At 72.0% G+C, this 56143-nt stretch carries 53 protein-coding genes (1 of these 53 cut by a window edge); 26 read left to right on the forward strand and 27 right to left on the reverse strand.

The window, feature by feature from the left end:
* The 3 genes from IH09_RS22455 to IH09_RS22465 form a co-directional block, all read left to right on the forward strand.
* The coding region (locus IH09_RS22455) for an acyl-CoA dehydrogenase family protein (RefSeq protein ID WP_052859239.1) at window positions 1-1019 on the forward strand (1019 nt) is incomplete at its 5' end.
* Window positions 1016-2086, forward strand: a complete 1071-nt coding sequence (locus IH09_RS22460; protein ID WP_052859240.1) for a Zn-dependent alcohol dehydrogenase — start codon at window positions 1016-1018, stop codon at window positions 2084-2086. The genes IH09_RS22455 and IH09_RS22460, both read left to right, overlap by 4 nt.
* Before the next feature lie 100 nt (window positions 2087-2186).
* Window positions 2187-3542, forward strand: coding sequence for an MFS transporter (locus IH09_RS22465; RefSeq protein WP_110952511.1), 1356 nt, complete (start codon window positions 2187-2189; stop codon window positions 3540-3542).
* A gap of 154 nt (window positions 3543-3696) precedes the next feature.
* Here the strand turns inward: IH09_RS22465 and IH09_RS22470 are convergent, their stop codons facing one another.
* Window positions 3697-4104: a hypothetical protein gene (locus IH09_RS22470; RefSeq protein WP_052859241.1), complete on the reverse strand. Its 408-nt coding sequence runs from the start codon at window positions 4102-4104 to the stop codon at window positions 3697-3699.
* A gap of 542 nt (window positions 4105-4646) precedes the next feature.
* Between IH09_RS22470 and IH09_RS22475 the strand changes: the two genes are divergently transcribed.
* From IH09_RS22475 to IH09_RS22485, 3 genes are read left to right on the forward strand one after another with little or no spacing between them, the layout of a single operon-like run.
* Complete coding sequence (locus IH09_RS22475) at window positions 4647-4907, forward strand: hypothetical protein (protein WP_052859242.1); 261 nt, start codon at window positions 4647-4649, stop codon at window positions 4905-4907.
* Window positions 4879-5406 (forward strand): DUF6879 family protein, encoded by a 528-nt coding sequence (locus IH09_RS22480; protein WP_052859243.1) that lies wholly within the window; start codon window positions 4879-4881, stop codon window positions 5404-5406. The genes IH09_RS22475 and IH09_RS22480 overlap by 29 nt, the downstream gene beginning before the upstream one ends.
* A 25-nt stretch (window positions 5407-5431) precedes the next feature.
* Window positions 5432-6286, forward strand: coding sequence for a helix-turn-helix domain-containing protein (locus IH09_RS22485; protein ID WP_052859248.1), 855 nt, complete (start codon window positions 5432-5434; stop codon window positions 6284-6286).
* 64 nt (window positions 6287-6350) lie between these two features.
* Here the strand turns inward: IH09_RS22485 and IH09_RS22490 are convergent, their stop codons facing one another.
* Both IH09_RS22490 and IH09_RS22495 read right to left on the reverse strand, forming a co-directional pair.
* A complete protein-coding gene (locus tag IH09_RS22490; RefSeq protein WP_052859250.1) occupies window positions 6351-6560 on the reverse strand; it encodes a DUF397 domain-containing protein in 210 nt (69 codons plus the stop codon).
* A 29-nt stretch (window positions 6561-6589) separates the two neighbouring features.
* On the reverse strand, window positions 6590-7444 hold the full coding sequence (locus tag IH09_RS22495; RefSeq protein ID WP_052859252.1) for a helix-turn-helix domain-containing protein: 855 nt from the start codon (window positions 7442-7444) through the stop codon (window positions 6590-6592).
* A 256-nt stretch (window positions 7445-7700) separates the two neighbouring features.
* On the opposite strand from IH09_RS22495, the gene IH09_RS22500 reads away from it, so the two are divergent.
* Window positions 7701-8111, forward strand: a complete 411-nt coding sequence (locus IH09_RS22500; RefSeq protein ID WP_052859316.1) for an ATP-binding protein — start codon at window positions 7701-7703, stop codon at window positions 8109-8111.
* Between the two features lie 427 nt (window positions 8112-8538).
* Window positions 8539-8913, forward strand: a complete 375-nt coding sequence (locus IH09_RS22510; RefSeq protein ID WP_318279518.1) for a hypothetical protein — start codon at window positions 8539-8541, stop codon at window positions 8911-8913.
* Between the two features lie 244 nt (window positions 8914-9157).
* On the opposite strand, the gene IH09_RS22515 is transcribed toward IH09_RS22510, so the two are convergent.
* Window positions 9158-10585, reverse strand: coding sequence for an alpha/beta hydrolase (locus tag IH09_RS22515; protein ID WP_404827275.1), 1428 nt, complete (start codon window positions 10583-10585; stop codon window positions 9158-9160).
* Between the two features lie 294 nt (window positions 10586-10879).
* Window positions 10880-11167 (reverse strand): DUF4190 domain-containing protein, encoded by a 288-nt coding sequence (locus IH09_RS22520; protein WP_205379298.1) that lies wholly within the window; start codon window positions 11165-11167, stop codon window positions 10880-10882.
* Window positions 11168-11536: 369 nt separating this feature from the next.
* Here IH09_RS22520 and IH09_RS22525 point away from each other — a divergent pair, with 369 nt between their 5' ends.
* Complete coding sequence (locus tag IH09_RS22525) at window positions 11537-12832, forward strand: sensor histidine kinase (protein ID WP_052859262.1); 1296 nt, start codon at window positions 11537-11539, stop codon at window positions 12830-12832.
* A 56-nt stretch (window positions 12833-12888) separates the two neighbouring features.
* Entirely contained in the window at window positions 12889-13629 is a 741-nt protein-coding gene (locus IH09_RS22530) for a response regulator transcription factor (RefSeq protein WP_240150536.1), read from the forward strand.
* A 162-nt stretch (window positions 13630-13791) separates the two neighbouring features.
* Here the strand turns inward: IH09_RS22530 and IH09_RS22535 are convergent, their stop codons facing one another.
* From IH09_RS22535 to IH09_RS22545, 3 genes are all read right to left on the reverse strand, one after another.
* Window positions 13792-14424, reverse strand: a complete 633-nt coding sequence (locus IH09_RS22535; RefSeq protein WP_240150537.1) for a flavin reductase family protein — start codon at window positions 14422-14424, stop codon at window positions 13792-13794.
* A gap of 95 nt (window positions 14425-14519) precedes the next feature.
* Complete coding sequence (locus IH09_RS22540; protein ID WP_110952513.1) at window positions 14520-15467, reverse strand: enoyl-CoA hydratase/isomerase family protein; 948 nt, start codon at window positions 15465-15467, stop codon at window positions 14520-14522.
* Window positions 15468-15687: 220 nt separating this feature from the next.
* A complete protein-coding gene (locus IH09_RS22545) occupies window positions 15688-17946 on the reverse strand; it encodes an acetate--CoA ligase family protein (RefSeq protein WP_052859266.1) in 2259 nt (752 codons plus the stop codon).
* 335 nt (window positions 17947-18281) lie between these two features.
* Here IH09_RS22545 and IH09_RS22550 point away from each other — a divergent pair, with 335 nt between their 5' ends.
* The 3 genes from IH09_RS22550 to IH09_RS22560 all read left to right on the forward strand — a co-directional run bounded on the left by IH09_RS22550 (window position 18282) and on the right by IH09_RS22560 (window position 19940).
* A complete protein-coding gene (locus tag IH09_RS22550; RefSeq protein ID WP_052859267.1) occupies window positions 18282-18734 on the forward strand; it encodes a DoxX family membrane protein in 453 nt (150 codons plus the stop codon).
* Window positions 18698-19297: a Zn-ribbon domain-containing OB-fold protein gene (locus IH09_RS22555; protein WP_240150538.1), complete on the forward strand. Its 600-nt coding sequence runs from the start codon at window positions 18698-18700 to the stop codon at window positions 19295-19297. Before IH09_RS22550 ends, IH09_RS22555 begins: the two co-directional genes overlap by 37 nt.
* Window positions 19298-19451: 154 nt before the next feature.
* Window positions 19452-19940 (forward strand): GNAT family N-acetyltransferase, encoded by a 489-nt coding sequence (locus IH09_RS22560; protein ID WP_052859268.1) that lies wholly within the window; start codon window positions 19452-19454, stop codon window positions 19938-19940.
* Window positions 19941-20168: 228 nt separating this feature from the next.
* On the opposite strand, the gene IH09_RS22565 is transcribed toward IH09_RS22560, so the two are convergent.
* Entirely contained in the window at window positions 20169-20918 is a 750-nt protein-coding gene (locus IH09_RS22565; RefSeq protein ID WP_094791318.1) for a pyridoxine/pyridoxamine 5'-phosphate oxidase, read from the reverse strand.
* A 402-nt stretch (window positions 20919-21320) separates the two neighbouring features.
* On the opposite strand from IH09_RS22565, the gene IH09_RS22570 reads away from it, so the two are divergent.
* Window positions 21321-22469, forward strand: coding sequence for a macrolide family glycosyltransferase (locus IH09_RS22570; protein ID WP_052859320.1), 1149 nt, complete (start codon window positions 21321-21323; stop codon window positions 22467-22469).
* A 50-nt stretch (window positions 22470-22519) separates the two neighbouring features.
* Here the strand turns inward: IH09_RS22570 and IH09_RS22575 are convergent, their stop codons facing one another.
* Window positions 22520-23728, reverse strand: a complete 1209-nt coding sequence (locus tag IH09_RS22575; RefSeq protein ID WP_110952514.1) for a thiolase C-terminal domain-containing protein — start codon at window positions 23726-23728, stop codon at window positions 22520-22522.
* A 261-nt stretch (window positions 23729-23989) separates the two neighbouring features.
* Here IH09_RS22575 and IH09_RS22580 point away from each other — a divergent pair, with 261 nt between their 5' ends.
* Together IH09_RS22580 and IH09_RS22585 are read left to right on the forward strand one after the other, a co-directional pair.
* The gene (locus IH09_RS22580) at window positions 23990-25294 is read left to right on the forward strand and encodes an acyl-CoA dehydrogenase family protein (RefSeq protein ID WP_052859270.1); all 1305 of its coding nucleotides are present in this window, start codon (window positions 23990-23992) and stop codon (window positions 25292-25294) included.
* Between the two features lie 26 nt (window positions 25295-25320).
* Window positions 25321-25773: a nitroreductase family deazaflavin-dependent oxidoreductase gene (locus IH09_RS22585; RefSeq protein WP_052859271.1), complete on the forward strand. Its 453-nt coding sequence runs from the start codon at window positions 25321-25323 to the stop codon at window positions 25771-25773.
* Between the two features lie 428 nt (window positions 25774-26201).
* Here the strand turns inward: IH09_RS22585 and IH09_RS22590 are convergent, their stop codons facing one another.
* Entirely contained in the window at window positions 26202-26849 is a 648-nt protein-coding gene (locus tag IH09_RS22590) for a TetR family transcriptional regulator (protein WP_052859272.1), read from the reverse strand.
* 378 nt (window positions 26850-27227) lie between these two features.
* Here IH09_RS22590 and IH09_RS22595 point away from each other — a divergent pair, with 378 nt between their 5' ends.
* A complete protein-coding gene (locus tag IH09_RS22595) occupies window positions 27228-27992 on the forward strand; it encodes a VOC family protein (protein WP_052859273.1) in 765 nt (254 codons plus the stop codon).
* A 397-nt stretch (window positions 27993-28389) separates the two neighbouring features.
* Complete coding sequence (locus IH09_RS22600) at window positions 28390-31005, forward strand: serine/threonine-protein kinase (RefSeq protein ID WP_052859274.1); 2616 nt, start codon at window positions 28390-28392, stop codon at window positions 31003-31005.
* A gap of 65 nt (window positions 31006-31070) precedes the next feature.
* Here the strand turns inward: IH09_RS22600 and IH09_RS22605 are convergent, their stop codons facing one another.
* From IH09_RS22605 to IH09_RS22620, 4 genes are all read right to left on the reverse strand, one after another.
* Window positions 31071-31928: a hypothetical protein gene (locus IH09_RS22605; protein ID WP_318279519.1), complete on the reverse strand. Its 858-nt coding sequence runs from the start codon at window positions 31926-31928 to the stop codon at window positions 31071-31073.
* 210 nt (window positions 31929-32138) lie between these two features.
* Window positions 32139-32921, reverse strand: coding sequence for an enoyl-CoA hydratase/isomerase family protein (locus IH09_RS22610; protein WP_052859276.1), 783 nt, complete (start codon window positions 32919-32921; stop codon window positions 32139-32141).
* Window positions 32918-33427: a Zn-ribbon domain-containing OB-fold protein gene (locus tag IH09_RS22615; protein WP_318279520.1), complete on the reverse strand. Its 510-nt coding sequence runs from the start codon at window positions 33425-33427 to the stop codon at window positions 32918-32920. The genes IH09_RS22610 and IH09_RS22615 overlap by 4 nt, the downstream gene beginning before the upstream one ends.
* A gap of 207 nt (window positions 33428-33634) precedes the next feature.
* Window positions 33635-34786, reverse strand: a complete 1152-nt coding sequence (locus IH09_RS22620; protein ID WP_052859277.1) for a lipid-transfer protein — start codon at window positions 34784-34786, stop codon at window positions 33635-33637.
* Window positions 34787-34877: 91 nt separating this feature from the next.
* On the opposite strand from IH09_RS22620, the gene IH09_RS22625 reads away from it, so the two are divergent.
* Window positions 34878-36515 carry a FadD3 family acyl-CoA ligase gene (locus IH09_RS22625; RefSeq protein ID WP_052859278.1) on the forward strand — a complete coding sequence of 546 codons (1638 nt, stop codon included), beginning with the start codon at window positions 34878-34880 and terminating at the stop codon, window positions 36513-36515.
* A 67-nt stretch (window positions 36516-36582) separates the two neighbouring features.
* Here the strand turns inward: IH09_RS22625 and IH09_RS22630 are convergent, their stop codons facing one another.
* Window positions 36583-37011: a hypothetical protein gene (locus tag IH09_RS22630; RefSeq protein ID WP_052859279.1), complete on the reverse strand. Its 429-nt coding sequence runs from the start codon at window positions 37009-37011 to the stop codon at window positions 36583-36585.
* Between the two features lie 547 nt (window positions 37012-37558).
* Between IH09_RS22630 and IH09_RS22640 the strand changes: the two genes are divergently transcribed.
* Window positions 37559-37843 carry a GntR family transcriptional regulator gene (locus IH09_RS22640; RefSeq protein WP_052859281.1) on the forward strand — a complete coding sequence of 95 codons (285 nt, stop codon included), beginning with the start codon at window positions 37559-37561 and terminating at the stop codon, window positions 37841-37843.
* A 217-nt stretch (window positions 37844-38060) separates the two neighbouring features.
* Here IH09_RS22640 and IH09_RS22645 read toward each other — a convergent pair whose 3' ends face one another.
* The 5 genes from IH09_RS22645 to IH09_RS22660 all read right to left on the reverse strand — a co-directional run bounded on the left by IH09_RS22645 (window position 38061) and on the right by IH09_RS22660 (window position 41604).
* The gene (locus IH09_RS22645) at window positions 38061-38576 is read right to left on the reverse strand and encodes a GNAT family N-acetyltransferase (protein WP_205379299.1); all 516 of its coding nucleotides are present in this window, start codon (window positions 38574-38576) and stop codon (window positions 38061-38063) included.
* 34 nt (window positions 38577-38610) lie between these two features.
* Window positions 38611-40065: an asparagine synthetase B family protein gene (locus tag IH09_RS22650; RefSeq protein ID WP_242640894.1), complete on the reverse strand. Its 1455-nt coding sequence runs from the start codon at window positions 40063-40065 to the stop codon at window positions 38611-38613.
* 181 nt (window positions 40066-40246) lie between these two features.
* Window positions 40247-40408, reverse strand: coding sequence for a hypothetical protein (locus IH09_RS39240; protein WP_165484800.1), 162 nt, complete (start codon window positions 40406-40408; stop codon window positions 40247-40249).
* A 279-nt stretch (window positions 40409-40687) separates the two neighbouring features.
* Window positions 40688-41353: a DUF7848 domain-containing protein gene (locus tag IH09_RS40095; protein WP_240150539.1), complete on the reverse strand. Its 666-nt coding sequence runs from the start codon at window positions 41351-41353 to the stop codon at window positions 40688-40690.
* Complete coding sequence (locus tag IH09_RS22660; RefSeq protein WP_052859284.1) at window positions 41350-41604, reverse strand: hypothetical protein; 255 nt, start codon at window positions 41602-41604, stop codon at window positions 41350-41352. Before IH09_RS22660 ends, IH09_RS40095 begins: the two co-directional genes overlap by 4 nt.
* Before the next feature lie 139 nt (window positions 41605-41743).
* Between IH09_RS22660 and IH09_RS22665 the strand changes: the two genes are divergently transcribed.
* A complete protein-coding gene (locus IH09_RS22665; protein ID WP_052859285.1) occupies window positions 41744-42574 on the forward strand; it encodes a Scr1 family TA system antitoxin-like transcriptional regulator in 831 nt (276 codons plus the stop codon).
* Window positions 42571-42783 carry a DUF397 domain-containing protein gene (locus tag IH09_RS22670; protein WP_052859286.1) on the forward strand — a complete coding sequence of 71 codons (213 nt, stop codon included), beginning with the start codon at window positions 42571-42573 and terminating at the stop codon, window positions 42781-42783. Before IH09_RS22665 ends, IH09_RS22670 begins: the two co-directional genes overlap by 4 nt.
* A gap of 170 nt (window positions 42784-42953) precedes the next feature.
* Here IH09_RS22670 and IH09_RS22675 read toward each other — a convergent pair whose 3' ends face one another.
* From IH09_RS22675 to IH09_RS22690, 4 genes are all read right to left on the reverse strand, one after another.
* Window positions 42954-43547, reverse strand: a complete 594-nt coding sequence (locus IH09_RS22675) for a TIGR03086 family metal-binding protein (RefSeq protein WP_052859287.1) — start codon at window positions 43545-43547, stop codon at window positions 42954-42956.
* A gap of 206 nt (window positions 43548-43753) precedes the next feature.
* Window positions 43754-45370 (reverse strand): AMP-binding protein, encoded by a 1617-nt coding sequence (locus IH09_RS22680; protein ID WP_052859288.1) that lies wholly within the window; start codon window positions 45368-45370, stop codon window positions 43754-43756.
* A 296-nt stretch (window positions 45371-45666) separates the two neighbouring features.
* Entirely contained in the window at window positions 45667-45879 is a 213-nt protein-coding gene (locus IH09_RS22685) for a hypothetical protein (RefSeq protein ID WP_052859289.1), read from the reverse strand.
* A gap of 212 nt (window positions 45880-46091) precedes the next feature.
* Window positions 46092-49028 carry an AfsR/SARP family transcriptional regulator gene (locus IH09_RS22690; RefSeq protein WP_052859290.1) on the reverse strand — a complete coding sequence of 979 codons (2937 nt, stop codon included), beginning with the start codon at window positions 49026-49028 and terminating at the stop codon, window positions 46092-46094.
* A gap of 301 nt (window positions 49029-49329) precedes the next feature.
* Here IH09_RS22690 and IH09_RS22695 point away from each other — a divergent pair, with 301 nt between their 5' ends.
* Entirely contained in the window at window positions 49330-50562 is a 1233-nt protein-coding gene (locus tag IH09_RS22695; RefSeq protein WP_052859291.1) for an amidohydrolase family protein, read from the forward strand.
* Window positions 50563-50716: 154 nt separating this feature from the next.
* Window positions 50717-51145 (forward strand): alternative ribosome rescue aminoacyl-tRNA hydrolase ArfB, encoded by a 429-nt coding sequence (gene arfB, locus IH09_RS22700; RefSeq protein ID WP_052859292.1) that lies wholly within the window; start codon window positions 50717-50719, stop codon window positions 51143-51145.
* Between the two features lie 110 nt (window positions 51146-51255).
* On the opposite strand, the gene IH09_RS22705 is transcribed toward arfB, so the two are convergent.
* Window positions 51256-51861, reverse strand: coding sequence for a flavin reductase family protein (locus tag IH09_RS22705; protein WP_110952515.1), 606 nt, complete (start codon window positions 51859-51861; stop codon window positions 51256-51258).
* A 300-nt stretch (window positions 51862-52161) separates the two neighbouring features.
* On the opposite strand from IH09_RS22705, the gene cdgB reads away from it, so the two are divergent.
* Window positions 52162-53838, forward strand: coding sequence for a diguanylate cyclase CdgB (cdgB, locus tag IH09_RS22710; protein WP_052859293.1), 1677 nt, complete (start codon window positions 52162-52164; stop codon window positions 53836-53838).
* A gap of 332 nt (window positions 53839-54170) precedes the next feature.
* The gene (locus tag IH09_RS22715; protein ID WP_052859294.1) at window positions 54171-55148 is read left to right on the forward strand and encodes a carbohydrate-binding protein; all 978 of its coding nucleotides are present in this window, start codon (window positions 54171-54173) and stop codon (window positions 55146-55148) included.
* A gap of 72 nt (window positions 55149-55220) precedes the next feature.
* On the opposite strand, the gene IH09_RS22720 is transcribed toward IH09_RS22715, so the two are convergent.
* A protein-coding gene (locus IH09_RS22720; protein WP_052859295.1) for a 1-phosphofructokinase family hexose kinase crosses the window boundary here: on the reverse strand, window positions 55221-56143 show its 3' portion. The gene runs 7 nt beyond the window's last position; 923 of the gene's 930 nt are visible here — the last part of the coding sequence; its start codon lies off the right edge, out of view — the gene reads right to left on this strand; the stop codon is at window positions 55221-55223.

Below are 56143 nucleotides of genomic sequence, written 5' to 3' on the forward strand. Positions count from 1 at the left end.
GGTGGGTCGGGCTGGGGTGGGGGGAGGCGTACGGGAACCGGTTGGCGACCTTGACGCAGCAGGTGGTGTGGGCCGAGGAGTACGCGCGGGCCAGGGCTCCGGGGCGGGTGGGGCACATCGGGGAGAATCTGCTGGCGCCGACGTTGATCGCCTACGGGGACGAGGCGCAGAAGCGGCGGTTCCTGCCGGCCGTCGCGCGCGGTGAAGAGCTGTGGTGCCAGGGCTACAGCGAGCCGGAGGCGGGGTCGGATCTGGCCGGGCTGCGGACGGTCGCGGTGCGCGACGGCGCGGACTACCGGGTCAGCGGGCAGAAGATCTGGACCTCGCTGGCGGTGGAGGCCGACTGGTGCTTCGTGCTGGCGCGGACGGATCGGGGCGCGCGGCGGCACCGGGGGCTGTCGTTCCTGCTGGTGGCGATGGACCAGCCGGGGCGGATCGAGGTGCGGCCGATCCGGCAGCTGTCGGGGACGGCGGAGTTCAACGAGGTGTTCTTCGACGGAGCGGTGGCGCGGGCCGGGCACCTGGTCGGCGGGGAGGGAGCCGGCTGGCGGGTGGCGATGGGGCTGCTGGCCCAGGAACGCGGGGTGTCCACCCTCGTCCAGCAGATCGGGTTCGCGGCGGAGCTGGGCGAGGTGGTCGAGACGGCGGTGCGGGGCGGGGCGGTGCGTGATCCGGTACTGCGCGAGCAACTCGTACGGCAGTGGGCCGAGTTGAAGGTCATGCGGTGGAACGCGCTGCGGACCCTGGGCGCGGCCGGCGACGCGGGCGCGCCGAGCGTGGCGAAGCTGCTGTGGGGCGGCTGGCATCAGCGTCTCGGGGAGCTGGCGATGCGGGTGCGCGGGGCCGCGGCCGCGGTGGGGCCCGCCGACTGGAGCGCGCGGGCGCCGTACGAACTGGACGCGTGGCAGCGGCTGTTCCTGTTCACCCGGGCCGACACCATCTACGGCGGCTCGGACGAGATCCAGCGCAACATCATCGCCGAGCGGGTGCTCGGCCTCCCCCGACAGGAGCGGTCATGAGAGGCGTCATATTCGACGGCGAACAGCCCCGGGTCGTGGACGACCTGGAGGTACGGGATCCGGGCCCCGGGGAGGTGCTGGTCGCGATCCGGGCGGCCGGGCTGTGCCACAGCGATCTGTCGGTGATCGACGGGACCATTCCGTTCCCGGTGCCGGTGGTGCTGGGGCACGAGGGGGCGGGGGTGGTCGAGGCCGTCGGGGCGGGTGTCGGGCATGTGGCGCCCGGGGACCATGTGGCGCTGTCCACCCTGGCCAGCTGCGGGGCGTGCGCGGAGTGCGACCGGGGACGGCCGACGATGTGCCGGAAGGCGATCGGGATGCCGGGCAAGCCGTTCCGGCGGGGGGCGACGGAGCTGTTCCAGTTTGCGTCGAACTCGGCGTTCGCGGAGCGTACGGTCGTCAAGGCGGTGCAGGCGGTGAAGATCGCCGAGGACATTCCGCCGGCCTCGGCCGCACTGATCGGGTGCGGGGTGCTGACCGGTGTCGGGGCGGTGCTCAACCGGGCGAAGGTGGCGCACGGGGACTCGGTCGTGGTGATCGGGGCCGGCGGGATCGGGCTCAATGTCCTTCAGGGGGCGCGGATCGCGGGGGCCTCGGTGATCGTCGCGGTGGACGCCAACCCCGCGAAGGAGGCGGTGGCGCGGCGGTTCGGGGCGACGCACTTCGTCGACGCGTCGGCGGTGCCGGACACCGTCAAGGCCGTCAAGGAGATCCTGCCGACCGGCGCCGACCACGCCTTCGAATGCGTGGGCAGCACCCGGCTGATCCGGCAGGCGGTCGAGCTGCTGGACCGGCACGGCCAGGCGGTGCTGCTGGGCGTGCCGCCGGCCACCGCGGAGGCATCGTTCCTGGTGTCGTCGATGTATCTGGACAAGTCGATCCTGGGCTGCCGTTACGGATCCTCCCGGCCGCAGCGGGACATCGCGCTGTACGCCCGGCTGTACCGCGAGGGGCGGCTGCTCCTGGACGAGCTGGTGACCGAGACCTATCCGGTGGAGGACTTCGCGAAGGCGGCGGAGGACGCGCGGCAGGGGCGGGTGGCGCGGGGCGTGCTGACGTTCACGTAGCGGCGGGGGCGCCCGCCGGCCCGATCCGCTGGCCCGATCCGTGCGAAGCCTGACCTTCCGGCCACTCGTTCCGGCCGGTGCGTCGGCCGAAGCTGCTCTGGTGACACAGACACCTGAACTGCCCACAGCGGAGCCGACGGCCGGGACGGAGGCCGGCGCGGCGACCGGGGCGACCAGTGCGTGCGCCGTCCCCGCCCCGCGTCGGCGGCGCCCGCACCGGGCATGGTCGGTGGCCGCCGTCACCTTCCTCACCCTCATCGGCGCGGCCGGTTTCGCCTCGCTGCCGGGTCTGTTCATCGACCCGCTGCACGGTGAATTCCGCTGGTCGCGGGGGACCATCGGCTTCGCGGTGTCGGTGAACCTCGCGCTGTACGGGCTGACGGCGCCGTTCGCCGCGGCCCTGATGGACCGCTTCGGCATCCGGCGGGTGGTCGCCGCCGCGCTGACCGTGATCGCGGTCGGCTCCGGGCTGACCGTCTTCATGACCAGCAGCTGGCAACTCGTCCTGTACTGGGGCGTGCTGGTCGGGCTGGGCAGCGGTTCGATGGCGCTGGCGTTCGCGGCGACGGTCACCGGCCGCTGGTTCACCGAGCGGCGCGGGCTGGTCACCGGCATCCTCACCGCGGCCGGCGCCTCCGGCCAGCTCGTCTTCCTCCCGCTGCTGTCCTGGATCGTCGCCGGGCACGGCTGGCGCCCCGCCGCGGTGACGGTCACGCTCGCCGCACTGGCCGTCGTCCCCCTGGTGTGGCTGCTGCTGCGGGACCACCCGGCGGACGTGGGCGTCGCGCCGTACGGGGCAACGGAGTTCGTCCCCAAGCCGCCGCCGCAGCGGGGCGCGGCCCGGCGAGCCCTGCGGGCGCTGGTCTCGGCGGCCCGTACGGGTCCGTTCTGGCTGCTGGCCGGTACCTTCGCGATCTGCGGCGCCACGACGAACGGCCTGGTCAAGACCCATTTCGTCCCCGCGGCCCACGACCATGGCATGCCGATGACGGCGGCCGCCTCGCTGCTCGCGGTGATCGGTGTCTTCGACATCGTCGGGACGATCGCCTCGGGCTGGTTCACCGACCGCTTCGACACCCGCCGGCTGCTCGCCGTCTACTACGGCCTGCGCGGTCTGTCGCTGATGTTCCTGCCGCTGCTGCTCGCGGACTCCGTCCACCCGCCGATGGTCTTCTTCATCGTCTTCTACGGGCTGGACTGGGTCGCGACCGTACCGCCGACCATCGCCCTGTGCCGTGCGTACTACGGCGAGGACAGCGCGATCGTCTTCGGCTGGGTCCTCGCCGCCCATCAGGTGGGCGCCGCCGTCATCGCCTTCCTGGGCGGCCTCGCCCGGGACGCCTTCGGCACCTACGACCCCGTCTGGTACGCCTCCGGCGCCCTCTGCGCACTCGCGGCCCTGATGGCTCTGGTCATCCGGGGGCGGGAGGGGGTGGCGGGGGCGGGCGTGGCATGAGGGGCGGCGTCCTGGCCAGCACCCTTGTCGCCCTTCCTGTGCGGTGCGGCGCGGGGTGCGCTCGGTAGGTATGGAGCGGTGGGTGCGACCCGGTGCGGATCCGGTGTGTACGGGCCGGTACGGATACGGCTCCGGTGTGTACGACCCGGTGTGGCTACCGCAGCGGGCACGCGTAATCGGGACGCGCGTGGTGCGGGCTACAGGCGATGAGGCTGAGCGAGAGGAAGCGGCCACCGGTCACCCACCACCCGCCGACCCGGTCCGCACCGGCGGACAGGGCCCGTACGGTCTCCTCGGGTGCCGGGACCGGCGCGTACGAACCGGCGAAGAGGCCGGCGTGGAGCGCGATCTGTCCGGCGTACCAGTCGGCTGCCTCCGTCGGCTCGTGGAACGTCGCCTCGATCCGCGAGGCCGGCTTCAGCAGCCAGTCCGCGCACTCCAGCGGCATCACCTGGGCGGAGCGGAACTCCGGGTGGGCCGGGCGCCGATGAGCGTCGCCCGGCCGCACGAGGATGTCGCCGTGGCCGAGCCAGAGGTAGGCGTGGTGATGGGGCCTTGCCATCGTTCTCCCTGCCGGGAAGGGGCGGCCCCGGCCACCGAGGCATTGGGGCCGCCCGGTTCATGGACTGGAACTGCCGCTACGAGAACTGCTGGCGGCCGCAACCATCGCCGTCACCGCAGCCTCCGTTGGGGCTGCCGCCCTCGTCGTTGTCCTCGTCGCCGCCGTACTTGACCGGGTCGAGGCGGTATCGCATGGTGCTCTCCTCGGTGCCGAAGGGCGCACGGACTGTCCGCGCGCCGTCGTGCACTTGCGAAGGCCCCCTTGTGGGCCCGCCCGCTCCGGCCGAGTCCTGCCAGGGAATGGCGGCCGGGGCGGGAGTCCGAAGAGCCGGTGGCGGTCTGATGGATTGCCGTCCGCCGTCCCGCCATCCCGCTGCTCAGGGCAGAACGCTAGGGAGGTGGTGTGCGTGGGGGCCAGGGGTGTGCAGATTTGTGCAGGGGGTGCTGTCTTGGCTGGTGGTGGCTTATTCATGTGGTTGACCAGCCATCACCTGTCCACGACAGTGGTGCACACAACTGCACGAACATCGAGGGAGGCTGGACATGCCCTTACTGTTCATCGGGATCGACCCGAATACCGGGGACGGCGAGAGCCCCACTGTGTGGGTGGACCAGGAGAAGCAGGAGCTCGTCCTCCAAGGGTGGAAGCCGAGTCCTGAAGTCGAAGCGGAATGCGGCGCGTTCCACGTCCCCGGGCACGCCGAGGGGATCCCGGAACACGAGGCCGTCATCCGTATCCCCGCCAGAATGGCGCACATGATCAGGGAGGCATGCGATGCCGTCGAGCGTCCCCACATTCGATGAGCTGATGTCCAAGTGCACGCGCTCCGCAGTGCACTTGGAGATGCGCGACACCTACGCCGTCGACTACGAGAAGGGGCCGTTCGCTGAGTGGAAGGGCGGCTTCCGACACGACCCCGCCGACCGGCAGTCGTGGTGGCGGCCGTGGCTCGACCTGATTCAGGAAACGGTGTCCCGTGGCATCGTCGTGCGGCGGGCACGCATCGTCTCCGAACCTGTCAGCGAGTACACCCGGTTCCTCTACGACGGCACCTTCACCAACGTCGCTGCGGGTGAGCAGGTGCGGTGGCTGCCTCGCCGCCGGGCCTCCGACATCGCCTTGCCGGGCAATGACTTCTGGCTGTTCGACGAGCAATGGGTCCGCTGGAATCATTTCACCGGTGAGGGCGCCTCGGGCGGCGGGGAGGTCTCCGACGATCCGGCTGCCGTGAAGCTGTGCGCTGACGCCTTTGAAACTGTATGGTCGCGGGCCACCCCCCACGACCAGCACGAGATCCACTAGCAGAAAGCGCCGAACCAGCCAGCTCATGCCCGTCTCCCCGTCCTCTTCGGCCCAGGCCGCCCGCGAGTCCGTCGCGCTGCGGCTGCGTGACCTCCGCAAGGGGGCCGGGCTGACAGTCACCGAGCTGGCTGACCGGTGTGGCTGGCACCACGCGAAGACGTCCCGCATCGAGAACGCCCGCACTGCGCCCTCCGCCAGGGACATCAGGCTGTGGTGCCGTGCCTGTCAGGCGGATGGGCAGGCGGATGGCCTGATCGCCCAATCGCTGAACGCCGAGTCGATGTACACGGAGTGGCGCCACCAGATACGCAACGGCCTGAAGCAGTTGCAGAGCCAATCGTTGCAGTTCTTCCGTGACACCCGGCTGTTCCGTGTCTACTCCTCCACCCTCGTACCCGGACTGCTACAGACCGAGGGCTATGCGGCTGCGGTGCTGGGTACGATCGCCGATTTCCGCGAACTCCCCTTTGACGACAGTGCGGAGGCCGCGCGGGCGCGGGTCGAACGCTCCCGCGTGATCCACGAGCCAGGGCACCGGTTCGTGCTGCTCGTCGAAGAAGCGGCGCTGTATTACCAAATCGGGGACACCGACGCGATGGCCGCGCAGCTGGGCTACCTGCTGACGGCCGGCGCCCTGCCGTCCGTGTCGCTCGGCGTCATCCCGATGGCGACGCGCGAGCGGGTGCAGTGGCCGCGCGAGACGTTCCACGTATACGACGACACCCTCGTGTCGATCGAGCTGGTGTCCGCGCGCGTCAGGATCACCCAGCCCTCCGAGATCGCCCTGTACCTCAAGGCGTTCGAGCAACTGCGGAGCATGGCCGTCTACGGTGCGGAAGCGCGGGCGCTCATTCTGAAGGCACTTGAGGCACTGAGCTGAACCGCGCACGGCAATGGAGCCCCGGTCTTGCATGGGGGCTCCATTGTGCCGTCGCCGTCTGAGCTCAGGAGGTGGTGAAGTCGCCGGTCTTCAACGTCTCCGTGAACGAGGTCCAGGCGTGGGCGCCGAAGACCAGTTGGGGGCCGGTGGGGTTCTTGCTGTCGCGTACGGGCATGACGCCGGGGAAGCCGTCGGCGACCTCGACGCAGTTGCCGCCGGTGCCGCTGTAGCTGCTCTTTCGCCAAGTGGCGGTTTCAAGATTGGGGGTGCTCATCCCTGGTTACCTCTCTAACGTCATTGCTGCTACATACTTTCCCGTACCTGGGCGATCACGTCGAGGCTGTCCCCAGGGCTCAGGGCGATTGACCGGAGCGAGTCAAAGATGAGCGTATATTCCGCCGTCTCCTCCTGGGTCTCCATGTAGAGCGTCCCGGTGCGGTGCTCCACACACACGACATCGGAGTAGGTGGGGTTCGGGAAGCCGAACAGCACGAACGAACCGGACAGTCCTGCGTGTGCCCCTGCCCGGTCAGGGATGACCTGAACTTCAACGGAGGGGTACCCGGCCATGGTCTCCAAGTGGTCCAGCTGCTTGCGCATCGTCTGGCGTCCTCCTACCTGGAGCCGTAGCGCCGCCTCCGTCTCGATCACGCAGACGCGCGGCGGATCGGTGCGATTCAGCAGTTCCTGACGCTTTATGCGCGACTCCACCAACGCCTCGATCTCCTTGTCGCCAAGGGTCGATGGCGGAGCGGAGAGCACAGCCCGCGCGTAGTCAGGGGTCTGCAACAGTCCCGTGATGAGGTTGCTCTCGTACGACCGGATGTAGTCGGCCGTCTTCTCGTAGTCGATGAAGTCCGTGAACGACGGGCGCGCGAGCCCCGCACGCTGCACCCACCCCGGCTCTCGGCTGCGTCGGGCCAGCGACACCATGTCGTCAACCAGGCTGGTGTCGCCATCGACCTCGTAGAACGTCATCAAGTCGCGCAGCTCGCCGAGAGAGATTCCCAGGCGCGCGTTCTCAATTCTGTTGATCTTTGTCCGATGGCATCCGATGCGCTCGGCCGCTTCCTCCGGGCTCTTCCCCGCCTGCTCCCGGAATTCGAGCAGCTTCGCAGCAAGGCGGCGCCGTCGAACTGTTGGACGTGCTCCAGCCATGAGTACCCCTCTGAATGTGATTCGCCAGCGAAACGGTAGCCGCCGCAAAAGATCATGGAACAAGTCCCACTTGGACGGTTGCGGATTGGCTGCGTCCGGAGCACTCTAGTCCGCAGTCACTCAACGCCTCAAGGCTTTGAACGCAAAGTGACTTTGATGCTCCGTCATGCGCTCCAAGGGGATAGCTATGTCCACACGCGCCCGACCCGTAGCAACACGACTCGCATCCGTACCGCCGTCGGCTGTGGCCTACCGCATGCGCAGTGACGATCGGAGCGCGGGGTGGGCCCGTAAGGCGCTTCGTCATCAGCTCCAGGTGTGGCACCTCGGCGACGAACTTGCCTGCGACGCCCAGCTGTTGCTGTCCGAGATGGTCACCAACGCCGTGCAGGCGCAGGGATCCGCTCCCGCAGAAGTCGGCGTCCGGTTCGCGCTGCTGGCGGGACGCCTGTGGTTGGAGGTGCGGGACGCGAGCGACGGAGAACCCGTGATGAACGAGGCTGAGGAGGACGAGGAATGTGGGCGTGGCTTGTTGCTGGTGGACGCCTTGGCAAGTGGCTGGGGCGTGGTGAGGGACAGCACCGGAAAGACCGTTTGGGTCGAACTGACTCTCCCCGACGTCCCGGAGCCGCCCCGGATTCCGTCTGCGGTGCGGCGCCGTCCATGAGGGGGTCGGTGCGCGTGGCCTATCGGGCGGAGGTCACGGCCCGGTATCCGTACGGGGCCCCTGTTGACCTCGGAGGCTGGGTGTCGTACTCGCCGGGTCGTGCGGTGGGCTGGATCCGTAAGCGGGCGGAGCAGGTGGCGCAGCAACTGGGCGCTCCGTACGACCGTGGGGTGCGGGCGTGGCTGGATGACGCGGTCGAGTGCCAGTGGGCGGTGGACGCGCTTGCGGCAGGAACTCCGGTCTCGCTCACGGCAGTTGACGCGGAGGGATGTGCTTACGTCCTTGTCGCCAGGCCGTGCAAGGTCACCCGCATGACGGGTCTCCGTACGCAGACCGGTCAGGGGGCGGCGGCATGGCACGCGGTGTAACGCCGACGCCGGTATCGGCATCGGCCCTGGTCACTCCTGGCTTCTGGTGTGAGCGGTACGTGTATCGGTCCGTCCACGCGGAGGTCCTCGCCTCCTGGACGACGGTCTCCACGCGCAGCCCCATCCGCGCCGTACGGCACATCGGCGCGGACGCCCGGCAGATGGCCTCCGGACTTGCCGACCGCGAACAGCGGCGTGTGCTGGGCAGGGTGGCGGGCGACGAGAGGCACATTGTCGGCGCCGTGGCCGCGCTCGACCGTGGTGAACCCTGTGGCCTGGCCCTCGACTGTGCCGGGACCTGGGTGGAATGGTCGGCCCGGCCCGTCCTCTTCCTCCCACTCGTCAGCCGAACAGGACCGCACTGTGCGTACGCAGCCGATCCGCCGGGAGGCTTCGGCGCACCCTTGGTGCCGATGGACGGCTTCCTGGGGTGAGGTCAGGGCGGTGATGGGGCGGGGAAGAGAGGCCACGACAGGGCGTGGCCTCCGTGGGCCGGTGCGCCGCATGCGCGTCGGCCACTTCTTCCCGGGCCCGCCGCCGTACTGATTGCGACGCGAGGTGGGGCCCTCCGCCAGCGGAAGGCCCCACATCAACACCCCGGACAGCCGAGGTCCAGCAGCGGTCGTGCACCCCCGGGAACCCTGGGGCTCCGGGTTCCCAGGGCCCCCGGACAGACAACTAGCGGGACTTCCCCTCCTGCCCGCCCGTCGTGTGGCAGGTCAGGTCCTTGGCCGGGAGTTTGCCCGTGGTCAGGTAGGCCGTGGCGCTCTTGTCCGCGCAGGAGTTGGCGACGCCGTAGATGGTGTGGCCCTCGCCGCCGGCGACGGTGACCATCCGGGAGCCGTGCAGGGCGCGGTGCATGCTCCGGGCGCCGGGCAGGGGGGTCTGGGGGTCCCACCGGTTCTGCAGGATCAGTGCGCTGACCTGGTTGTTCACCGTTGTCGCGGGCTCGCTGCCCGGCTTCCAGAAGGCGCACGGCTTGATGTTGGCGGCGAAATCGCCGTACAGCGGATACCGGGCCTTGTCGCGGATCGCGTTGCGGCGGTACTGCTCGGGGTCGTGCGACCAGGGGAGGGTGTCGGAGCACAGGACGGCCCAGGCGCTCGCGGCGTCATTGTCCGCGGGGACGGCACGGCCGGAGGCCGGCGGGACGGGGTCCGGGGCCCGCTCGGGTGTGCCGGACGGGGCCGGTTTCGTGCCCTCGGCCGCCTTCTTCAGTTCGGCGACCTTTTCGGCGGCTCGCTGCACGTGGAAGAACTCGGGGCGCAGTTCGGAGCGGAGGTCGTCACCGGTGAGGGGGCGCCCGCCGGAGTCGATGGGCTTGCGGTCGGCCTGGGCGATCAGATTCCAGAAGGTCTTGCGGACCTCGGCCGGAGTCTTGCCCAGGTGGTACGTCGTGTGCCGCTCGGCGGTCCATTCGCTCCATCGCGCGAAGGCGGGCTCGGCGCCCTCCGCCATCGCCTGGAACATGCCGCGCCAGGCCCGCGCGGGGTCGGCCGCGCTGTCCAGTACGAACCGGTCGGCCCGTTGGGGGAACAGCTGCGTGTAGACGGCGCCGAGGTAGGTGCCGTAGGAGTACCCCAGGTAGGAGATCTTCTTCTCGCCCAGCACGGCGCGGATGACGTCCATATCGCGAGCGGTGTTGCGGGTGGTGATGTGCCGCAGCTTGTCACCCTGCTTGGCCTCGCATTTGGCGGCCACCGTACGTGCCCGTTCCACATCCTTGGCGAATGTCTCGGCCTTGTAAGGGCGCTCGTAGTTCTGTTCGTCGTCGGTCAGACCGCAGCTGACCGGAGAGCTCTGGCCGACGCCCCTGGGGTCGAAGCCGATGAGGTCGTACTGATTCTTCACCTCCTTGGGGAGTGCCAATTCCGGGGCGACGGGCAAATCCAGGCCCTGCCCACCGGGGCCGCCGGGGTTGAGCAGCAGAACGCCGCGGCGTTCCGTTGCGCTGCTCGCCTTCAGCCGGGATATCGCGATGTCGATCTTCTTGCCGCCGGGGTCGCTGTAGTCCAGCGGCACCTTGAGCGTCGCGCACTGAAAGGTGGCGGGGTTCTTCGCGTCGCACCGCTGCCACCGGGGATTCTGCTGCGTGTACTGCCGCAACGGGGCCTCGGCCGCGGCGGAATGAGATGCGGCGAAGGTCGTTGCGGGGGTAAGCGCCGAAAGGCAAGTCGCCGCGGCGCCGACGGCCAGAAGAGATGCTGTTCTTCCGTTTCGCATTATTTTGTGCTCGTCCTTGTTGGGGAGAGGCGACAGGTTTTTCCGCCCTTTTGTGCGCGGGAGGTTGGCGAGGCCGTCGAGGAATGGAATTCGCCCGCCGCCGAGAAGCCGTTGGGCCGGTTGCGCGGATGGTGCGCCGTGGCCGGGGTCGTTACCGGCTGTGCCGCCGGGCGCCGGTCAGTTTCCGGCGAGGTGCTGGCGGACGCACTGCGTGTATTGCTGGAGGCTGTCAGGCCGGTAGCACTCCTGCGTCTTGTTGGCGTACCAGACCATGAAGAAGGCGACCAGGACGGACACCACGATGGCGAGGAACGACATCACCACGCCGGTGAGGGAAATGCCCCGGCCGACGCCGGTCCGCTTGGCCGTCCGCATGGCGACCACGCCCAGGATCAGACCGATGACGCCGAGCGCGCCGCCGACGAAGACGATCGAGGTCATCAGGCTGACGATGCCCAGCACCATGGCGGCCACGGCCAGGCCGTTCCTGCCGGCCGGCGGACGCGTGCCGCAGCCGGGGCCCTGGGGGCGGGGGGCATACGGATCCGCCCCGGCGGCCCGAGCCGATGCCGTCCGAGCCGATGCCGTCTGAGCCGATGCGGTCCGAGTCGGCGTCGGCGTTGACGCTGCCCGAGTCGGCGCCGTCTCAGCCGGTGCCGTCTGATGCGGCGGTGTCTCTGTCCCTTGCGTATTCATCTGCCGTCCTCCCGTGAAACTGGGCAGGACACGATCATGGTTTCCGGGGGCTCGGGTGCGCATCGCGGGAAGGCGGGAAAAGTCGCTCCCTCGATCGGGGGAGGCCGCCGATGGGCTATCCGGCCATACTGGCTCATTATGTTCAGGGGAATCCGGCCGCTGCTGCGCGGCACCACGTATTCGGGTGTGCTGTTCGCCTATTGCGGTGCGTTGGCGAGCATTCCACTGCTGCCTTTCGCGCAGCTGCCGGTGCTGGCGTGGCGATCCGCTCCGGAGGGAGTGCAGATCGTTCTGATCCTGCTGGTCTGGGCGGCACTGATCGGCGCGGTCGGGCTGGCCCGCACCACGCGGCGGGTGCTGATCGTGTGCGCCCGTCGCCTGCTGGGGGTGCCGCTGCCGGATCCGGTGGCCGTACGCCGGCCCGTGAGCTCGCTCGGCGCCGGGCCGGCCCCCGTCACGCCGAGCCCCGCCGTCCCGTCCGGCGCCGACCGCTGGCGGACTCCTCTCTGGCTGCTGCTGCACGTGGCGCTGGGGTGGACGGGGGCGCTGGTCAGCGGGGTGCTGATCCTCGCGGGCCTGACCCTGCCGGGGGACTGGCTCGGCGCCGAGGCGGGGCTGAATCTGTTCGGCTGGTCGGCGCGGGTGACGGGTGGCTGGGGCAGCTGGGCGGTGGCGCTCGGCTGTGTGCTGCTGGCGGTGGCCGTGTGCGTGGTGGTGGCGAGCGCGCTGCGGTGGCTGGCGCCGCGGCTGCTGGGGCCGTCGTCGGCCGAGCGGCTCGCGCTGGCGGCCGAGCGGGAGCTGCTGCTGGCCGAACGCAACCGGCTGGCCCACGAGCTGCACGATTCGATCGGGCACACGCTGACGGCGACCACGATCCAGGCGGCGGTGGCGGGCGAGGTGCTCTCCGCCGACCCGGTGGCGGCGCGGGCCGCCCTGCGCAGCATCGAGGAGTCGACCCGGGCGGCGCTGGAGGACCTGGACTACGTGCTGGGCGTGCTGCGCGAGGAGAAGGCGGAGGCGGCGCCGGTCCGGACCCTGGCCGATCTGCCCGAGCTGCTGGACCGGTTGCGGCACGCGGGCGCGGTGGTGGAGCCGGAGCTGTCGGGCGAGCTGGCGCAGGTGCAGGGGACGCTCTCCCGGGCGGCGTACCGGATCTTGCAGGAGGGGCTGACGAACGCGCTGCGGCACGGGGCGGGCGGTCCGATCGAGGTCCGGGTGGCGGCCGCGCCGGACGGACTGGAGCTCGTGGTGGCCAACCGGACCGGGGACGGTACGAGCGCGGGGACGGGTGCGGGCGCCTTCCCGACGTCCGGGCACGGCCTGCCCGGTCTGGCCGAGCGGGTGCGGCTGCTGCACGGTGAGATCGAGGTCGGCCCGGACGGGCCCCGGCACTGGCGGTTGGCGGTCCGGCTGCCGGTACGGTTGTCGGCATGATCGGCTCCGACGCGAGCGATACCGTCACGACCAGCCCTGATGCGAGTGAGGCAGTCATGACCAGCCCTGACGCGAGCCCGGCCGTCAGGACCGGCGTCGGCACCGGCCCCGCCACCACCAGCCCCACCAGCCCGACCGGCACCCCCGTCACCCTCCTGATCGCGGACGATGATGAGGTGACCCGCAGCGGTCTGCGCACATTGCTCGCGGCGCAGCCGGGGATCGCGGTGATCGGGGAGGCCGCCGACGGCGTCGAGGCGGTCGAGCAGGGGCGGCGGCTGCGGCCGGACGTGGTCCTGATGGATGTGCGGATGCCGCGATGCAACGGGATCGAGGCCACCCGGCAACTGCTGGCCGAGTCGGCCGGACCGCCGAAGGTCGTGGTGATCACCACCTTCGAGAACGACGGCTATGTGACCGCGGCGCTCAGCGCGGGGGCCAGCGGGTTCGTGCTCAAGCGGCTTCCGGTCCGGCAGATCGCGGAGGCGGTGCGGGTGGTGGCGGCGGGGGAGGCGATCCTCTTCCCGGCGGCCCTGCGCCGGATGGTCGCCGCCCGCCCGCTGGGCTCCGCCGAGGCGCTGCCGAGGGCGGCGCTGACGGGACGGGAGGAGGAGGTGCTGCGGTTGATGGCCACCGGCCTGTCCAACCCGGAGATCGCCGAGTCGCTCACGGTGAGCCTGGAGACGGTGAAGACCCACGTCGGGAACGTGCTGACCAAGCTAGGCGCGCAGAACCGGACCCACGCGGTGGTGATCGCGTACGAGTCCGGTCTGGTGGTGCCGGGGTTCGCCGGATGATGCAGCCTGAGGTGGGCTGACGGCCGGACGCGGGCCCAGACCGCGATTCGTGCCTCCCGTTAGACGGCGCCGACCCGGACTCCCCGGCGACGGATGAGCCGGCTCACGCGCCCGGACGCCGACAGCGGACGAGGGCGGCGGCGCCGCCCGTCCCCTTACCCTTCACCCGTCGAAGCGGCCGAAGGCGCCCCGGTGGAAGAGGAGCGGGCCGCGGGCCGCGGCAGTGGCATCCGTGCCGAGGGCCTCGACGCGGCCGACCACGATCAGGTGGTCGCCGCCGGTGTGGACGGCCTCGATCGTGCAGTCGACCCAGGCGGGTACGTCCACCAGCCGCGGTGAACCGGTCGCGGGGGCCGCCACGTAGGGGACACCGGCGAACTTGTCGCCGCCGCTGACCGCGAAGCCGCGGCACAGCTCGTCCTGTCCGGCGCCGAGGATGTTGACGCAGAAGACACCGGCGCGGGCGATCCGCGGCCAAGTGGTGGATGTACGGGCCACCAGGAAGGTGACCAGCGGCGGGTCGAGGGAGAGCGAGGCGAACGACTGGCAGGCGAAGCCGGCCGGGCCCGACTCCCCGGGGGCGGTGATGACGGTGACGCCGCTGGCGAAGTGCCCCAGGACGGCGCGGAACGTGGCCTGGTCCACGGGGGCGCGTTCGTCCTCGCGTACGGCGCGCAGGGCCGGGCGGGGCGGTACGGACGAGGGGGTGGTGGCCGGTGTGGCGGACGTGGTCGGCGCGCCGACCGAGCGCAGGTACCGCACGGCGGTGGCCGCCATTCCAGCGTGTCCCATCATGCATTCATTGAATCTGATGGAGCGTCAGATGGGAAGGGCGGCGATGTGCTGGGGATGCGCTGTGCTCCGTCCCGTCCCGTTGCGCTCCGTTCCGCTCATCGTCCCCGGTACGTCGGTCGGCGGCGGGCCGCGAAGGCGCTGATCCCCTCCTGGGCGTCCGCCGTGGTCATGTTGATCTCCTGGGCGGCGGCCTCGGCGGCGAAGGCGGTCGCCCGGTCGGCGTCGAGGGAGGCGTTGACCAGCTGTTTGGTGAGGGCGAGCGCCCGCGTCGGGCCGGCCGCCAGCCGCTCGGCCCACTCCCTGGCGGCTGCCGGCAGTTCGCCGTCCGGGACGACCCGGTTGACCAGCCCCAGCCGCTCGGCCTCGGCGGCCGGTACCGCGTCACCGAAGAACATCAGCTCCTTGGCGCGCTGCGGACCGACCAGCCGCGGCAGCAGGTAGGCGCCGCCACCGTCCGGGACCAGGCCGCGGCGCGCGAACACTTCGATGAACCGCGCCGATTCGGCGGCCAGCACCAGATCGCAGGCGAACGCGAGATGGGCGCCGATACCGGCTGCGGTGCCGTTGACGGCGGCGAGCACCGGCTTCTCGCAGTCCAGTACCGCGGCGATGAACCGCTGGGCGCCGCGCCGGATCAGCCGGGCCACATCGCCCGCGACCCGGTCGCCGGCCGGTGGCGAACCGCGCAGATCGGCACCGGCGCAGAAGCCCTTGCCGGACGCGGTGATCACCACGGCCCGTACCGCCGGGTCGGCCGACGCGTCCGCGAGCAGGCCGATGATGCGTTCGCGCTGGTCCCAGGTGACGGCGTTCAGCGCCGCCGGCCGGTTGAGCGTGATCCACGAGACGCCGTTGTCAGTGGCATGGAGTACCAATGAATCAACGGAAGGGACCGGATCGGCCGGGGCGGTGGATTCGGAGGGGGCGGAGCGATCGGAGGGATCAGAGGGGTTGGCCGAGCCGGTGAGGTCGGTGGGGTCGGCGGAAGTGGTGTGGTGTTCCCGGGCGTCGGGCCGTCCGGGGGAAGCGGGGGAGGGTGTCATGGGAGGGCGGCTCCAGAGGCTGTGGTCGTTACGGCTGTGGCTGTTACGGCTGTGGCTGTTACGGCTGTGGTTGCGGCGCGAGTGGCGAGGACGGCACGGCCGGTGTGACGGGTGCGACCGATGCGACCGACGTGGGTGGTGCGGCTGGTACGGCCCGTGCGACCCACATGACCCGCGTGACCCGCGTGACCCGCGTGGCTGGTACGGTCGGCACGGGCGGTCAGTGGCAGACGGCGAGCGCGTCGAGGGCGACGGCGCCCTGGCCGCGGCCCAGGACGACCAGCGGGTTGATGTCCAACTCCGCGAGATCGGCGTCCAGTTCGAGCGACATCCGCTGCACCCGCAGTACGACCTCGACCAGCGCGTCGAGGTCCGCGGGCGGGGCGCCCCGTACGCCCGTCAGCAGGGCGTGGCCGCGCAGTTCGCCGAGCATCGCGCGCGCCTGCTCCTCGCCGAATGGCGGCACGCCCACCGCGACGTCCCGCAACACCTCCACCAGCACCCCGCCGAGACCGACGGTCACCGTCGGCCCGAAGAGGCTGTCGTGCGTGACGCCCACGACCATCTCCACCCCCCGCTCGATCATCTGGCAGACCAGCACACCGTCCAGCGGGAGGTCCTCGTAGCGAGCGATGTCGGTGAGTTCGCGGTAGGCATCCCGGACCTGGCTGGCGGAGGTCAGGCCGACCTTGACGAGGCCGAGTTCGGTCTTGTGGGCGAGCTGCGGCCCGGATGCCTTCATCACCACCGGATAGCCGACCTGGCTCGCCGCCCGTACGGCCGCCGCCGCGCTGGTCACCAGTTGTTCGCGCGGTACGCGGATGCCGTAGGCGCGCAGCAGTTGCTTCGCCGCGTGCTCGCTGAGCTGCTGTCCCGGGCGCAGCAGAGCCTGCGCCTTGCGGGCGGAGGGGGACGGCAGGCGCGGCGCTTCGTCGAAGGGGGAGCGGTAGCCGGCCGTGAAGCGGTGGTGGTCGAAGTAGGCGCGGACGGCGGTGATGCAGTTGGCGAAGGTACGGAAGGTCGCCACCCGGGAGGAGCCGAGCAGTGTGCCGCGGTAGGCGTCCTCGGTGCCGACCGGCGATCCCCACACCACACACACCAGCTTGTCCGTCTGCTCCGCCGCGTCCACCAGATCCTGGGCGAGTTTGTCGCTCATGGGCGGGAAGGGGCCGGTGATCGGGCAGATCAGTACGCCGATCGCGGGATCGGCGAGAATCGCGTCGATGATCTTGCGCCCGCGCCAGTCGCCGACGGGGTGGCCGCCGTTGTCGATGGGGTTGGCGACGCTGAGATAGTCCGGTATCCACTGGTGCAGTTCGCGCTGTTTGGCGTCCGTGAGGGCGGGCAGCCGCAGCCCGGCCGCGGTCGCCAGATCGGCGAAGTGGGCGCCGGTCCCGCCGGAGATCGAATACACGGCGACGCCCTCGGCGACCGGTTTCCGGGCGCGGGCCAGCAGCGCCGCGGTGTCCTGCAACTCGTCCAGCCCGTCCACCCGGATCACACCGAACTGCCGCATCGCGGCGTCCACGACGCCGTCCGCGCCGGTGAGCTTGCCGGTGTGTGAGGCGGCCGTCCGGGCGCCGGTCTCGGTGCGGCCGACCTTGATCGCGACGACCGGGACCTTGTTGCGGGCCGCGCGGTCGGCGGCGAGCAGAAAGCTGCGCCCGTCCTTGAGCCCCTCCACATACGCGGCGATGGCGCCGACCTCGGGGCGGGAGGCGAAGTACGAGATGAAGTCGGCGGTCTCCAGATCGGCCTCGTTGCCGGTCGGGGCCCAGTGGGAGAGGCGGATGCCCAGTTCCTGGAGGGTGAAGACCGGACGGCCCTGGTGGCCGGACTGGGTGATCAGCGCGATGGCCGGTCCGGTCAGGTCCTCGCGGAACCGCTCGAAGGCGTTGAGGTTGGTGTTCGGGCCGAGCAGCCGCAGGCCGGAGCGTTGGACGGCCTCGGCCAGCCGGTCCTGGGCGGCGGCGCCGGCCGCGCCGGTCTCGGCGAAGCCGGAGGCGAAGGCGACCGCGAACTTGACCTTGGCGGCGGCCAGTTGCTCGATGACGGGAAGGGGGTCGCCGACGAGGAGGACGGCGAGATCGACGGGTTCCGGCAGGTCGGAGACGGTGGCGTGGCAGGGGCGGCCGAAGACATGGGCGCGCCCGGGGTTGACGGGGTGCAGCCGGGCGCCGACCCGCTCCGCCCAGGCGATCAGCTGGCGGGTGATACCGGTGTTGGGGCGGCCCTCGGCGTCGGAGGCGCCGATGACGGCCACCGACTCGGGCCGGAAGAAGCGGTCCAGGTCGGGCACCGGGGCGTGCAGCGGGCGGCCGCTGACATCCCGGTCGGCCGTGCCGTCGGCCCGCTGTCCGCCGCTGCCGCCCTGCGGATCGGTCATGCCGTGGACGGTGTGCGGTCGCTGCTCCCCGCAGGCCACGACGCGGGCCGGCCGGGAGTGCGTGGTGAGGGTGCCGTGAGTCGATCCAAGCATCGCAGACCCGCTCCTGTGTGACGGCGCTAAAACCTGACGCCCAGTCAGGTTACTGAACTGTCAGCACGTCAGGAATGGCCCTGCACGGTAAAGCTTCGGGTGAGGTGCTGTGTACGACCTGAGGGGAGGGTGTGCGGTGCCCGGCTGCGGGTGGGGTGGGTGGGTGCGGACGGGTGCGTGTCTTCGGGGCGTGCGGGGCGATTGCGTCCACCCCTTGCGCGGCCACGCCCGTATCCGCTGAACTGGTGGACCCCGAAGAACTGACGCATCGTCAGAAGCTGTATGCGGTGGGTCCGGGGCCGGTAGGCATGGTGAGGCAGCAGGAGGCGTGCGGGATGCAGACGATCTGGCTCAGCGGGGCCGAATGGCTGGCCGTGCTCCGTATCGGCCTCGGCCTGTGGTGGCTGGAGAGCTGGCGGCACAAGGACAAGAAGAGCTGGTTCGAGCGCGGTACGGGCATCGCCTGGGCGGCGGATGTGGCCGCCCATCACCGTTGGGGCGCGGTGCGCGTCGGCTTCGACAAGGTCGTCCGGCCCAGGCCCAAGGTGATGGCGTATGTCGTGGTCCACGCCGAACTGGCCCTGGGGCTCGGCCTCGTTCTCGGCTTTCTCACACCGGTCGCGCTGGCCGGCGGCCTGCTGCTCAATCTGCTCTACCTCGTCCTGATGATGCACGACTGGGCCGAGCAGGGGCAGAACGGGATGATGGCGCTGATCTCCCTGGTCGCCCTGTTCGCGATGAGCTGGCAGACATGGTCACTCGACGGTGTGGTGGGGGTGTTCCAGTGACCGCCGGGGCCGGTGGGGCGGTCCGGTTCGATCTGCCGGAGGCGGATGACTTCACCCGCCCCTACTGGGACGCGGCCGCCGAAGGGCGGCTGCTGCTGCGCCGCTGCCGGGCCGAGGGATGCGGTGCGGCGCACCACTACCCGCGCGAGTTCTGTCCGTACTGCTGGAGCGAGGACGTCGGCTGGGAGCGGGCCACCGGCCGCGCCACGCTCTACACCTGGTCCGTCGTGCACCGGAACGACCTCCCGCCCTTCGGCGGCCGGGTTCCGTACATCGCGGCGGTGGTGGACCTCGCCGAGGGGCCCCGGATGATGACCGAGATCACCGACTGCGCCGAGTCCGAACTGCGTATCGGCATGCCGCTCGTGGTGCACTTCCGTGAGGTGGGCGCGGAAAGTGCGGCGAACGTAGTAGGTACGGCGAGCGCGGTAGGCGCTGCGAATACGGCGAGCGCGGGAGTGGCGCGGGGTGAGGCCGGGGGCGGTGTGCGGGGTGGGACGGCGGGCGGGGTGCCGGGTGGCGGCGGGGCCGTGGTCGCGGTTCCCGTCTTCCGGCCCGCTTGATTCCGGCCCGGCTGATCTACGTGGTGGACCTGGTCCGGCTGATCGCGGTGGTGGGCCGGGGCCCGGTGGCGCGTACGGAGACGCGGCGCGGGGCATGGGGCCGGAGGGGCGTGGCACGTTGGTGGTGCGGGTGTGCTCGCGGCAGGCTGTGGCGATGCTGATCCGAGAGGCGAACGCGGCCGACTGGCCCGCCATCTGGCCGTTCTTCCACGAGATCGTCGCGGCCGGTGAGACCTACAGTTACCCCCGCGACCTCGGGGAGGCGGCGGCCCGGGAGCTGTGGCTGCTCCGGCAGCCCGGCCGTACGGTCGTCGCCGTCGACGACGCCGGTACGGTACTGGGCTCGGCCAAGATGAACCCCAACCACCTGGGCGGTGCCTCGCATATCGCCGGCGCCAGTTTCATGGTCGATCCGCGGCACGGCGGGCGTGGCGTCGGCCGGGCGCTGGGCGAGTACGCGCTGGCGTGGGCCCGCGCCGAGGGCTACCGCGCGATGCAGTTCAACGGGGTGGTGGAGACCAACACCGCCGCGGTCGCCCTCTGGGAATCCCTGGGCTTCCAGATCATGACCACCCTCCCCGAGGGCTTCCGGCACCCCACCCGGGGCTATGTGGGGCTGCACATCATGTACCGGCTGCTGTGAGGCGGGGACGGGGCGGGACGGCGACGGCGACGGCGGTGACCGCGGCGTGGGACGGGCCGCTGCGGGCTCTACCGGCCCCGCGCGACGCCGGCCCGTCCGGTGCCGGCCGGTCCGACACCCCGGCCGCCGCCGCGCCCCCGGCCGCCGCCGCGCCCCGGTCGCCGCCGCGACGTACCGGCCCCCGCCGTGTACCGCCTCCCCCGCCGCATAACGCCCCCCCGCGAAGCCCTACGGCCAAAGCAGCTCCCGCCACCAACAACCACCCCCATAGCGGTAATTGAGGCGCACATGGCGCCGCCTCGCGTCGCCCTGGAAGAACTCGACCTCCTCGGCGCGCAGCACATAGAGCGTCCAGCTCGGTACGGGGGCGTCCGGTTCGCGCCGGGCCCGTTCCCACGCGGCGTCCGAGGCGCGGGCCAGTTCCCCGGTGGAGCCGAGGACCTCGCTCTGCCGTCCGACCAGCGCGGCGGCCAGCGCCCCCGGGGAGCGGCGGTGCAGATCGGCCGCGCTCTCCTCGGGGCCCGCCGCGGTCACCGTCCCGCGGATACGGACCTGGCGGCCGACCGCCGCCCAGTAGAAGCCGAGCGCCGCCCGGGGGCGGGCGGCCAGCTCGCGGCCCTTGCGGCTGCCGCGGTGCGAGGCGAAGTGCCAGCCGCGCTCGTCGGCGTCGTGCAGCATCAGGGTCCGTACGGAGGGGTCGCCGGCCGCGTCCGCCGTCGCGAGCGTCATGGTGTGCGGCTCGGGGACACCGGCCTCGGCGGCCTCCCGCAGCCACCGCCGGAAGAGCGGCAGCGGCTCGGCCGGGGCCCGCGCCGGATCGAACGCGGGCAGCTCGGCCTCCCAGACCCGCAGCCCGCGCAGCAGCTCGCGGAACGCGCGGGCGTCGTCATCGGCGTCGGGACGGACGTCACTGTCGGCGGGTCGGGTGCCGCCGCCCGCGGGGCGGGCTGCGTCGTGGTGCGTGGGGTGCTCGGCCATGCCAGGCAGCGTACGACTCGGCGCGTCCGGACCGGTGCGGGCAGGGACGGCCTGGTGGCACGGGCGGAAAAACCGCTGGCCCGACTCCCGACCCCCCGTTACGCTCCACCGCATGCACCTCTTCCAGATCTACGGCTGACAGCCCCGAGGGCGGTTCCACCGCCCCGCCCGCACCCTGGTGTGCCCCGCCCGCGCCCAAGTGCGCCCGGCGCGCGACCGGCTCCGCAGCCGTCGCCGCGCGGTGCCGCCCGGGTCGTCGGGCTGTCGTGTCATTCGCCGTAGCTCTGCGCAGAAGGAATCCCCATGACCAGCAACACCCATCCCACCCATGCCACCCGACCCAGCCGTGCCACCCGGGCAGGAACCCCGTCCCCCGGCCCCCGGCGGCCCGCGCATATCGCCATGGTCGGCACGCCCATGGTCAGTCATGTGCTGCCCAGCCTGGCGATCGTGCGGGAGCTGGTGGACCGTGGCCATCGGGTGACGTACGCCAACACCGACCACGCCGCCGAGCTGATCGCCACCACCGGCGCCGAGTTCGTGCGCTACACCTCCACCCTCCCGGTCGTCGACAACAACTGGCCGCAGGACCCCGTCGCCGCGTCGTCGCTCTTCCTGGACGACGCCATCGAGGTACTGCCGCAGCTGCGGGCCGCGTACGACGACGACCCCGCCGACCTCTACCTCTACGACATCGGCGCCTACGCCGCCCGCGCGCTGGCCGAGGCGCAGGGGCGGGACCTCGTCCAGCTGTCGCCGACCTTCGTGGGCTGGGAGGGTGCGCAGGAGGAGTTCGGCGCGGCCTTCGCGGCGCTGCCGGGGGGCGATGTCTACCGGGCGCGGTTCGCGGACTGGCTGGCCGGGTGCGGTGCGCGCACCACGGATGTGGACGAGTTCTCCGGCCACCCGCGACGGGCGCTGGCGATGATCCCGCGGGCCATGCAGCCGCACGCGGACCGGGTCGACTCCGACGCGGTGACGTTCGTCGGACCGTGCTTCGGCGACCGTGCGGAGCAGGGCGGCTGGGACCGGCCGGCCGGGGCCGAGAAGGTGCTGCTGGTCTCGCTGGGCTCGGCGTTCACGCGGCAGCCGGAGTTCTACCGGCGGTGCCTGGCGGCCTTCGGCGGTCTGCCGGGGTGGCATGTGGTCCTTCAGATCGGCAAGTACCTCGATCCGGCGGAGCTGGGCGACGTACCGGCCAACATCGAAGTCCGGTCGTGGATACCGCAGTTGGCGATTCTGGAGCAGGCGGACGCGTTCGTCACGCACGCGGGGATGGGCGGCAGCAGCGAGGGGCTGTTCACCGGTGTGCCGATGATCGCCGTACCGCAGGGCGCCGAGCAGTTCGTGAACGCCGACCGGCTGGTCGAGCTGGGGGTCGCCCGCCGTCTCGACACCGCGGACGCCACGGCGGACGCGCTGCGTACGGCGCTGACGGAGCTGACCGCGGATCCGCGGGTCGCCGAACGCGCGGCGCGGCTGCGCGCGGACGCCCGGTCCGAGGGCGGCGCCCGCCGGGCCGCCGACCTCATCGAGGAGCGGCTGGGCTGACGCCGGGCGCCCCGGGCGCCTGACCGGGGGAGGGAGTGGGGGGGAAACCCTTACTCCCTCCCCAGCACCACCGTCCCCGACGAGCAGAACCAGCCGCCCGTGCCGGAGGCGACGGCGAGTTGCGGGAGGCGGCCGTCGCGGCGGTGGACCTGGCGGTCCTGGCCGGCTTCGCCGCGGAGCTGGCGTACCGCCTCGACCAGCAGGAACAGCCCGCGCATACCGGGGTGGCAGGCGGCCAGCCCGCCACCGTCGGTGTTGACCGGCAGGGCGCCGTCCCGCAGCAGGCGGCCCCCCTCGACGAACGCGCCGCCCTCGCCCTTCGCACAGAACCCCAGGTCCTCCAGCGTCACCAGGGTCATATAGGTGAAGGCGTCGTAGATCTCGGCGAGGTCGATCTCCGACGGGCGGACGCCGGCGCGGGCGAAGGCCAGCCGGCCGGAGACCGCTGCCGGTGAGACGGTGAAGTCGTCCCACTCCGACATGGTGGTGTGCGAGACGGCGGTGCCGGAACCGAGCACCCAGACCGGGGGTTTGGCGAGGTCGGGGACGTGGTCCTCGGCGACGAGCAGGACCGCGCAGCCGCCGTCGGAGCGGATGCAGCAGTGCAGTTTGGTGAACGGATCGGCGATCATCGGGCCGTCGAGGACCTCGTCGACGGTGATCGGATCGCGGTACATGGCGTCCGGGTTGGCCGCCGCGTTGGCGCGCGCCTGGACGGCCACCTGGGCCAACTGCTCCAGGGTCGTGCCGTACTGGTGCATATGGCGGCGGGCGGCCATGGCGTATTTGGCGATCAGGGTGTGCCCGTAGGGGGCCTCGAACTGGAGCGGGCCGCGGGTGCCGAAGGAGAGGTTGGCGGTACGGCGCCCGGCCTTGAGATCGGCGCGGGCGGTGGAACCGTAGACGAGGAGTACGGCGTTGGCGTGGCCCGCGGCGATCGCGTCGACGGCGTGCGCGGTCAGTACCTCCCAGGTGGCGCCGCCGACCGAGGTCGAATCGACCCAGGTGGGGCGGAGACCCAGATATTCGGCGACCTCGACGGGCGCGAGGGTGCCGAGGCCGGCCGACGCGAAGCCGTCGATCACCGAGCGGTCCAGACCCGAGTCGGCGAGCGCCCGGCGGGCGGCCTGGGCGTGCAGGGTGTAGGGGGTGGCGCCGTCCACGCGTCCACCGTCGGACAGGGCGACTCCGGCGACGGCGACCTTGCGAACCCCGGCGACCTTGCGATTCCCGGCGGGGATGCGGCTCCCTGAAGTCATGAATCTGACGGTACATCAGATATGCGGGGGTGGGCCGGGTCTCGCGCGATCCGGCTCGGGCGGGTGCGGCCGCGTACTCGCGTGTACCGGCGCAGGTCTGCGGGTGGCCGCACGTGGCTGCACGTGGCTGCGCGTGCCTAGGAAAGTCAGCCGTTCGTGCTTAATATGACGGCCCGTCAGAAAAGTTGATGTGCGATGTGTGATGTCGGCGCGCCCGTCGGACCGGACGGGCGTGGTGGTACGGCCGGGAGGAGCCCGCCGATGGATGCCGCGTTCACCGAGGAGCAGGACGAGATCCGCCGCACGCTGCGCGAACTGCTGCACAAATACTGCGGCGGGGACGAGGTCAAGGCGGCGGCGCGGACCCCGGCGGGCTACGACGAGGCGCTCTGGCGCAGGCTGGCCGGGCAGCTCGGGCTGCCGGGGCTCGCGCTGCCCGCCGCGTACGGCGGGGTCGGCTGCGGGCCCACCGAACTCGCCCTGATCTGCGAGGAGACCGGCCGCGCGGTGCTGCCGTCACCCCTGATCGCCACCGCCGCGCTCGCCGCGCCGCTGATCCTGGCGCTGGGCAGCGAGCGGCAGCGCACCGCACTGCTGCCCGGTATCGCCGCCGGGGAACTGACCGCGACGCTGGCCGTACCGGGCGACCGGCTGGCCACCGCACTCGCGCTGACCGGGCCGAACGACGGCGACTGGGCGGGCGGCGGCCGGGCCGGGGGAATCCAGGCGCGGGCGCACGAGGGGGGCTGGCGGCTGTACGGGGAGGCCGGGCAGGTACTCGACGGGCACACCGCGGAGGTGCTGCTGGTGGCGGCGCACACCGGCGGTTTCGCCCGTGGCCGCACACTGCTCTTCCTCGTACGGGCCGGGCGGGGGGAGAGCCCGGACGGCCGGGCGGCCGGGCCGGGCGAGGTGCCCGGACTGGTGCGGACCCGGCAGACCGTGCTGGACGAGACCCGACCGCAGGCGCGGATAGAACTGCGCGACGTGCCCGCCGAGTTGCTGGGTGAGGGGGACGGGGACGGGGCTGCGGTGGCGGCCGCGCTCGCGGCGACCGGGGCGGTGGCGGCCGCGGCGCTGGCGGCCGAGGCGGTCGGTACGGCCGATACGGCGCTGGCCCGTACCGTCGCGTACGTCCGGGAGCGCGAGCAGTTCGGCCGGGCGATCGGCTCCTTCCAGGCCGTACAGCACCGGCTCGCCGACCTGTACGTACGAGTGCAGGCGGCGCGCTCGGCGGCGTACTACGCGGCCTGGTCGGCGGGGGCCGCGCCGCCGCGGGCGGCGGCGGATGCCGGACGGGGCGGGGTGCTGGTGCGGCGGGCGGCCGAACCGGGGGTGGGCGCGCTGGCGCTCGCGCAGGCGCTGGAGGCGCTGCGCGCGGTGGCGGCCGAGGCGGTGCAGTTGCACGGCGGTATCGGCTTCACCTGGGAGCACGACGCGCACCTCTACTTCAAGCGGGCGACCTGCGACGAACTGCTGCTGGGGCCCGTCCACCGGCTGCGGGCGCGGGCGGCGGAGGAGGCCGGGCTCTTCACGGCCGGGACGCGAGAGGCGGCCGGTGCGTGAGGCCATCAGAGGAGTGGTCGGCGCGGATGGTGCAGCGGGTCTCCTCGACCCGGGCGTTCGCGCGGCTCGCGCCGCATGTCGTCCCCGCGCTGGACCGTACGGTGCACCGGCTGACCCGGGGCAGGGTGCTGCTCAGCGCGCGGCTGCTGCCCGGGGCGATCCTGACCGCGACCGGCGCCAGAAGCGGCCTGCCACGGCGTACGCCATTGGCGTGTCTGCCGGACGGGGACGGCGGCTGGCTGCTGATCGGCAGCAACTTCGGCCGGCCGGGGCATCCGGCCTGGACCGGCAATCTCCTCAAGCATCCGGAGGCGGAGATGAATTGGCGGGGCCGGGACATTCCCGTCCGGGCCCGGCTGCTCACCGGTGCGGAACGGGCGCGGGCCTGGCGGGCGGCGGTCGCGCGCTGGCCCCCGTACGCCGCGTATCAGGCGCGGGTGGCGCGGGAGATCCGGCTGTTCCGGCTGGAGCGGCGCTGACCGGACCGGCGGTGCCGGGCCGTCACTCCGGTGCCACACCCGTCCACCGCGGTGCCGTGCTCGCCGGTGGCGGGGGCCGGTGGGCCGCGGCGTCGGCCGCGGATGCGCAGCGGGTGCCGTGCGTACCCCGGCGGGGCCGGGGGACACCCGCCGTGTGTGCAGTTGTGAAGCCATGTCAGGACGGATGCGGGGTACGTGCGGGGCGGTATGCGGGGCGGACGGCGAAACTGCCCCGCGCGGTGATTCCGCCGGTGATTCCGGCAGCGTTTCCGTTGGCGATTACGTAAGCGATTCCGTGGGGAATTCCGGCAGCTCGGCCGGCTCCGTCGGCTTCGCTGATTCCGGCCGCTCGACCGGCTCCGCCGATTCCGGATCCGCTGATTCCGGGGTGGTGCCGCCTGTGCGGGCCGTGCCGGCGCTGCCGCCGATTATTTCGTCGGCTTCTTGCCGGTGACGCCGAAATGCACCAGCAGCGCCAGATTGGGCTTGAGTTCGGTCTGTTTGACGCCCCAGCTCTGGAAACCCTTCTGGTGCCCGGCGACCGCGGCCAGCATCGCGACGATCGATCCGGCCATGGCCGCCGCGCTGACGTCCTTGTCGACCTTGTTCTTGCTCTGGAGCTCCTTGATGGAGTCCGTAAGGGAGTTGGTGACGGCATTGAGGATCTTCATGCGGATCTTGTAGAACCGCTTGTCGCCCTCGGCCGCTCCCAGGTCGACGACGCGCAGAATGGCGTCGTGGCTGCGCCAGAAGGAGAGGAAGCCGTCGACCAGCTCCTCCGCCGCCTGCCAGCCGGACTTTCCCACCCAGGAACGTCCCGCGACAAGGCCGGTCAGCTCGGCGCCCTCTTTGGCCATCTCCTCGGCGATTTCGAGGACGGCGCCTTCCACGTCGGGGAAGTACTGATAGAAGGTAGCGGGTGAAGTGCCCGCTTTTCGGGCCACGTCGATGACCTTGACGTCCCGGTACGGGGATGAACTGAGCATTTCGCTGAGGCAGTCGAGCAGCTTCTGCCGCGTCGCCTGTCCACGGCGGCCGGCAACTCTGCCGTCGACGGTTCGAACTTGTCCTGTCATGCCGTCAGCTTACCGAGGGGTGATCGGAGCGCGATTTGACTGCCTGCAAATGGGGAGCGGGGAGTTCGGGATACGGAACCCGGCTTACCGCCCCGGTGGTGGTGCGGGCGGCGCCCTCGCGTACGGTACCGGCTCTCGGCGGAACCCTTTGGTCCGAACCGGTGAATGGTCTTATCAACAGGCTGTGGACAGTCATGGTGGATAAGTGTGCGGTCTGTGTGTGCGGTGTGTGTGCGGTGCGTCGGTAAGTCCGCGCGGAAGGTGATGTGTTGGGTGTCGATGTACGACACGCGGTTTCGGTGATCTCATTCTGAGATATAGATCACGCGTTCGGATTCCCGTCGGGCGGGGTCCGTGAACCGGCGCTAGCTTGGGCATATGGCTGCATATGCGGAGGGTGCCCCTTGCTGGGCGGACGTCATGCTGCCCGATCTCGGCAAGGGCAAGCGCTTCTACGGCGAACTCTTCGGCTGGACCTTCTCCGAAGGCGCCCCCGAGTTCGGCGGATACACCCAGGCATTCCGCAACGGCAAAAGGGCCGCCGGGCTGATGCCCCGGGAAAACGCGTCGATGCCGACCGCCTGGGGGCTGTACTTCGCGACCGATGACATCCGGCGGACCGGCGCCGCGATCTGCGAGGCGGGCGGACGGATCTTCGCCGAGCCGATGCGGCTCGGCGACCTCGGCTCGATGCTGATCGCCGTGGACCCGGCCGGTGCGGTCTTCGGCGCCTGGCAGGCCGGTACGCACCAGGGCTTCGAGACGGCGCAGGAGCCCGGCGGATACCTCTGGATGGCGCTCCACACCCGCCACCCCGACGCGTCCGACGCCTTCTACGGGAAGGTCTTCGGCTTCGAGGGCGTCCCCGACAGCCCGATGGCGCGCCCCGGTTTCCTCCCCTGGCGGCTGGCCGGGCGGCCGGGTGAGATCGGCTGCCGCATCACCATGGGCGAGGGGTTCCCGGCACATGTGCCGGCGCATTTCACCGTCTCCTTCCTCGTCGCGGAGCTGGCGGCCGCGGTACGGACCGCGACCGGCCTCGGCGGCAGCGTCGTCGTCGAGCCCACGGAGACGCCGGGCGGCCCGTACGCGGTCCTCCGGGACGATCAGGGCGCCACCTTCGGCGTCATGGCCCCGAAATAACCCCCGGCCGCGCGGAATTACGCCGGTGGCGGCACCGGCCCCGCGGGCGGGTACGGCGGTGCGCCGACGGGAACGGCCGGACCGGTGGGACGGGCGGCATACGGGTGGCATACGGGCCCGAACCGGCCGGTATCCCCTCGCGTCCGCTCCCGCCGGATGTATCGCAGCACGTCGGGCGGGGACCGGGCGTCCGGGGTGACGGGCGGGCCGAGGGCGGCGCGGGAGTGATCCGTGACACGGCGGGCGGCCCCCGGGTTCGCAACCGGTGGCCCGGCCAGGAAGAATCAGCACCCGTACGGCCGTTTCGGCCGAGCGGTGAGACGCTGCACGGGGCAGGGGCTCTCGGTGGCTTGTGGCTTTGAGAGTCGTTTTCGCCCCACGGGGAGGTGGCAGGCAAATGGTGGAGCAGCTGACGCAGCTGACGCAGCACGATCCCCGGCGGATCGGCCCGTTCGAGGTGCTCGGCCGTCTCGGGGCCGGCGGCATGGGGCTGGTCTATCTGGCGCGTTCGGCGTCCGGCCGGCGCGTCGCGATCAAGACGGTGCGCACGGAGCTGGCCGAGGACCAGCTGTTCCGGGTGCGCTTCACCCGCGAGGTCGAGGCGGCCCGCGCGGTCAGCGGCTTCTACACCGCCGCGGTGGTGGACGCCGACCCCCGCGCGGCGGTGCCGTGGCTGGCGACGGCCTACGTCCCCGCCCCCTCGCTGGAGGAGATCGTCAACGACTGCGGGCCGCTGCCGGCCCAGGCGGTGCGGTGGCTGGCGGCCGGTATCGCCGAGGCGCTCCAGTCCATCCACGGCGCGGGGCTGGTGCACCGGGACCTCAAACCCTCGAACGTCCTGGTCGTCGAGGACGGCCCCCGGGTGATCGACTTCGGGATCGCCTCCGGGGTCTCCAACACCCGTCTGACGATGACCAATGTGGCCGTGGGCACTCCGGCCTATATGTCGCCCGAACAGGCCCGCGACTCGCGCAGCGTGACGGGCGCGAGCGATGTCTTCTCCCTCGGCTCGACGCTCGTCTTCGCCGCCACCGGCCACGCCCCCTTCCACGGCGCCAACCCCGTCGAAACCGTCTTCATGCTGCTCCGGGAGGGCCCCGACCTGGCCGGGCTGCCGGACGAACTGCGTCCGCTGCTGGAGTCCTGTATGCAGAGGGAGGCGGCCCACCGGCCGTCGCCCGCCGACCTCCAGTCCCAGCTCGCACCGCATCTCTTCGGCTCCGGCAGCGACGACAGCGGTACGGCCTCGGCCTGGCTGCCGGCCGGTGCGGTCGCCCTGATAGAGGGGCGGCGCGGCGGCCGTACCTCCCTCCCCAAGGACGACCGGCGCGGCTCGGGAGGCGGTCAGGCGCCGCCGCCGCGGCCCGCGCACGCCCCGGCGGGCGCCGCCGACCGGTCCGGCTGGCCCGGTCACGTCGGCGCGGGCCCCGGTGCGCACCGCGGCGGCGATCCCCGGGGCCCGGCGATGCCGCAGGCCGCGTCGTTCGGCCCGGACCTGTCGCCGGCGCGCGCCACTCCGGTCTCCGCGGCCCCGCCGGCCGCCGCACCACCGCTCGCCCCGCCGCCCGCAGCGCCTTCCGTACCGCCGCCGTCCGTCGCGCCCGCCGCTCCGGCGGACGGGCCCGGCGGTCCGGTCCGGCTCGGCGGCTCGCCCGCCCCGATAGGGCCGGGGCCGCGCGCCGCGGACGGCCGCGACCCGCAGCCGCGCGGGCAGGCCGGTGCCGCGACGAACTGGGTACGGCCGCCCGGCGGCAGCCCCCCGGCCGGGGCGCCGCAGCCCGGGGTGCCGCAGCAGGGCGCCGCCAACGGCGTCCCGGTGGGCGGGGGCCCCGGCGCCGCACCGCAGCACGGCGCACCGGCCGAGCCGCCCGCCGCCGAACCGGGCCGCTGGCGCCCCTGGCGGTTCCGGATGTCGAACGAGGTGTGGGGCACCCCCGCCGTCGCGGGCGACCGGCTGTACGTCACCTCCTTCGAGGTGCACGTCCTCGATGTGGCCAGTGGGCGGCGGCAGTTCAAGACCCGGGACGTGGCCTGGACGATGGCCGTCGCCGACGGCCGCATCCACGCGTCGGACGGTCCGAGCCTGTACGCCCTGGACGCCGCGGACGGTACCGACCGCTGGCGGCTGAACACCGAGGGCTGGGTCTACGCCCTCCAGGTGGACCGCGGCACGGTCGTCACCGGTATGCGCGGTGGCGGCGTCCAGGCGTGGGAGGCCGCCAACGGTGAGCTGCTGTGGGAGATCGGCGGCGCCCAGACCGATTTCGAGACGGCCGAGGCCGGGCCCGTGGTGCACGACGGCACGGTGTTCGTCCGGGCCGATACGCGGCTCAGGGCGCTGGAGGCGCGGACCGGCGCCGAACGCTGGTCGTATCCGGTGGGCGACGCGGCGTCCTGCGGCGGGGTGCCGGTACGGCTGCTGCCCGCACCGGACGGTGTGGTCTACGTCGTGGCCGGCACCCGGGTGCTGGCCCTCGACATCGCGCGCGGTGAGCTGCGCTGGCATTTCGAGGCGCCCGCGGCGTTCGTGAGCCCGCCGGCCTTCGCGCCGGGTCCGGCCGTCGCCGGCGGCGGGGTCTACCTGGCCGACTATCTGGGCACGGTCTACGCGCTGGACGCGGCGGACGGCCGCGAGCGCTGGCGGATCGCCACCGAGCCGCGGCAGTCGACCGAGCCGGTGCTGATCGCGCACGGCGCCGTCCACCTGGGCAGCGGCCACGCCCTCTACACGCTGGACGCGGTGACCGGTACGCCCCGCTGGCGGTTCCAGGCGGGCGCCGAGGTGATCGGCGCACCGGTCGTCGCCGAGGGCCGGGTGCACTTCGGCTCGGCCGACCACTGCCTCTACACGCTCGACGCGATGGGCGGGCAGCTCCGCTGGAAGCTGGCGACCGGCGGTGAGATCACCGGCTCGCCGGTGGCGGTCGGCGGTGTGGTCTACGCGTGCAGCAAGGACCGCTGCGTCTACGCGCTGGACGCGGCGAAGGGGACGGGGATGGCGCGGCGGCCGTAGGGCGGGTCGCCGGGCGGGCGGCAGAGCGAGACCCTCCTTCCCGTGGCTCCTCGCCGTGGTGGCCGCTACTCCCGGTCGCGGTCCCGGTCCCGGTCGTCCTGCGGCTCCGGGGAGTCGGGGCGGGGCGCCTGCTGTCCGTGGCCCAGGCCCCACTGCACCGGAGGCGTGGGGGCCGGCGGCCGCCAGGGTGCGGACGGCTCCGGCGCGACATGGGAGCCCCCTACGGGACCGCCCGCGCCTGGGGCCGGCGGAGGCGGATAGGGCCCGCGCTCGTCGTGGCCTCCGGGGTGCCCGGCTTGTCCGGGGCCGTACTGCCCACCCCCGTACTGGCCGCCGTCGTACTGTCCACTTCCGTACTGCCCGCCGCCGTACTGTCCACCGCCGTACTGCTCGCTGCGGAGCTGACCGTCGTCGTACCGTCCGTCGCCGTACGGGCCCTCGCCGTAGCGGCCGTCGTCATACCGTCCGCCGCCGTGCCGCTCGTCGGTGGGCCGTCCGTCGGGCCGCTCGCGGGACCGGCGGCCCCCGCCGCGCATGATCAGCGCGCCGAGCAGCATGACCGCGCCGCCGCCGAGGGCGTTGGCCGCGCCGACGCCCAGGCCGCCCGTACCGGCGGTGAGCTCGCCCGCGGCCTGCCCCTGGCGGACCATCCACAAGATCGTGAAGCCGAGCACCACCAAGGCCGCGAAGCCGACGAGCAGCCGCGAGCGCAGCGCCACGCCGAGCAGGGTCAGCAGGGCGGCGAAGGCCATGGGGAGGAAGAGGGAGCCGAGGAGCGGGGCGGAGTTACCCGTGAGGCCGTTGAAGAGGTCCTGGATCGGGACATCGCGCCCGTGACGGCCGTCGTACCAGGGACGGAAGGGGCTCCAGACGGCGGCCGCCGCTCCGATGAGGGCGATGACGGATCCGAGTACGTTGCGCACCACTGGCGTGCCTCGCTTCGAGTCGGCCGGACGTCCTCCGCGAACGACGCTACGCCTGCCCGCCCGCGCCCGCTAGACGGGAACGTCACCACAGGTCAGGCGGTATCCGGAGGGTGCTTCGGGGACGCGGGAGGCCGGTCCGGCGGACCGTCTGCGGCACCACCCGGACGACCACCGGCAGCACCACCCGTAACTCAGCGCACCCGTAACTCAGCGCACCCGGAAGTCCGGCGCCTCCGTGCCGGACTGCCGCCGGGCGCGGAACAGCTCCGCCTGGCGGTCCGGCGGCAGGTTTCCGAGCGCGATCAGCTGCGGGGCGTGTGCCAGCGCCTGCGCGCGGACCGCCTCCTTGGCGGCCCACAGGGCCCGTACGGTGCCCTGGACCGCCTCGGTCGGCTGCGCGGCGAGGACGGCCGCGCAGCGCAGCGCCGCCGCGGTCACGGCGCCGGGCTCGGCCAGTTCGGAGACCAGCCCGATCTCGTACGCGCGCGCGGCGCCGAGCCGTTCCGCCGTCCCCATCAGGGACATCCTGGCGACCTCCCCGAACGGCATCCGCTGCGCCATGTGGATGGCCTCGTAGGCGCTGACCATCCCGTAGGTGGTGTGCGGGTCGAAGAAGGTGGCGGTGGTGGACGCGACGATGAACTCGGCCTCGCCCAGGAGGTAGAAGGCCCCGCCGCAGGCCATCCCGTCCACCGCGGCGACGACCGGCTTCCACAGGTCGTTCGTCTTCGGGCCGATGCGGAGCAGCGGGTCGTCCAGGGAGAAGGGCGAGGCCGGCTGGGGGACCTCGACGGAGCGGTCGATACCGGTGCTGAAGGCGCGGCCACCGGCGCCGGTGAGGACCGCGGCCCGTACCGCGTCGTCGGAGCGGAACGCCCGCCAGGTGGCGGCGAGTTCGCCGGCGGTGGCCAGGTCGATGGCGTTGTGCCGGGCGGGCCGGTCGAGGGTGACCAGCGCGACCCCGTCCGCGATCTCCGTACGGACCGTCATGGCCGCTCCAGGAGCCAGCGGGGCACGGTCATACCGCCCGGCAGGGTGTGGAACGCGACCTTCACCGGGGCGCCGATGCGCAGCCGCGCCGGATCGACGGAGTCCAGGGCGGCGTCCGCGGCGGTGACGAGGTTGCCGACGAGCCGGATGCGCGGGGCGTCGGCCAGCTCCACGAGGATCACGTTGTACGGCGCCTGGGCGGCGTAGGCGGGCAGCAGCGGGGGGTGCGGCCGGACGTAGGACCAGATGCGGCCGCGTCCGCTCATCCGCCGCCAGTGGCTGTCGAAGGACTGGCAGTGCGGGCAGCAGGGGCGGGGCGGGAAGCGGGGGGCGTCGCAGGCGGTGCAGGTCTGGACGCGGAGTTCGCCGCGCGCGGCGTACTCCCAGAACGGTGCGCCGTCCTCGTCGGGGACGGGGCTCAGCAGGTCCTCGTCGGGGACGGGAAGCAGCAGGTCACCGCCGGTCCCGGGCCGATTGTCAGTGGTGGCTGTCACGATCGTGGTCACGGTCGCACGAGGGGGGTCGGGTGCCATGGATTCACGAGCGGATGCGTCGGCGGGCTCGGGGGAGCCGGCGGTCTTCCGGGCGTCGGCAGCTTTCCGGGAGTCGGCCGTCTTCCGGGCGGCAACGGCCTTCCGGGTGGTGCTGTCGGTGGTCTTCCGGGTGGTGCCGCGGGTGCTCCGCCGGGCGGGTTCACCAGTGCTCATCGCGTCTCAACTCCTCAGCAGCAGGGCGGAGGTGGGGACGCCCTCGCCCGCGGTGACCAGGCAGGTGGCGGCGTCCGGGACCTGCGCGGTGCTGGTGCCGCGCAGTTGCTTGACGCCTTCGGTGATGAGGTTGAAACCGTGTACGTACGCCTCCGAGAGGCCGCCGCCACCGGTGTTGAGAGGCAGCCGGCCGCCGATCTCCAGGGCGCCGCCCTCGGTGAAGGCCGCGCCCTCGCCGCGCCCGCAGAAGCCGTAGCCCTCCAGGGAGAGGGGGATCAGGGGGGTGAACGCGTCATAGATCTGTGCCACGTCGACGTCCTGCGGTCCCAGGTCGGCGCCCTTCCACAGGTGCCGGGCGGCGGTCCAGGCAGGTCCGGTGAGCGGGTCGTCGTTCCAGTAGTTGACCATGCCGTGGTGCTGGGCGGGCAGGCCCTGGGCCGCGGAGTGGACGTAGACGGGCCGTTGGCGGCAGTCGCGGGCGCGCTCCGCGGAGACGATGACGCAGGCCAGGGCGCCGTCGGTCTCCAGGCAGTTGTCGAAGAGGCAGAGCGGCTCGCTGATCCAGCGGGCGGTCATGTACATCTCGCGGGTCAGCGGACGGTCGTACATGATCGCGTCCGGGTTCTGGTTGGCCCGGTTGCGGCAGGCGAGCGCGACATTGAAGAGATGGTCGCGGGTGGCGCCGTACTCGTGCATATAGCGGCGGGCCAGCATGCCGATCTCATCGGCGGGGCGCAGCAGTCCGAAGGGCCTGGTCCACTGCCCCGGGGTCGGCAGCTGCGCCTGGGTGTTCTTCCAGGGCCGCGGTCCCGAGCCGCGTTTGCGCGACCGCCAGGCGACGCCGACGCTCGCCTGCCCGGTGGCGATGGCGGCGGCCAGATGCGCCACCGTCGCGCAGGAACCGCCGCCGCCGTAGCCGACCTTGGAGAAGTGCGTGACCTCGCCGGCGCCGATGGCCTTGGCGATCTCGACCTCGTCGGTCTCCTCCATGGTGTAGGAGGCGAAGGCGTCCACTTCCGAAGGGGCGATACCGGCATCGTCCAGCGCCGCGAGGACCGCCCGGCAGGCCAGCGCCTTCTCGGACTCCGGGAGGTGTTTGGCGAAGGGGGTCTGTCCGATGCCGACTATCGCCGTAGCGTCCTTGAGGGTCGCCCCCATCGCCACCTCCGTGCTCGGTCGCCAGTGCTGACAGCGGAGGAGGCTACCGTTAATCTGACGGGTAGTCAGCTCTTTCGCGGGAGGTAGTGCGATGCGCGAGGAACCGGAAGCGCGGGCGGACCTGGAGTACGGCTCCATCCCCCTGCTGGTGCGCGCGGCCGCGGAGCGGTACGGCCCGCGGGAGGCGGTGGCCGACGGCCGTGTCCGCCTCTCGTACGCGGAGCTCGGCGAGCGGGTGGAGCGGGCGGCGGCCGCCTGTATCGCCTCCGGCGTGCTGCCCGGCGACCGCGTCGCCGTCTGGGCGCCCAACACCCTCGACTGGATCGTCTGCGCCCTCGGCGCGGTGACGGCCGGTGCCGTCCTCGTCCCCGTCAACACCCGTTTCAAGGGCGCCGAGGCCGCCTACGTCCTGCGCCGCACCCGCGCCAGAGTCCTCTTCGTCACCGGCACCTTCCTCGGCACCTCCTACGTCGCCTCGCTGCGCCGCGCCGCCCAGGAGGGCGCGGGCGGTGGTCCGTTGCCCGGTCTGCCGCATCTGGAGCGGGTCGTGGTGCTCGCCGACGACGCCCCCGCCGACTTCACCACCTGGCGGGACTTCCTCGCCGCCGGTGAGGCGGTGCCCGCCGCGATGGTCCGCGCCCGCGCCGACGCACTGCGCCCCGACGCACCCTCGGACATCATCTTCACCTCCGGCACCACCGGCCACCCCAAGGGCGCCGTGATCACCCACGCGCAGACGCTCCGCGCCTACGGCGTGTGGAGCGAGCTGGCCGGCCTCCAAGAGGGCGACCGCTATCTGATCGTCAACCCGTTCTTCCACACCTTCGGCTACAAAGCCGGGATCCTCGCCTGCCTGCTGCACGGCGCGACGATGATCCCGCAGCCGGTCTTCAGCGTGGCGACGGCGCTCGCCAACATCGCCGCCGAGCGGATCTCCGTCCTCCCCGGACCGCCCGCCCTCCTCCAGCAGATCCTCGACCACCCCGCCCGCGACCGGCACGACCTCTCGGCGCTGCGCCTGGTGGTCACCGGCGCCTCCGTCGTCCCCCTGGAACTGGTCGAGCGGCTCCGCGGCGAACTGAAGATCTCCACCGTCCTCACGGCGTACGGCCTGTCGGAGAGCTCCGGCGTCGTCACGATGTGCCGCCGCGGCGATCCGCCCGACGTGATCGCCGCGACCGCGGGCCGGGCCCTGCCCGGCACCGAGATCCGGGTCGCCGACGCCGGGGGCCGCGCCCTGCCGGCCGGCGCCCCCGGTGAGGTGCTGGTCCGCGGCTACCACGTGATGTCCGGCTACTTCGAGGACCCGGCCGGCACCGCCCGCGCCCGCACCGCCGACGGCTGGCTGCGCACCGGCGACGTCGGCGTCCTCGACCCGGCCGGCAACCTCCGGATCACCGACCGCATCAAGGACATGTTCATCGTCGGCGGCTTCAACGCCTACCCGGCCGAAATAGAGCAACTCCTCGGCCGCCACCCGGACATCGCCGAGGTCGCCGTCGTCGGCATACCCGACCCCCGCCTCGGCGAGGTCGGCAAGGCGTACGCCGTCCGGCGCGCCCGCTCGTCCCTGACCGCCGAGGACCTGATCGCCTGGTCCCGCCGCGAAATGGCCAACTACAAGGTCCCGCGGGAGGTCGAGTTCATCACCGCCCTGCCGCGCAACGCGAGCGGCAAGGTCCTCAAGTCCCGGTTGCGGGAGGTTCGGTGGGGGACTGGAGCCGCCTGACCGCGATGGCGAGGGGACTCAAGTCCGGTGCCCGATCCCGTTCCTCGAATCGCGCCCCCAAGTCCCGTTAACGGAGACGGGGTTGGGGGATGGTGATGCGTCCGTCCGTCAGTCCCGTCTCCGCCGCGAGCGCCCGCATCCGCGCCGCGAAACCGTCGTCGACACCCTGTACGCGCTGCGCGCCGAACTGCCGGCCTACCTCGCCGCCCACCACGCCAAGCCGCGCGGCATGGCCGCCGCAGACTTCGCCGAGCCCGACCCCGCCCGCGCCGTGCACACCGTCGAGCGCGCCCTCGCCGACCGGCTGCCCGCCGAACAGGGCGACGCACTGCGGAAGCGGGGCAGTCTCGGTGGGCAGGGGGCCGGAGGCGAGGAGGGGCGCGCAATCGGGGCAGGCATACAGCGTCCACCCGGGGCCGCTCGCCCGCTCGACGTAGCGCACCGCAACAGGGGCGAGGGTCAGCCGCTCGCAGCGACAGCAGACAACGGCGCTCACGCTCCCACCACCACCCGGACCGTGCGCGTACCGGCGCCGACGTGCACCCCGTGAATCACACTCGGCCCCACGTCAATACCGCGTTCCGCCATCTCCAGCGCCCAACGCCGTTCCGCCTGCGCCCGCCGTTCCGGGCTGTCCGGACGCTTGCGAGGTTCGGCGAGCACGTACGGGCGAACCGGGCTGATGATGTCTGTGAACGGGCGCCGTTCGGCCGCCTCGCGTGCGTACGGGCTCTTGTGCTCCGGCAGCGTGCTCCGGAGCCGGGGAGACGGAGCGGGCGCCGGTTCCGGCGCGAGGGCGGCACGGTGTTTCCGGCGAGTGGGCAACAGCAGCGAGCACAAGCACGCGAGAGTGCGCGCGATAAGGTCGGCCATGTTCGTCAGCTCCGTAATAGCTGATGGGCTCCGCCCCGGTGACGACCTTGCCCGTCGTTGCCGGGGCCTTCTTGTAGACGAAGCTATACCAGTGGTCTCTAGTCGTATAGCCCGGGGAGTGTACGTAGAGGGGCGAGCAAGCTGGAACCTAGCGCCCTACCCTCTGACGTATGAGCGACTACGGGCCGGATGACGAAATCGTCCACGGCGGGCCAGTGCCGGTATACGTGCAGATCGCCGGGGTACTGCGCGCCCGCATCAAGCGCGGCGACTGGCAACCGATGCGTCCCTTGCCGGGCGAGCAGCGCCTTGCCGACGAATTCGGCGTCGCCCGCATGACCGCCCGGAAAGCCGTCCGTGTGCTCGCCGACGAGGGAACTGTGTTCGTCGTCCCCCAGCGCGGCGCGTTCGTTTCCGCCCCCGACCAGCCCGGCAGCGCGGGCGATGGCGCATAGCAGGAAGCCCCGCCCATCCGCCACGGGGGAACGACGGACAGGCGGGGCAGCATGGGGTGTCAGCTTTTGGTCATGCCCAGGTGAGGCGTTGCCCGTCGGGGCCGACGTGCAGCCACATACAGCCGGACGACGGGAACTCGCCCAGTAGGCGTCGCATCATTCTGCGGGGGAACGCTTCGAGATCAAGCGCTACGTGCCGGGTTTTGGGTCAGGCCCTCTAAAGCGCCCGGAACCTCTCCTCCATGTCAGTGACGCGTTCGGCCCGTCGGCCCATGAGATAGACCTTGGTGTGCGTGCGCTGTACTTCGTGCACCAGCTTGAAACCTTGGGTCTCGTTGTACCTCACCAGTTCGGGAAAGTGGCAGCCACGGCGAACCCATGTGCGCCCTTCCTGTGCTGCCCGGTCCACCGCCCACAGACCCATCACGGTTCCCGGCTTCTTGTCCCGGTAAGCGGGGTCCGTGACTGTCGAGTACAGGTAATGAGCCGACTCGTTCAACTCTCCTTCTGTCCAGCCCCACGGGGGGGTCTGTTCCTGAACGGTGGTGTACCCGATGATTCGCCCGTCGTCCGATGCGAGGACCCACACGTCACCATCGGGATTCTTCGCCTGCCGCGCGAGTTCGGCCGCGTTTTCACGCCAGCTCGGAAGCCCATGTTCCTCCAGCCAGTTGGAGCGGGCGAGGATCATTTCTTCAACTGCGGGAATGTCGTCGGCCGTGGCCGGGCGCATGGCGAACACGCTGTCTCCGGATGTCTGGAAGGGATTACAGGAAGGACTGAGCGGCGAAGTGGAGGTCCAGGACTTCGAGCAACTGCGCGTCTCCGTCCTCGCGGTACGGCCCTTCGGCCAGTCGACGGACAGCCATCCGAAGACCATCGGGGTCCACCAGCCTCTCGTCGAAGAGCGGCGAGCCGTCATGGAGCATCTTGGCGAACAGAGGGCGCGCGATGGTGGTGAGCGAGTGCTGAACGACTTCCGCGAACGACTCCCGCTCTCGGGATTCGGTGACGTCCGGGCTCAGCCCGAGGGAGACCAGCCGTCGCCGTTGAAGCTGCTTCAGCTCACGCCAGTGCATGGGCAGCCATTCGCCGAGTTGGACCATGCCCGGGTTGGCGAACGGGTGCACGGGCCAGATACCTGCCCGCATGAGTACCGGCGCCGTGGTCTCCAGAGAGAGCAAGGTCATCGAGTTGACGGCAGCAGGCGGGGCAATGCCGTCGTCGGCGAACTCCAGTGCGGCGCGCGCTCGGTCTCCGATCCAGGGCAGGCCGTCGCTGATCTCGCCCATGGACTTGTGCGGATACTCGGCCTGCGACAGGGCCACCATTTCGTCTCCGCCAAGCCCGGTCACCACCACACGAGCACCACGGTCGGCCAGGACCTCGGTCAGCTTGGTGAACGGCCTGTGGAGAGGCTCCTCGTACGGGCTGATCTTCTCGCCCTTGACCCGGGCGCACCCCGGCGACAACGGCGCGTGCTCCAGGGCGTCGATCAGGTGATCCGACTCCGCGAACGGCAGCGCCTTGATGATCTCCGAGCGTCGGCGAATCTGGTGGGCGCGCCCCGGGCCCGCGATCAGGAGAGCGGCCGTTGGGAAGCGACCCGGGTACCGCTCGGCGAGGCGGGTCCCCACGGTGCCGGAGTCAAACCCGCCCGTGAGGTGCAACACCGTCTCCACGCGGTCTATCGGCCGGAGGCCAAGGGTGTCATCCATCGCTTCCACGAACGCCCCGAGAACGTCGGCATCAGGGGCCAGTTCGCGCGGCCCGCTATGCAATACCGGCTCGGGGTAGTGCAGGTAGAGATGACCGCCGTAGATAGCGGTCGCACGCTCGGTCACGCGGTGAATGCCCCGGAACACCGTCTCGGTGCTGTACCGGGGCCGGTAGATCAGCAGCCGCGCGACTTCACGGGAGCTGAGGCCATCGGCGTGCCCGGCAAGATCAGCCATGTCCCACGACCCATACAGGCTCGTACGGTCGTGCGCGACGTAGAGCGGCGCGACCCCTCCGGGGCCGGCGACGACACGGCACGGGTCACCAGGGGCGGTTTCTACGAGTACGTAGTCCGTGGGCCACTGCTCCGCCAGAGTGCGAGCCTCCTCGAACTCACCAGGGGTGACATCGCGGGGCGCCGGATCAGGCGCTTCCCGGCCCGCGACGCGCTCACGCACCACGAGAAGTGTGCGGCTGCCGTCTGTGACAGCGACATGTTCCACCAAGGGGTGATCATATGGAGCGATCTCGCTCGTCCCGTCGGCAGTGACGTACCTGCGCCCGTTCCACGCCCATACGGTGCTCGCATATGGAGTGAGGCGTAACTTGATCACGCGTGCTCTCCCTTCGGGTGAGCCCGAGGGAACGGCGGATCCGTCCCCTCGGGCGTTAAGGCCGAACGGTTCAGGTGGCGGTGGTGTCGTACGTCTTGGCACCGTCCGACGAACCCGAAACCTTCTTGTACTCGTGCGTCTCAGCCGGTGACTGCACCCGCCGTTGCGCCTTGGTCATGAACAACTTCTCGAAGCGGCGAACGCGCTTCGGCGGGGGCTTGAACTCCTCCACCCCTTTACCTCCTTCAGCTCCGCCGATGCCGGGACCGTCCCGGCATCGCTGTGCACTTGCGACCCACCCCGGCAACCGGCTGTCCTCTTGCAGCAACCGGGGCGGGAGTCTTCGGGTGGTGCCCGCTCCCTTGCCAGGGGGTGTGCGGGAGAACCACTTGACAGGTCATCCCCGGCAGGGCCTGGAGTCTTCACAGGTAGAGCTGTCGCTTACAGGCGCGGCAGTAGATTTTGCCGTCGCGCTTCTCGGTCTGCCTGTGCTCACACGTCTTGGTCTTGGTCATCGCGCCGCCCCGAGCGGCAGGGCGGGGTACGGGTCACGCTTGCGACGGGGTGCCCGGTGACGACCGCCGGAAACGCCCGCAGGCAGCGCGCGCGGCGGCACGTGGGCAGGAACAGCGAGCGTGGCGGACTGCGCGGCGCGGTCGCCGTACCCGTCCTGCCCGTGCGCCTGGGCGCGCACCATGTGGTCAAGCTCCGCGATACACGCGCCACAGGCGTAAACGTCCCCCGTCGCGCCGGGCGTGGCCACAGAGCCGACCCACAGCACGGCCACGCCCTCACGGCGGCAGTACAGCCAACACACCCCCTTCTCCCATGCGTTACCGTCGCTCGTCTGCGCGACCAGGGGCCACGCATCACGCCACGAGTGCTCAACAGCCGGGGAGAACATCACGCCATACCCCTGTCCGCCCCCAGCAGCGCGCCCGGCTCCGCCGGGGGCCGCATGACCGCGTAGTCGCCGAAGTTCCGGCGGTACCGCCGGTGTCCGGTCTCCTGCGTGTGCGCGCTGCCACTCCTCGACCGGACGCGGGCCGCTGTGCGTGCCGGACTGCGCGCCGCACTCCGATTCGTCGCCGGATACGCAGCGCGCTTCGTACTCCGTTTCCGCCGTCTGGTCCTGCTCGATGGTGAACGGGACGTAGCGAAACACGCGCCGGGTCATGCCCCCGCCCCCTGTCGGCGCGCGTCCCCGGTGGGCCGGAGCACGGCGGCGAGCGCGCGAGCCGTCGCCACGTTGCAGCGCCCCAAGTCGATCAGCGCGAGCGGGTCAGACCCCGAGCAGGAAGCGACGTCGAGCCCGAGGGACGGCAGTTTCACCCCCGCCGCCTTGAGCGCGTTGCGCAGCTCGTCGCGCGCCCGCTCAGCGTCTCTGACCTTGTCCGTGGCCGTCTGCTGCCTGCCTGCCGTCGCCATGTGTGCCACTCCGTACGCTGATGGATACCCGTCTCACATGCTCTGCGTGACCTTCCGCTCACAGAGTGGCCTCGGAGTGCGTACGCTCAACAGGTCTGGAGCCATGCCAACGCAGCAGGAATAGCGGGGAGTTGAACGCGTGAGCGAGGGAGCTGACCAGGCACGGGAACCCGCGAACGGTGCCGCGTACTTCGGTGAGGAGACAAAGGCGCTGCGGGAGGCCCTGGGGCTGTCACAGGAGAAGTTCGCGGACAAGCTGCACTATCAGCAGGCACAGGTGAGCAAGGTCGAGAACGGAACCGTGCTCGCGTCCGCAGCCTTCGCGGAAGCCATGGATCGGGTGGCCGGCACGCCCGGCGTGTACGCCCGCCTCCGCGCCAAGTTGAGCAAGCACGGATACCCCGATTGGTTCGTGCCGTACATCACCCTTGAAGAGTCCGCGAGCGGGATCACGGACTACTCGTGCACGTTCCTCATGGGTCTGTTGCAGACTCCGGAATACGCGAAAGCCGTCTTCCGCGCCGCCCACCCGCGCGAGACAGACGACCAGATCAATGAGCGCGTGGAGCGACGCATAAGGCGGCAGGAGGTCCTGGAGCGCGACGCGCCCCTACTCTTGTGGGTCGTGATCCATGAAGCCGTCCTGCGTACGTGCGTGGGTGGGCGGTCCGTCATGATCAGGCAGCTTGAGCACCTGGCCGCGCAGGCGGCCCCACCCCACGTCACGCTACAAGTGCTTCCGTACGAAGCGGGTGCCGCGCCCAGCCATCTGCCGTTTACGCTGCTCTCGTTGAAGGACGCGCCCCACGCGGTCTACACCGAGACGCCCACCCATGGTGGTCAAGTGGAAGACACCCCTAGTGTGGTGGCGGCAGCCGTCAGCAAGTTCGATCGGCTTCGGATGGCAGCGCTGTCCGAGGAAGAGTCGCAGACCCTGATTCGCAAGATCATGGAGGATCACGCCAGATGAGCAGCACGCCCGGCCCTCAGCCCGTGCGGTGGATCAAGAGCACCTACAGCGGCGGCGACGAGGGACAGTGCATCGAATGGGCTCCCGACCACGCACGCGCAACGGGTGAGTTCCTGGTCCGCGACAGCAAGGACCCGGACGGCCCGCACGTGGCCCTGACCGGTGAGGGGTTCGCCGGTCTTGTGGAGCTCGCCAAGCACCACGGGTGACCCGCGCCCCTACAGGCCCCCGAGTGACCGGCCCTCGCCACGCGGCGGGGGCCGTTATCATGCCGGCTTACGGCGCGAATCCCGCGCCGTACCGGCTGACCTGCAATGCCTCACGCTCCGCCACGTTGGTCCTGACGCGGGCGCCGGCCGCGGCCCCCGCCCCCCACGCGCTACCCCGGCTGCGGGGGCGTCCAGGACGGGTGGCGGCCGCTGAGGGCCACCACGCGGTCGAGGAGCGGTGCGTCGTCCGGCACGGGGACGGCCGGGCCGAACAGGGGGCCGCGCCCCGGATCGTCGGCCGACGGTGCGAGCAGCGCGTACGACACGCCGAGGCTCGCCGCGTCGGGCGCGTACGGCTGCCCCGTGGCGCGGGCGAGGTCCCAGCCGTGCAGCACGAGTTCGTTGAGTGCGACCCGGCCCGCGATGGCGCCGGGCAGATCGACCCCGCCCGCCCGGGTCTCGCCCTGCCAGGCGGCGGGGGAGTGCCAGGCCGCCGCCAGTTCGGCGAGGTTGCGGTCCAGTACGCCGCGCCAGTCGGCGGGTACGTCCGGCAGTGCCGCGGTGGGGCTGGTGTCCGTCGTCGGCCCGAGGTTCTTCCACGCCGCGTCCCGGAAGGCGGTGGTGAGACCGATGAGATGCCCCAGCAGATGGCGTACGCGGTACCTCTCGCACGGCGTGGGCGCCTCCAGCTCCCCGTCGCCGATGCGCGCCGCGAGCCGTGCCACCAGCCGGGTCTGTGCCGTGAAGTCGATGGTCTCGGTCATGGTCCGTGCTTCCTTCCGTCCCGCCGGGGCCGTCCGTCCCTGCCGGCCTGTCCCCAGTGAAGCCCCCCACGGCGCCCGGAACTCACCGCCACACCGCCACCGCTCCACACCACCCGGACCCGGTCCCGGCCCGATGGCCGCGCGCACGGCCCCTTCGAGGTGCGTACGGCCCGCGTACGACCCCACTCACCCTCGGTACGGCCCGCCTACCGCCCGTACCGCTCCCGGAGCGCCGCCTTGAGGACCTTGTGCAGCGGGCCGCCGCGCGGCAGGGCGTCGGTGACCTCCAACTGCTCCGGCAGCTTCTGCGTCATCAGTCCGGCCGCCCGGAGATGGGCCGTCAGCGTGGCCAGGGTCGGCGCCGGGGCCGCCGGGTCGGTGAGCGTGACCACCGCGCAGACCCGCTCACCGCGCTCCCGGTCCGGCAGCCCGATCACCGCCGCCTCCGCCACCGCCGGGTGTGTGTGCAGCAGCTCTTCGACCTCCTGCGCCGAGATGTTCTCGCCCTTGCGGATGATGATGTCCTTGAGGCGCCCGGTGAGGACGAGATGCCCGTCGGGGCGGAGCAGGCCCAGGTCGCCGGTGTGGAAGTAGCCGTCGGCGTCGAACGCCTCGGCGGTCAGCGCCGGGTCCGTATAGCGACGGAAGAGCATCGTGCCCTTGAGCGTCACCTCGCCCGGCTCCCCGGTCGCGGCCTCGCTCCCGTCCGGCCGGGCGATCCGCACCCGCGCGCCCGCCACCGGCCTGCCCACGGTCCGCGACAGCTGCTCGTCGCTGTCGTACGGAGTGCCCATCGCGATCATCGGGCTCTCCGTCATGCCGTACCCGTGCACGATCGCGCACTCCAGTTCCCGGCCGGCCGCCGCGTAGAGCTCGGGCGGCAGCGGCGCCCCGCCGCCGGACAGCAGCCGCAGCGACGGAATCAGCCGGCCGGCCGCCGGGTCCGCCCGCCGGTGGCGGCGCGACTCGTCCAGGAACGCCTGGTAGAACGCGGTGCTGCCGCCGGCCATCGTCACCCCGTGACGGCGGTAGACCGCGGCCGCCTCCGCCGGCCGGAAGGTGTCCAGGACGACCGCCGGGAACCCGCTGACCAGCATGGCGATGACGTAGTCCGGACCGGCGATGTGCGCGTACGGGAAGGCGATCGAGCCGATGTCGTGCGCACCCATGCCCAGCGCGGTGGCGAGCCCGACGCCACCGGCGATCAGACCGGCGTCGGTGTGCTCGACGCCCTTGGGGACGGCGGTGGTACCGGAGGTGTAGTAGATCCAGGCCGTGGCGTCGGCACCGCGGCCCCCGCCGGTACCGCCGTGCTTTATCCCCGTCCCGCCGGCCGCCGCCCCTTCACCATCCGCTTCCCGGCCGCCCCCCGCCCCACCCCGCGCCCCGGCCGCCGGCAGCCCGTCCGCCGTCGAGATGACCCGCACACCGTCCCCGGCCACCTCGTGTGCCATCGCGGTGTAGTCGAAGCCCCGCCACCGACCCGGTACGAGCAGGTACTCCGCCGCAGAGTCGGCGAGGATGAAGCCGACCTCGCGCTCCCGGTGGAGGGGGATGACGGGTATCTGTACGGCCCCGAGCCGGGCCAGCGCGAGCGAGGCGATCACCGTCTCGATCCGGGTCGGCAGCTGCCACGCCACCCGTGTCCCGGCCCCGATCCCCAGCTCCCGGAACCCGGCCGCGGCCCGCAGCGCCTCGTCCCTGACCTCGTCGAAGGTCACGCGCCGCCCGTCCCCGTCGAAGAACATCGGCGCCCCGTACGAGGCCCGTGCCCGGTAGTCGACCAGTTCCCAGAGCGTCTGTATGCGAGCGGACTCAAACACGGCGCGCCTCCTGGCTGCGAGAGGAGCGGAGCCGGGCGGGACGGGCCCGGGGCGGCTCCGGCGGGGCCGGACGGCGCGACTGTAGCAGCGAATCTGATGGGGCGTCAGGAGTCCGGGGCGGGAGCCGACGGCCCGGTGGCCAGGGGTACGGAGGTCCCCGCCCCCGCGGCCTCAGGGGCGAACGGCCCCGGACATGCCACAGGGGCCGGTCTCGATGGCCCCCCTCCGTGCCATCGAAACCGGCCCCTGCGATCCCCCCGGAATGCCCGGTGAACCGGTGACCTGGTGGTGCAGTCTCAGTTCTTCGGGTCGGCAATGGGCCGGTGGCTGTCCTTGGGGACGATGACGGTGTCACCCTGCACCGGAGTCTGCACCGGGGTCGGTGCGGGTGCCGGCCGGTGGCTGTCAGGCATGATCGCGTCCATGCCGATCAGCGGACGGTGGCTGTCCAGCGGCTTGAGGATGTCCTTGTCCTTCGCCGGCGGCTGGGTCTGGCTCTCGGTGGTCAATGCAATCAACTCCTGTATGTGGGCGGTACACGATCCGCCCGGCCGGTAACTCCCCCGAGGATCGCCGGACGGGCGGATCAAGGCCGATCACCATACGGTGGGGCCACGTCACCGAGCCGCTTGCCCCCCGAGGCGGCGGATCGGGTACGTAGAGAGTGGCCGGTGTTGATGAACGATCGATAAACGCCGACGACTATGAGCGGGACCTGCGGTTATGCGGCGGAGACGACCGAGAGGAGCTGCTGTACCTTGGCGCTCTCCGTCGACCCGAGCCGTTCGTAGATGGCCAGGGCCTCCTGCCAGCAGACCCGCGCGCGGCCGATGTGCCCGACGCCGTTCAGGGCTCGGCCCAACGCCGTGAGCGCGTTCGCGCGCCACAGTTCACCGCCGGTCACCCGGAGCGTGCCGAGGGCCTGTTCGGCGTGGTTGGCGGCCTGCGCGGGGCGGTGGGCGGCCAGCTCGACCTCGGCCAGCCGGAAGTAGGTCATGCCTTCCCAGAACCGCTGGCGGCTGTCGCGGAAGATGACCAGCGCCTCGTTGAACTGCTGTGCCGCGTCGGTCAGGCGCTGGGCGAGCGTGAAGGCCACGCCCAGCGCGTACATGCCGTTGGCGAGCCGCCGGGTGGCGCCGATCTGCCGGTATATGGCGACGCCCTGTTCGGCCAGCCGGATGGCGCTGTCCACGCGCCCGGTGTCGAGGTGGACGCGGGAGAGGTTGCACAGCGCGCTCGCCTCGGACTGCTTGTTGTCGTCCGCCCGGAACGCGATGAGCGCCTGGCAGAGATACTCCTCGGCGTCCGCGTGACGCCCCTGTTCGCCCGCGATGATGCCGCGGTCGTTGGGCGCGTACGAGGAGGAGAAGGGGTCGTTCGTGGCGACGCCGAGCAGCATGGCGTGCTTGGCGTTCTCGTCGGCCTCGTCCAGCCGGCCGGCCAGGGTGCGGGCGTAGGTGAGCGCGGTGTGGATGCGCGCCTGCGCGTGCTGGTCGTCCAGCTCCCGGGCCGCGGCGAGCAGGGACATGTTGGCCTGCTCGTACTGGAGGGCGTAGGCGCCGGACTCGGCGAGGTCCTTGGTGAGCATGAGCAGATCAGCCGCGCGGCGCAGGGCGCCCTTGGTGTGGGACTGCTTGGCGCAGGAGAGCAGGCACCCGGCCTCGCTGAACAGCCACTCCAGCGCCGTGGTCCGGTCGGTGACGTCGAGCCCCGGGTAGTTCGTCGGCTCCATGTGGTCGACGAGGCGGTCGCCGGGGCGTTCCAGCAGGTACACGCGGGCCGCCGTCGCCAGATAGAAGTCCAGCAGCCGCGACAGCGCCGCGTCCCGTTCCGTCGGCGGGTGTTCGTCCCGTTCGGCGCAGGAACGCGCGTAGAGCCGGACCAGGTCGTGGAAGCGGTAGCGGCCGGGGGCGGCGGATTCCAGCAGGCTGGCGTCGACGAGGGATTCGACGAGGTCCTCGGCGGATTCGATGTCCATGTCGAGGAGGGCGGCCGCGGCGGCGAGCGAGAGGTCCGGGCCGTCGGCGAGGCCCAGCAGCCGGAAGGCGCGGGCCTGGTGGGGCTCCAACTGGCCGTAACCCAGCTCGAAGGTGGCCTTGACGGCGAGGTCACCGGCGCGCAGCTCGTCCAGCCTGCGGCGTTCGTCGGCGAGCTTGCTGGCCAGGATGGAGACCGTCCACGTACGGCGCGCGGCCAGCCGGGAGGCGGCGATGCGGATGGCCAGCGGGAGGAAGCCGCAGGCGCCGACGACGGCCATCGCGGCCTGCCGCTCGCAGGTGACGCGCTCCTTGCCGACGATCCGGGTGAAGAGGGTCAGCGCCTCCTCGGGGCTCATCACGTCGAGGTCGATGAGGTGCGCGCCGGCCAGGTCGATCAGCCGGGCGCGGCTGGTGATCAGCGCGGCGCAGCCCTCCGCGCCGGGGAGCAGCGGGCGGATCTGCGCGGCGTCCCGTGCGTTGTCCAGTAAAGCCAGCACGCGGCGTCCGGCGAGGGTGGAGCGGTAGAGGGCGGAGCGCTCCTCCAGGCCGTCGGGGATGGAGGAGTCGGCGGTGCCCAGGGCGCGCAGGAAGGCGCCGAGGACGGCCTCCGGTTCGGACGGGGTGTGGCCGGCGCCCTGGAGGTCGACGTAGAGCTGACCGTCGGGGAAGTGCTCGCGGGCCGCGTGCGCGACATGGACGGCGAGGGTCGTCTTGCCGACGCCGCCGATGCCGGTGAGCGCCGAGACCGCCATCACGCTGCCCTCGGCGGTGGCGAGCTGTTCGCCGAGCTCCGCGACGAAGGCGTCCCGGCCGGTGAAGTCGGCGACCGTGGCGGGGAGTTGCTGGGGGCGCACGATGATGTGGTCGGCGGCGTCCGGGCCGTCGCTGACGGCGGGCGGCGCGTCCAGGTCGGGGTCCGCGCGCAGGATGCGGTGCTGGAGCTCGGCGAGCGAGGCGCAGGGGTCGACGCCCAGTTCGTCGGCGAGCAGCCGCCGGGTGTCGGCGTAGACGGCGAGCGCCTCGGCCTGCCGGCCACTGCGGTAGAGCGCCAGCATGAGGAGTTCCCGCAGCCGCTCGCGCAGCGGGTGGGCGGCGGTCAGTGCGGTCAGCTCGGAGACGGCCTCGGCGTGGCTGCCGACCTCCAGGTCGAGTTCGAGGCGGGTCTCCACCAGGGAGAGCCGCCATTCGTCGAGGCGGGTGCGCTGGGTGTCGGCGTACGGACCGGCGAGGCCGGCCAGCGGTTCGCCGTCCCACAGGGTGAGCGAGGCGTCGAGGAGGGCGCGGGCGCGCCCGCGGTCGCCGGCGGCCTTGGCCTTCTCCGCCTCGGCGGCGTACTGCTCGGCCTGGTCGAGGTCGAGGTCCAGCGGGCGGCCGTCCGCGGACCGGACCGCATAGCCGCCGGACTCGCTGACCAGGGCCGCGGCGTCGTCCCCCAGCGCCTTGCGGAGCCGGGAGGCGTAGGTGCGCAGGGCGGCGAGCGCGGCGTGCGGCGGTGCGTCGCCCCAGAGGGCGTCGACGAGTTCGGGTGCGGTGGCGGTGCGTCCGCCGCGCAGCAGCAGGGCGGCGAGCAGGGCGCGCTGCTGCGGGGAGCCCGTCGCCAGTGGCGTCTCGCCGCGCCAGGCCCGCACGGGACCGAGCACGGTGAAGCGGAGCCGCCCCTGTCCCGGACCGTCGTCCATGGTGTCCTCCTGCCCTGTCCGGTCATTCGCACTGTTCGCGCCGTTCGCATCGGTCAGTCTGCCTTGTCAGCGGCTTTTACGTCAGTAGGGATCCGGAGCGTGCACAAAGCCTCCCCGCCCGCTGACGGCGCGGTCCGGTCGGCGTGCGGAGGGGCGCGGGTGGTGTGGCCGCCGGGCCTGCGCACTCTCCCCGCACGGCAACGAGCCCCGCGCGCGCCCCGGCCCGGACCCTCGCCCGGTGTGCCGTTCGCGCCGTCCCACACTACTGACGGGTCGTCAGATCGGCGCTACCGTGTGGGACATGGAGAGCTTCCCCAAGATCATCTCGGTGGACGACCACACGGTGGAGCCACCTCACGTCTGGCGGGACCGGCTCCCGTCGAAGTACCACGACATCGGTCCGCGGATCGTCCGGGCGCCGCTGACGGACATGACGTTCGTGGGCGGAAAATTCGCCCCGAAGATGGGCGTTGTGGGTGATGACGGGCCGTTGGCCGACTGGTGGGTCTACGAGGATCTGCACCGGCCGCTCACCCGCCTCGACACCGCCGTCGGCTACTCCCGCGACGAGGTCAGGCTCGAAGGCATCACCTATGAGCAGATGCGCCCCGGTTCGTACAGCGTCCCGGAGCGGCTGGCCGACATGGACGTCAACCACGTCCAGTCCGCGCTCTGCTTCCCGACCTTCCCGCGGTTCTGCGGCCAGACCTTCACCGAGGCCAAGGACCGCGAACTGGGGCTGCTGGGGGTGCGCGCGTACAACGACTGGATGGTGGAGGAGTGGTGCGGGCCGCAGGCGGGCGGCCGGCTGATCCCGCTCACCCTCGTCCCGCTGTGGGACGCCGAACTGGCCGCCGCGGAGGTGCGGCGCAACGCGGCCCGCGGCGTCCGGGCGGTCTGCTTCAGCGAGATCCCGCCGCACCTGGGGCTGCCCAGCATCCACACCGACGACTGGGACCCGTTCCTGCGCGCCTGCGACGAGACCGGCACCGTCATCGCCATGCACATCGGCTCGTCCAGCAGGATGCCGTCCACCTCCGCCGACGCACCGCCCGCCGTCGGCTCCACGATCACCTTCGCCAACTGCTGCTTCTCGATGGTCGACTGGCTGATGAGCGGCAAGTTCGACCGCTTCCCGAACCTGAAGATCATGTACGCCGAGGGGCAGATCGGCTGGATCCCGTACATCCTGGAGCGCGCGGACGTGGTCTGGTCGGAGAACCGCGGCTGGGGCGGCGTCGCCGACAAGGTGCTCCGCCCGCCCTCCGAACTCTTCGCCGACCACGTCTACGGCTGCTTCTTCGACGACGCCTTCGGCCTGCAGAACCTGGACGCGATCGGCGCCGGCAACGTCCTCTACGAGACCGACTACCCCCACTCCGACTCCACCTGGCCCGCCTCGCGGCAGGTCGGCGAAGCCCAGATGGGCCACCTGGCGGCGGATGTCGTCGAGCGGATCGTCCGGGGCAACGCGATCGAACTGCTGGGGCTGACCGGGGAGGGGCTCTGGGCGGGGGCGGCGGCCGGGGGCTGAGCGCGCCGGCGCCGAGGGACGCGCGGGCGGGCGGCGACCGTACGGCGGTGCCGGCGCCCGCCCGCGCCGCCGGACCGCCGGGCACCGGGGACCCGGGAAGCCCGCGAAAAGAAAGAGGGTGACGGGAGGCGCGCGCAGGCGGGATCATAGGGGCATGTCCGGGCCCCATGTCATCCGCGGTTCGGTCGTCCTTCCGGAGGCCGAGCTCGGCTGGCGGTTCTCGCGCTCCTCCGGTCCGGGCGGCCAGCACGTCAACACCAGCGACAGCCAGGTGGAGCTGCGCTTCGACCTCGCCGCCACCCAGGCGCTGCCCGAGGTGTGGAAGGAGCGCGCCCTGGAGCGGCTGGCCGGGCGGCTGGTCGACGGTGTGCTGACCGTACGGGCCTCCGACCACCGCTCCCAGTGGCGCAACCGCGAGACCGCCGCCGTCCGGCTGGCCGGGCTGCTCGCCGAGGCCACCGCACCGCCGCCCAAAGCGCGCCGCAAGTCCCGGATACCGCGCGGTATCAACGAGCGGCGGCTGCGCGAGAAGAAGCAGCGCGGCGACACCAAGCGCGGACGCTCCGGCCGCGGCTGGGACTGAGCCGGGCCGCCGCCGGGGCACCACCGGCGACGGCGGCGCCCTCCGGGCACTGCCGGTCGCGGCCGGGCCCGGCGGCTCCCCCGTCGCCGCCGGGCCCGACCGTGCAACGCTCAGCCCAACTGCCGGTATTTCCCGCGGAAGTACGTCAGCGGGCCGCCGTCGTCGCCCGGGGCCGAGGCGGTCAGCACCCGGCCGATGACGAGGGTGTGATCGCCGGCCACCACCCGCTGCTCGGTCCGGCACTCCAGGACCGCCAGCGCGCCGCCGATCAGCGGGGCGCCGGCCGCTTCTCCCCGTACATGAGGAATGTCCGCGAAGAGGAGTCGGTCGCTGATGCGGCCCTTCATGGCGAATCGCCCGGCAACGTGACGCTGGTTCTCCGACAGCACCGAAACGGCCCAGAGCGGCTGATGCGCCAGGAGGTCGTCCATCCGCGAGTCGTTGCGAACGCTCACCATCACCAGCGGCGGATCCAGCGAGACGGAGACGAACGCCGTGGCGGTCATGCCGACGTCCTCGCCGCGCGGTCCGTCGTCCGGATCGTGGGCGGTGATCAGCACCACACCGGCGGCGAGGCGGGACAGGGCGGCGCGGAACTCGTCGTCACTCACCCCCACAGGATGCGGGATTGCCGCGCCGCCCGGCGTGGGCGCGAGGCGGACGACGGGCGCGGCGGAGCCGGCGGCCGGGATGGTGGCAGGGTTTTTCGTGAACACGCCAGGAACGCTAACGCCGTCCGGCCCCGGCTCGCATCGGGCCTTGGGACCACCCGTGCCCTAGGTCTGACGGCGGAGACGGCGCGGGCCCCGGATTTGCGTTCAGGAAGTGGAGAAACGCGCCCGCCGAGGCCCCCTCGGGGAGCGTCAACAGGCCCTCACTGTCTGTGACTTGAGTCACAGCGTGCAGTTATTGTTGACCCTGTGTACCGAGTGGGCAGCTCGCTGTGATTCAGTGAGCGTGGAATCGGACGACAAAGAATCCTGGAGTTGCTGTCGAGGTCTCAGGGGGAGCGAACGATGGAGACCGAGTCGGAGCCATACGTCCGCCTTGCGGCCCTGCGGCAGTTGCACCAGGCGGTCGCCGAGCTGGCCACCGCACGTAGCCTCGCGGACACCTTGCAGACGGTCGCCGACGGCGTACTCCGCGGGCTCGGCTTCGAGCTGGCCGCCGTCAATCTGGTCCGCCCGGACGGCGATCTCGTCGTCGCCGCCGTGGCCGGCAGCCCGGCCGCCGAGGCGCTGATGGCCGGGCGGGTCGGCTCCCGGACGTCCTGGGACCGCAGACTGGCCATGGGGGAGCGGTGGGGCGATCTGTGCTTCATCCCGCACACCGAGGGCTGGATGCTGGATGACGACGATGTCCCGCAGTGGCACACCGACGGGCCCGCGCCCCGGTTCCCCGACGAGTGGCACGCCAGGGACCGCCTTTTCGCGCCCCTGTACGTGGCGCCCAACGGCGGCGGCGAACTGCTCGGGGTGATCTCCGTCGACCGGCCGCGCAACGGCCGGCGCCCCGGCGCCTGGGGCCGGGAAGCCCTCCAGATGTACGCCTTCCAGGCCGCCATCGCGATCAGCAACGCCCGGTTGCGGGCCAATATGCAGCGCGCGCTGGTCCGGCTGGAGCGCGAGCAGCAGGCCCTGCGCGCCAGCGAGGAGAGCTTCCGGCAGGCGTTCGAGTACGCGCCGAGCGGGATGGCGGTCGCCGAGATGGGCGGTGACGACCACGGCCGGCTCGTGCGCACCAACGACGCGCTCTGCCGGCTGCTGGGCCGCCCGGCCGCCGCGCTGCGCCGCTCCTCCTTCTCCGACATCGTCCACCCCGAGGACATCGGCACCCTGCTGCGCACCTCCGCCGAGGGCGGCCGGGCCGAGCTGCGGCTGGCCCGCCGGGACGGCACCTACGTCTGGGTCTCGCTGCGCAACTCCGTCGTCGCCGACACCACCGACGGGCCCCGGTTCCTGCTCACCCACGTCGAGGACATCGAGGAGCGCAAGCGGCACGAGCTTCAGCTCGCGCACCGCGCCAGCCACGACTCGCTGACCGGCCTGCCCAACAGCGCCGAGCTGCGGGCCCGGCTCGGCGCCCGGCTGTGCGTCAGCCCGCCGACCCCGCTTGCGGAGGCGTTCGCCGCCTCGGCCGCGGCCTGCGCCGACCCGAGCGACCCGCGCAGCTTCCGGCCGGGCGGCCCCGAACCGTTCGACGGGCTCGAAGGCTTCGAGGGCACCAGCCCGGTCCCGTACGACCACCACGTCCATCTCGTGGCGCCGGCCGAGGGCCCCGCGGACGACGGGGCCAAGGGGCTCGCGGTCCTCTTCTGCGATCTCGACGGCTTCAAGTCCATCAACGACCGCTTCGGACACCACACCGGCGACGCGGTGCTGATCGAGGTCGCCCGCAGGCTGACCAGCGGCGTCCGGGACGGCGATACGGTCGCCCGGCTCGGCGGCGACGAGTTCGTGGTGCTCGCCGACGGCCTCGGTACGGCCGACGCCGAGGACCTCGCGGTCCGGCTGCGGAGCGCCATCATGCCGCCGATCCGGGTGGACGGCCGGGCGGTCAGGGTGGGCGCCAGCTTCGGCATCGGCTGGGCGAGCTGCGGGATGACCGCCGAGGAGGTGCTGGCCTCGGCCGACCAGCGGATGTACGTCGAGAAGCGCTCCCGGTCGAAGGGGAACCGGCGGGCGGCGGGCTGACCGGCGGGGGTGCGCGGCCAGGGGCCCGGGTGCGCCGCCGTGGACCGGAGCGCGGCGGTGCGGGCGGCCGTCGTACGATGCCTCACCCCGCGCATCCGCCGCACGCGCCGCAATCCGTACCGGCCTACCAGCCGTTCACCGATCTGTAGCGATCTTGTGGCCGCTGCGGCGCGCCGTCCGAAAAGCCGAAAGAGGTAGGCTGCGCCGATGCGGCGCGGCGCCGCCGGGAGTCCGGATAAGACAGTTCGCGCGGATATGTGCGAACGCGCGGATACCCGCGCACACATACAGGCGCGCACAGACGCGTACAGACCGTTGGGGAGTGACACGGAATGACGGCCGGTAAAAACGGCGCGGACACGCCGGAGAACGACGACCCGTTCGCCTACCTCTACCGCCAGGAGGGCGGCGAGGGCGGCACGGCGGGCTCGGCGGGCGAGGGTGCGCCGACGCGGCAGCCGGGTGTCCCGCGGACCTCTTACAACAACGTGCGCGCGGTCGGCGAGCGGCAGTACGGCGCCCCGCAGCAGCAGGCCCCGCAGCAGGGCTACGGGCAGCAGCCGGGCTATGGCCAGCAGCCGGGTTACGGGCAGCAGCCCGGTTACGGCCAGCAGAACGCCCACTACGCCGCGCCGGAGACGCTGCCCGGCGGCGACCGCACCCGTCCCGCCCCGGGGCAGGGCCACGGTGACCGGCAGTCGCCCCGCCGTCGCAACGGCCTGCTGATCGCCGCCGTCGCGGTGGTCGCGGTGGTCTGCGTGGGCATCGGCGTCGCGATGGTCACCAACAACAAGGACGACACCGAGAAGGACGCCCAGAGCACGCCGGGTCCGACGGCCGCCGAATCGGTCAAGGAGAGCGAGACGCCGTCCCCGTCCGCCAAGCCCACCCCCGGAGAGCTGCCCAAGCTCGACGCGGGCAGCATGCGGCTGGACGGCGGCGCGAGCTCGGCGAAGGACGTCCCGGGCGCGCGGTCGGCGAGCGGTTCGTACATAGCCGGCATGAACACGCCCGGCGCGTCGGCCACGTGGACGCTCAACCTCGAAAAGGCCGGCCAGTACAAGTTCTGGGTCGGCTACGGCGTGCCCGGCAAGGACGCGAACCTCACGATAGGCGTGAACGGCAAGGCGGAGAGCCGGCCGATCAGCCTGAAGAACTTCGCCGGCGCGAGCGAGGGCGCCTGGGACAAGTGGACCTATTCCTGGTCCCTCGTACATCTCAACAAGGGCACGAACAACATCCGGCTGTCCTGCGAGAGCGGCAACCAGTGCGATGTGAACATCGACAAGGTCTGGCTGACGGTGCCGTGACGCCCGGCGTCCGCGGGTGACGGGCGGCGGGTGCTCCCCGGCGTCCGCGCCGTGCGGGCCCCGCCCGTTTCCTCAGGCCGCCGTCGGACGGTCCGTCACCACGACACCCGGCAGCAGCTCCGCGTAGACCGCCGGGTCGAATTCGCCCGCCGCCGGGGCCCGTACGGTCGCGGCCGACAGGGCCACCGCGCGGGACAGCCGCTCCGGCCAGGGCAGATCCTCCACCAGGCCGGACAGCAGGCCCGCCACCGCCGAGTCGCCGGCGCCGGTCGGGTTCCCCGCGATCCGCCGCGGCGGGGCGGCCTGCCAGGCGCCGTCGGCGGTGACCAGGAGCATGCCGTCCGCGCCCAGGGAGGCGGCCACCGCATGGGCGCCGCGGCGGCGGGTGTCGCGGGCGGCGCGCAGCGGTTCGGTGCTGCCGGTGAGGGCGGCGAGTTCATCGGCGTTGGGCTTGGCGAGATCGGGGCGGGCGGCCAGGCCGCGGCGGAGCGGTTCCCCGCTGGTGTCCAGGAGGACCGGGACGCCGGCGGTGCGCGCGGCGCGGGTGAGGCGGGCGTAGACATCGACCGGGACGCCCGGCGGCAGACTGCCGCACAGGGCCACCGCACGCGCGTCGCCCAGCAGTTCGCGGTAGGTGCCGAGGAAGGTGTGCCATTCGGCGGGGGAGACGGTCGGACCCGGTTCGTTGAGCTGGGTGGTGTCGCCGGTGGACTCGTCGACGACGGCGACGGTGCGGCGGGTCGCGCCGCCGACCGGCACCAGGGCGTCGGCGACGTCGGTCTCCTGGGTGAGCAGGGCGCGCAGCGCCGCGCCGGTGCCGCCGCCCGCGAACCCGGTGGCGACGGCGCGGTGGCCGAGCGAGGCCAGCACCCGGGCGACGTTCAGCCCCTTGCCGCCGGGGCGTTCGGCGACGTCGGTGACCCGGTGGGTGCGGTGCGGGTGGAGCCGGGGCACGCGGTAGGTGATGTCCAGGGCGGCGTTCAGCGTGACCGTGA

It is taken from the genome of Streptomyces celluloflavus, assembly GCA_000720995.1.
GTDB classification, from domain to species: Bacteria; Actinomycetota; Actinomycetes; order Streptomycetales; family Streptomycetaceae; genus Streptomyces; species Streptomyces celluloflavus.

Bases quoted from the DNA above. Each gene is read 5' to 3' on its own strand.
- IH09_RS22645 (WP_205379299.1), bottom strand. From the start codon at position 38,576: ATGCGCCCGGCCACGGCCGACGACATTCCCGCAGTTGAAGAAATGATC.
- IH09_RS22540 (WP_110952513.1), bottom strand. From the start codon at position 15,467: ATGACACCCTCCCCCGCTTCCCCCGGACGGCCCGACGCCCGGGAACAC.
- IH09_RS22690 (WP_052859290.1), bottom strand. From the start codon at position 49,028: ATGGACGACGGTCCGGGACAGGGGCGGCTCCGCTTCACCGTGCTCGGT.
- IH09_RS22480 (WP_052859243.1), top strand. From the start codon at position 4,879: ATGCCGTCGAGCGTCCCCACATTCGATGAGCTGATGTCCAAGTGCACG.
- IH09_RS22500 (WP_052859316.1), top strand. From the start codon at position 7,701: ATGCGCAGTGACGATCGGAGCGCGGGGTGGGCCCGTAAGGCGCTTCGT.
- IH09_RS22590 (WP_052859272.1), bottom strand. From the start codon at position 26,849: ATGACAGGACAAGTTCGAACCGTCGACGGCAGAGTTGCCGGCCGCCGT.
- IH09_RS22470 (WP_052859241.1), bottom strand. From the start codon at position 4,104: ATGGCAAGGCCCCATCACCACGCCTACCTCTGGCTCGGCCACGGCGAC.
- IH09_RS22675 (WP_052859287.1), bottom strand. From the start codon at position 43,547: ATGACCGAGACCATCGACTTCACGGCACAGACCCGGCTGGTGGCACGG.
- IH09_RS22495 (WP_052859252.1), bottom strand. From the start codon at position 7,444: ATGGCTGGAGCACGTCCAACAGTTCGACGGCGCCGCCTTGCTGCGAAG.
- IH09_RS22545 (WP_052859266.1), bottom strand. From the start codon at position 17,946: ATGCTTGGATCGACTCACGGCACCCTCACCACGCACTCCCGGCCGGCC.
- IH09_RS22575 (WP_110952514.1), bottom strand. From the start codon at position 23,728: ATGACTTCAGGGAGCCGCATCCCCGCCGGGAATCGCAAGGTCGCCGGG.
- IH09_RS22570 (WP_052859320.1), top strand. From the start codon at position 21,321: ATGGTCGGCACGCCCATGGTCAGTCATGTGCTGCCCAGCCTGGCGATC.
- IH09_RS22560 (WP_052859268.1), top strand. From the start codon at position 19,452: ATGCTGATCCGAGAGGCGAACGCGGCCGACTGGCCCGCCATCTGGCCG.
- IH09_RS22555 (WP_240150538.1), top strand. From the start codon at position 18,698: ATGGTCACTCGACGGTGTGGTGGGGGTGTTCCAGTGACCGCCGGGGCC.
- IH09_RS22600 (WP_052859274.1), top strand. From the start codon at position 28,390: ATGGTGGAGCAGCTGACGCAGCTGACGCAGCACGATCCCCGGCGGATC.
- IH09_RS22580 (WP_052859270.1), top strand. From the start codon at position 23,990: ATGGATGCCGCGTTCACCGAGGAGCAGGACGAGATCCGCCGCACGCTG.
- IH09_RS22695 (WP_052859291.1), top strand. From the start codon at position 49,330: ATGGAGAGCTTCCCCAAGATCATCTCGGTGGACGACCACACGGTGGAG.
- IH09_RS22660 (WP_052859284.1), bottom strand. From the start codon at position 41,604: ATGGCGACGGCAGGCAGGCAGCAGACGGCCACGGACAAGGTCAGAGAC.
- IH09_RS22565 (WP_094791318.1), bottom strand. From the start codon at position 20,918: ATGGCCGAGCACCCCACGCACCACGACGCAGCCCGCCCCGCGGGCGGC.
- arfB (WP_052859292.1), top strand. From the start codon at position 50,717: ATGTCCGGGCCCCATGTCATCCGCGGTTCGGTCGTCCTTCCGGAGGCC.
- IH09_RS22620 (WP_052859277.1), bottom strand. From the start codon at position 34,786: ATGGGGGCGACCCTCAAGGACGCTACGGCGATAGTCGGCATCGGACAG.
- IH09_RS22460 (WP_052859240.1), top strand. From the start codon at position 1,016: ATGAGAGGCGTCATATTCGACGGCGAACAGCCCCGGGTCGTGGACGAC.
- IH09_RS22520 (WP_205379298.1), bottom strand. From the start codon at position 11,167: ATGGTGCTGGGCATCGTCAGCCTGATGACCTCGATCGTCTTCGTCGGC.
- IH09_RS22595 (WP_052859273.1), top strand. From the start codon at position 27,228: ATGGCTGCATATGCGGAGGGTGCCCCTTGCTGGGCGGACGTCATGCTG.
- IH09_RS40095 (WP_240150539.1), bottom strand. From the start codon at position 41,353: ATGACCCGGCGCGTGTTTCGCTACGTCCCGTTCACCATCGAGCAGGAC.
- cdgB (WP_052859293.1), top strand. From the start codon at position 52,162: ATGGAGACCGAGTCGGAGCCATACGTCCGCCTTGCGGCCCTGCGGCAG.
- IH09_RS22490 (WP_052859250.1), bottom strand. From the start codon at position 6,560: ATGAGCACCCCCAATCTTGAAACCGCCACTTGGCGAAAGAGCAGCTAC.
- IH09_RS22585 (WP_052859271.1), top strand. From the start codon at position 25,321: ATGGTGCAGCGGGTCTCCTCGACCCGGGCGTTCGCGCGGCTCGCGCCG.
- IH09_RS22715 (WP_052859294.1), top strand. From the start codon at position 54,171: ATGACGGCCGGTAAAAACGGCGCGGACACGCCGGAGAACGACGACCCG.
- IH09_RS22640 (WP_052859281.1), top strand. From the start codon at position 37,559: ATGAGCGACTACGGGCCGGATGACGAAATCGTCCACGGCGGGCCAGTG.
- IH09_RS22535 (WP_240150537.1), bottom strand. From the start codon at position 14,424: ATGATGGGACACGCTGGAATGGCGGCCACCGCCGTGCGGTACCTGCGC.
- IH09_RS22485 (WP_052859248.1), top strand. From the start codon at position 5,432: ATGCCCGTCTCCCCGTCCTCTTCGGCCCAGGCCGCCCGCGAGTCCGTC.
- IH09_RS22670 (WP_052859286.1), top strand. From the start codon at position 42,571: ATGAGCAGCACGCCCGGCCCTCAGCCCGTGCGGTGGATCAAGAGCACC.
- IH09_RS22625 (WP_052859278.1), top strand. From the start codon at position 34,878: ATGCGCGAGGAACCGGAAGCGCGGGCGGACCTGGAGTACGGCTCCATC.
- IH09_RS22525 (WP_052859262.1), top strand. From the start codon at position 11,537: ATGTTCAGGGGAATCCGGCCGCTGCTGCGCGGCACCACGTATTCGGGT.
- IH09_RS22550 (WP_052859267.1), top strand. From the start codon at position 18,282: ATGCAGACGATCTGGCTCAGCGGGGCCGAATGGCTGGCCGTGCTCCGT.
- IH09_RS22530 (WP_240150536.1), top strand. From the start codon at position 12,889: ATGACCAGCCCTGACGCGAGCCCGGCCGTCAGGACCGGCGTCGGCACC.
- IH09_RS22475 (WP_052859242.1), top strand. From the start codon at position 4,647: ATGCCCTTACTGTTCATCGGGATCGACCCGAATACCGGGGACGGCGAG.
- IH09_RS22610 (WP_052859276.1), bottom strand. From the start codon at position 32,921: ATGACGGTCCGTACGGAGATCGCGGACGGGGTCGCGCTGGTCACCCTC.